Genomic DNA, 56,847 nt, shown 5'->3' with positions numbered 1-56,847 from the left:
GCGCTCGCGCAGGGCTTCTTCGTGCTCACCACGATCCACGCCGAAGGCTATTTCACGATCTTCTTCCTCGCCGACAGCCCGGTGCTCGGGCTGGCGATCGAGGATGCGATCAAGTGCGCCTTCGCCGCGGCGATGGCGCAGTTCGCGCGCAGCTTCGTGCGCACGCGCACGCTGTTCCCGCGGCGCGACCTCGCGCTCCGGCTGCTGATCGCGGCGAGCCTCGCCGTGATCGCGCTCCAGACCGGCCTCGCGTTCTTTGATCCCGCGCTGCGCAACGCTCTCCACCTCGCCACTTGGCTCATAACGGTGGGAGTGGCGCTGTTCCTGCCGTTTATCGGCTTCGCCGCGATCCGCCGGATCGGCCCCCAGCTCTGGCCGCTGCTGATCGGCTGGGGCAGTCTCGCGCTGTTCATAGTCTATGCCGCGATCGCCTCGATGGGCGTGTTCACGTGGCTGCCGATCAACTGGCATCTGGCCGGCCCGGTGGGGCTGTTCGAATCGCTGATGGTCACGCTCGCGCTGGGTCTGAACCTCGAGAAGATCCAGGCCGACAAGCGCGCGGCGGACGCGAACTATGCGCAATCGATGGCCGAGCGGCTGGCGATCAGCGAAAGTGCGGCAAAGCTGGCGGAAGAAAAGGCTTTCGCGCTCGCCACGGTCAACAGCCAGAACGCGCTGCTGCACGCCTCGGGCCACGACAGCCGCCAGGTCATCCTCGCGCTCAACAGCGCGGTCGACGTGCTCGAGCGCGACGATCAGCCCGGATCGAACCGCGAGCTGGCGAAGATCCTGCGCAGTTCGGCCGATTATCTGGGCGGGATCGCCGCCACCACGATGTCGGGCGCGGCGCTGGTCGGCAGCGAATCCGGTTTCCTCGCGCTCAGCGCGTTCAAGGGCGGCGCGCTGGTCGAGCCGCTGACGATGATGTTCAAGGCCCCGTTCGCCGCGAAGGGGCTCTCGCTCGAAGCCGAAATCGACGAGGGGGCGGTGGTGATATCCGACCGCCCGATGCTGATGCGCGCGCTCGCGAACCTCCTCAGCAACGCCTACCACTACACCGAGGCGGGCGGCGCGCGGATCGCGATGCGGGCCGAGGGCGGCCTGGCGGTGATAGAGATCGTCGACACGGGTATCGGCATGTCCGACGAACTCGTGCGCGAACTGCGCGACGACAGCGCGCCGCGATCGACCGCGGGCGACGAGCGGCGCGGATCGGGCTCGGGCTTTCGCTCCGCCCGGCGCCTGATCGAAAGCCTGTTCGGCAAGCTGGACGTCGTCTCGTCCGGCCCCGCCGGCACGCGGCTGCAGATCACCTTGCCCTGCGCCTGCCCCGAAGTGAGCATCTGCACCGCGGACGAACTCGACGCGGCGACGCCGGGCTGGCGCGTGCTCGATTTCGATCGCCGCGAAGCCTTCGAGGGCGCGCTCGGCGAAGCCCGTGCTCGGGGCCTCCAGCCGGCGGCGGCGACGTACGACGACACGACGATCACCCGCGGCCGGCTCGCCGAATCGGTCGCCGTGATGCTGGTCAAGCCGCTGTGCCGCGAGATGCGCGAGCACCCGGCGTTCGCGCGAGCGTCAGAGCAGGTTTAGTTCCTGCGCGCGCTCGACGATCTTGCGGTTGTTGGCCACGTCCAGCTTGCGCCGCAGTTCGGCGATATGGAACGAGACCGTCGGTTGCGCGATCGACAGGCGATACGAGATTTCCTTGTTGCTCTCGCCCTGCGCCAGATAGTGCAGGATCGCCATCTGGCGCGACGACAGCGCCACCGGCACTTCGCTCAGCCGGATCATCCCTTCGCGTATCTGCGGCGAGAGGTAGACTTCGCCAGTCAGCGCCGCTTCGCACGCGGCGACGATCTCGCGCGGGGGGTCGGCCTTGCTCACCACTCCGCGCGCGCCGAGCTTGATCGCATAGTCGATCTCGCCCAACTGGCTCTCGCCGGTGAGAACGACGACCGTCATATCGTTCGATCCGACGATCTCGGCGAGGACGTTCACCCCGCGCACGTCGGGCATGTTGAGATCGAGGATCACGATGTCGACCGATTGCGAGCGGACGAAGGCGCTCACCGTGGAAGCGTGATCGAGCGCGCCGACGATCTCGAAATCGCGGTGCCCGGCAAACAGCATCCGCAGGCCGTCCTGAATGATCGGATGATCGTCGACGATCAGGATCTTGTGCTTGACGGTCATCGCGGGCGCATCCGGCCGAGGGCTTGAGGCCTGCATTGTGCGCCATCGCGGCGAAACCGGGCAACCCGAATTTTTCTTGGGCCGCGCAGGTGCGCCGCCGGCACGCGGGATTGACACCGGCCGCCGTCTCTCGCAGGTTCCTGGGCAGACGGTGCCGCGCGCAGCGATGCGCAAGGCCGAGAGGGAAGCCGGTTCGACGCCGGCGCTGTGCCCGCAACTGTAGGCGGGGAGTCCCGGGCCACCACGTCACTGGCCGCCGCTCCATCCCGTGGGCGGCGCCGGGAAGACGGTCCGAGGGCGCCGATCCGCAAGCCAGGAAACCTGCCGTCGCGTCGTTCGTCCGGGGAGCCGGGTCAGCTCCAGCGGACGGGAAGCATGGCTTTCCCGCCGAAACGACAGCCACCGGCCGGGCTTCCGGCGTCGCGCCTTTCCGGCGCGGCGGGCCACGACTGTCGAGGCTGCGCGGGGCTCCGATGCCCTCCCCGCGAGAGCCGGTGCGTTTGGGGAGCCGATGCGATGCGCCGACACGCGCGCTCCGCCCTGTTCGCGATGCTCGCGGCGCTGCTGGCCGCAGGCTGCACCCCCGCGCCTGCGCCCACGCCGCCCGACGGTGCGCCGCAGCGCGTCGTCAGCCTCGATTACTGCGCCGATCAATACGTGCTGCGCTTCGCCGACCGCGGCGCGATCGCGGCGCTGTCTCCCGATGCCGGCAAGCGCTTCTCCTACATGCGCGCGCGGGCCGCGGGCCTGCCGATCGTGCGTCCGCGCGCGGCCGAGGTGATCGCGCTCCAGCCCGATCTGGTCGTGCGCTCCTACGGTGGCGGGCCCGAGGTCGAAGGTTTCCTGACCGAGCTCGGCGTGCCGGTGGTGCAGATCGGTTTTCCGCAGACGCTGGCCGAAGTGCGCGACGAGGTCGTGCGCGTGGGCAGCGCGCTCGGCGCGGCGGCGGAGGCCCGGCGGGTCGCCGCCGACATGGACCGCCGCCTCGCCGCTCTCCCGCCATCCGCCGGGCCGCGCCCCACGGCGCTATACATGACCCCGGGGGGCGTGACTTCGGGCGAAGGGACGCTGGTCCAGGAAGTGCTGACCGCCGCCGGGCTGGCGAACTTTCAGCAGCGGCCGGGCTGGAACCCGCTTCCGCTCGAACGGCTCGCCTACGAACGGCCGGACGTGATCGTGGCGGCTTCGTTCGACGGGGCCGACGCCTGGAGCGTCGCGCGCCACCCGGTCGCCCGGGCGCAGACCGCGCGCGCGCCGACAGTGCCGCTCGAAGGCGCATGGACGAGTTGCGGCGGATGGTTCTTGGTCGATGCGGTCGAGGCGCTGGCCGAAGCGCGCGAGGCGATCCGATGACCGCCCGTGCCAAAGCTCTGCTCGCGCTCGCGCTGCTGGCCGCGATCGCGCTCGCGCTGCTGCTCGGTTCGACCCCGCTCTCGCCCGCGCGGCTGCTGGATGGGCTCGGCTTGCACGGCAATCCGGGCGACGCGATCGTCGTGTGGCAGATTCGCCTGCCCCGCGCGCTCGCCGCCGCGATGGTCGGCGCAGCGCTAGGGATGAGCGGCGCCGCGCTGCAAGGCCTGCTGCGCAATCCGCTGGCCGAACCGGGCATCCTCGGCGTCTCGGCCACCGCGGCGCTGTTCGCCACTTTCGTGCTGTTCTTCGGCCTTGCGAACATAGGCCCGCTGGTCCTGCCGCTCGCCGCGATCGGCGGTGCGCTGGCGGCGACGCTGCTGGTCGCCCTCGCCGCGCTGCGCACCCGCTCGGCGGTAACGCTGCTGCTGATCGGCATCGGGCTGTCGAGCTTCTCCGCCGCGCTGATGGCGCTGTTGATGAACCTCGCGCCCAACCCCTTCACGCTGGCCGACATGATCAACTGGACATTGGGCACGGTCGCCAACCGCAGCGTCGCCGATCTCGCCTACGCCGCGCCGTTCCTCGCGCTCGGCATCGCGATCATGCTCGCGGCGCGGCGCGGGCTGGCGGCGCTCGCGTTGGGCGAGGAGGCGGCCGAGGGCATCGGGCTCGACCTCCGGCGTCAGCGGCTCATGGTGATCCTCGGCGCGGGGCTGGCGACCGGCGCGGCGGTGTCGCTCGCCGGCGCGATCGGCTTCGTCGGGATCGTCGCGCCGCATCTCGTGCGCCCGCTGGTGCGGCACGATCCGGCGCGGCTGCTGATCCCCTCGGCGCTGCTCGGCGCGCTGATCCTCGTGCTCGCCGACATCGGCGTGCGGCTGCTGCCGACCGATGCCGAACTGCGCCTCGGCGTGGTCGCGGCGCTGATCGGCGCGCCGGTCTTCGTGTGGATCGCCGCACGCGGGAGGCTCGGCGGATGAGCGCGCTCGAAGCCCATGCGCTGACCCGGCACGTCGGCGGCGCGCCGCTGGTCGAGGAGGCGAGCCTGCGCCTCGCGCCCGGCGAACTCGCTATGCTGATCGGGCCCAACGGCTCGGGCAAGACCACGCTGCTGCGCCTCGCGCTCGGCCTGCTCGCGCCCGACGCGGGCCGCGCGACAATCGATGGCGCGGACGTGCGCGGCCTCTCCCCCGCGGCGCGCGCGCGCAAGGTCGCCTATCTGCCGCAGGCGCGTCCGCTCGCCTGGCCGATGCCGGTGCGCGACGTGGTCGCGCTCGGCCGCTTCGCCCACGGCGCCGCTCCGGGCAGGCTTTCGCACGGCGACGCGGCGGCGGTTGCGCGCGCGATCGGTGCCTGCCGCCTCGCGGGGTTCGAGGATCGCGCGGCCGACACGCTCTCGGGCGGCGAGCTAGCCCGCGTCCACCTCGCCCGCGCGCTCGCCGCCGAAACCCCGCTGCTGGTCGCCGACGAGCCCGTCGCCGCGCTCGATCCGCGCTACCAGCACGAAGTCGCGCGGCTGTTCGCCGATGCGGCGCGCGCCGGGCGCGGCGTGCTGACCGTGGTCCACGACCTCGCGCTCGCGGCGCGCTATGCCGAAAGGCTGATCTGGATGAAGGACGGCCGGATCGTCGCCGATGGCCCCGCCGCCGAGACGATGACCGCCGAGCGGCTGGCCGAGGTGTTCGGGGTCGCGGCGCAGGTCGAGCGACACGGCGCGGCGGTGACGCTTACGATTTCCGGGCCGCTGTAAGCGCCGCGAGCCGCACCCGCGCGGCCTGCGCGATCCGTGCCCGTTCGGCTTCACTCGCGCCCGTCCACGCGCCGATCTCCGCCAGCGTGCGTCCGCATCCCTCGCACAGCGATCCGTCGGGCGAGAGCCGGCATATGTTGCGACAGGGCGATGGAACGGCGTCGGTCATGAACCGGAAGCTATCGCAGCAAAGGCGGTGGAGCGGGTGAAGGGAATCGAACCCTCGTCGTCAGCTTGGGAAGCTGCTGCTCTACCATTGAGCTACACCCGCTTGAGCGCCAGCGCCTTTGCCGCAAGCCCGCGCGACGGTCAATCGCGGATCGAGCGGCGGAAGGTCTCGGGCAGGAACAGCAGCCCGACCACGAGCGTCAGCGCGGCGATCGCGATCGGATACCACAGGCCGAAATAGATATTGCCCGTCGCCGCGACCATCGCGAAGCTCACCGTCGGCAGGAAGCCGCCGAACCAGCCGTTGCCGATATGATAGGGCAGGCTCATCGCCGAATAGCGGATGCGGCTCGGGAACAGTTCGACCAGCAGCGCGGCGATCGGCCCGTAGACCATCGTCACCAGCAGCACGAGCGCGGTGAGGATCGCGACCACCCGCACGCGGTCGATCCGCGCCGGATCGGCGGTCGCGGGATAGCCGGCCTCGGCCACGGCGACCGCGATCCGGTCGGCGTAGGTCGTCAGGTCGCCCGGCGCGATCGTGCGCTCGCCCACGGTGATCTCGCCGTCGCCGTCCGCCGCGTTGGCATAGGGGATGCCGGCCTTGGCGAGCGCGGACTTGGCCACGTCGCAGCCGGTGGTGTCGAAGCTCTGGCCGCCCACCGGATCGAACTGGAACGCGCAGGTCGCCGGATCGGCGTGGACCGTCACCGGCGCGCGCGCCTGCGCTTCGGCCAGCGCGGGGTTGGCGGCGTCGGTCAGCGCGGCGAACAGCGGGAAATAGCCGGCGATCGAGAGCGCGAGTCCGGCCATGATGATCTTCTTGCGCCCGATCCTGTCGCTCAGCCAGCCGAACACCACGAAGAACGGCGTACCGATGGCAAGCGCGATCGCGATCAGGATGTTCGCCGTCGCGCCCTCCACCTGGAGCACCCGCTCGAGGAAGAACAGCGCGTAGAATTGCCCGGTGTACCAGACCACCGCCTGCCCCGCGACCGCGCCGAGCAGCGCGATCAGCACCCACCGGAGGTTGCGCCACTGGCCGAACGCCTCGCGCAGCGGGCGCTTCGAGGTCGTCCCCTCGGCCTTCATCTTCTGAAACACCGGGCTTTCCTCGAGCTGCATTCGGATCCAGAGCGACACCGCGAGCAGCCCCAGCGAGATCAGGAACGGCACCCGCCAGCCCCAGTCGGCGAAGGCTTCCTCGCCCAGCCAGGTCCTGAGGCCGATCACCACCAGCAGCGCGGCGAACAGGCCGAAGGTCGCGGTGGTCTGGATGAAGCTGGTATAGAAGCCGCGGCGATCGTCGGGCGCATGTTCGGCCACGTACGTCGCCGCTCCGCCGTATTCGCCGCCCAGCGCGAGGCCCTGGAGCAGGCGCAACGTGACCAGTGCGATCGGCGCCGCGACCCCGATGCTGGCGTAGCTCGGCAACAGCCCAACCGCGAACGTCGAAAGGCCCATCAGCGCCATGGTGACGAGGAAGGTGTGCTTGCGCCCGACCACGTCGCCCAGCCGCCCGAACACCAGCGCGCCGAACGGACGCACCGCGAACCCCGCAGCGAAGGCGGCGAGCGCGAGGATGAAGCCGGTCGTCTCGTTCACGCCGGAGAAGAACTGCACCGAGATGATCCCGGCAAGCAGACCGTAGAGGTAGAAATCGTACCACTCGAACACCGTCCCGAGCGAGCTTGCGGCGATCACCAGCTTCGGGCTCTGCCCCGCGCCTGGCGCAGCGCCGACCGCATCGGAACCCGCCGGAACGGAGCCGCCCGTTCCCTCGTTGCCGCCTTGAGCCAAGTCATTCCCCTCTGCCCGTTTTGCCGGGAGACTAGCTCATTCGCGCAGCGCGGCAAGCTCGGTTCGCCCCTTGCGCCGACCACCTGCTCGGCTAGAGACCCGCACGGAAGTTACAGGAGAAACCACATGCGCCGGATCGACCATTTCATGAGCGGAGGAGCCGGAGGTTCCGCGGGCCGGACGCACAAGGTGTGGAACCCTTCGACCGGCGAGGTGCAGGCCGAGGTCGCGCTGGGCGACGCCGCGCTGCTCGACCGCGCGGTGGCGGCGGCGAAGAAGGTCCAGCCCGAATGGGCGATGACCAATCCGCAGAAGCGCGCCCGCGTGATGTTCGCGTTCAAGGAACTGGTCGAGAAGAACCATCGGGAACTCGCCGAACTATTGTCGAGCGAACACGGCAAGGTGGTCGACGATGCGATGGGCGACGTGCAGCGCGGACTTGAGGTGATCGAATACGCCTGCGGCATCCCGCAGGTGCTGAAGGGTGAGTACACGCTGGGCGCCGGGCCGGGGATCGATGTCTATTCGATGCGCCAGCCGCTGGGCATCGGCGCGGGGATCACCCCGTTCAATTTTCCGGCGATGATCCCGATGTGGATGTTCGGCATGGCGATCGCCGCAGGCAACGCCTTCATCCTCAAGCCCAGCGAGCGCGATCCGAGCGTGCCGGTGCGGCTCGCCGAACTGTTCCGCGAAGCCGGCGCACCCGAAGGCCTGCTGCAGGTGGTCCATGGCGACAAGACGATGGTCGACGCGATCCTCGATCATCCCGACATCGCGGGCATCAGCTTCGTCGGCAGCTCCGACATCGCGCACTACGTGTACAAGCGCGGGGTTGACAACGGCAAGCGCGTCCAGGCGATGGGCGGGGCGAAGAACCACGGCATCGTGATGCCCGACGCCGACCTCGACCAAGTGGTGAACGACCTCGCCGGTGCCGCGTTCGGTTCGGCGGGCGAGCGCTGCATGGCGCTGCCGGTCGTGGTGCCGGTGGGCGAGGATACCGCCGACCGCCTGCGCGAAAAGCTGATCCCGGCGATCGGCGCTTTGCGGGTCGGCGTCTCGAACGACAAGGACGCGCATTACGGCCCGGTCGTCACCCCCGAGCATAAGGCGAGCATCGAGCGTTGGATCGACACCGCCGAGCAGGAAGGCGCCGAAGTGGTGGTCGACGGCCGCGGGTTCTCGCTTCAGGGCCACGAGGACGGCTTCTTCGTCGGCCCCACGCTGCTCGACCGCGTCACCCCGCAGATGAAGTCCTACCAGGAGGAGATCTTCGGCCCCGTCCTCCAGATCGTGCGCGCGAAGGATTTCGAGGAAGCCGTGCGCCTGCCGAGCGAGCACCAGTACGGTAACGGGGTCGCCATCTTCACCCGCAACGGCCACGCCGCGCGCGAGTTCGCATCCCGCGTCGAGGTCGGCATGGTGGGGGTCAACGTGCCGATCCCGGTGCCGGTCAGCTACCACAGCTTCGGCGGGTGGAAGCGCAGCGCGTTTGGCGACACCAACCAGTACGGCACCGAGGGCCTCAAGTTCTGGACCAAGGTCAAAACCGTCACCCAGCGCTGGCCCGATGGCGGCGGGGACGGATCGAACGCGTTCGTCATCCCGACGATGGGTTGAGTGAACCAGCGCGGCGAAATGCGGGATAAACCGCGCGGCTCGCGTGTTGAGGGTGGGCAGACCGACAGGAGACCGTTCATGCGATTGACAATAGCCCTCGCCGCGCTCCCCGCCTTCGCTCTCGCGGCGTGCGGCGCCCCGGCGGACGAGACCGCGCCCGGCGCCGACACGCAGCCCGATGCGATGAAAAGCCCGATTCCGGTCGAGCCCGATGGCGGCATCGGTGACGGTGCCGGTCCGCCCGCCGCCGGCGGCCAGGCCGCGACCACGATCCCCGCCGCGCTGCAAGGGCGCTGGGGCCTCGTGCCCGCCGACTGCACCTCGACCCGCGGCGACGCCAAGGGGCTGATCACGGTCGATGGCAGCAGCATCAAGTTCTACGAATCGCGCGCGACGCTCGGCGAAGTCGCGCAGAGCAGCGACACCTCGATCCGCGCCCAGTTCGCCTTCACCGGCGAAGGCATGGAATGGAACCGCGACACGATGCTCGCCGCGCAGGGTGACGACAAGCTCGTGCGCACCGAATACGGCGAGGAAGCGATGGCCGACCCGCTCACCTACACCAAGTGCGCCTGAGGAGACCTGCGATGAAGACCACCATAGCACTGTCCGCGCTGGTGCCCGCCGCGTTGCTCGCCGCCTGCGCCACCACCGCGCCCGACGACGGCGGCGGCGACATGCCCGATGCCGGCGGCAATACCGGAGCCTGCGATGCCGCGGCCGCGCAGTCCTTCGTCGGCCAGAAGGTCACCGGTGAAATCGGCGCGAATATCCAGCGCGAAGCGGGCGCCAAGCAGCTTCGCTGGGGTCCGCCCGATTCCGCGTGGACGATGGACTTCCGCCCCGACCGGGTGAACGTGCGCTACGACCGCGCGATGACGATCACCGAAATCACTTGCGGATGAGACGGGTGGGGGCGGCGGGTCCGCCCCTTTCCTCCGCCCGCGCACGTCGCTAGAGCCCGCGGCATGACCGGACAGTTCCAGCTTACCGACGACCAGCTCGCCATCCAGGAGATGGCGCAGCGCTTCACCGCCGACAACATCACGCCGTTTGCGGCCGAGTGGGACGACAACCACCATTTCCCGCGCGACGTGATCCAGAAGACCGGCGAGCTCGGCTTCGGCGCGATCTACGTGTCCGAGGAGTCGGGCGGCATCGCGCTCGGTAGGCTCGAAGCGGCGCTAATCATGGAGGCGATGGCTTACGGCTGCCCGGCCACCAGCGCCTACGTCTCGATCCATAACATGGCGACGTGGATGATCGATCGCTTCGGCGGAGCCGAGGTGAAGGCGAAGTACCTGCCGCAGCTCGTCACGATGGAAAAGATCGCCAGCTACGCGCTGACCGAGCCGGGCTCGGGCTCCGACGCAGCGGGCCTCAAGACCACCGCGCGCGTTGAGGGCGATCACTACGTGCTCAACGGCACCAAGCAGTTCATTTCGGGCGGCGGGTTCAACGATTTCTACGTAGTGATGGTGCGCACCGGCGAGCACAAGACGAAGGGCATCACCTGCCTGGTGATCGACAAGGACACCCCCGGCCTCAGCTTCGGCAAGCCCGAGAAGAAGCTCGGCTGGAACGCCAGCCCGACCGCGCAGATGATCTTCGAGGATGCGAAGGTGCCGGTCGCCAACCGCGTCGGCGACGAGGGCGAAGGCTTCCGCTTCGCGATGATGGGGCTCGACGGCGGGCGGCTCAATATTGGTGCCTGCTCGCTCGGCGGGGCGCAACGCTGCCTGGACGAAGCGGTGAAGTACACCAAGGAACGCCAGCAGTTCGACACGCCGATCGCCGATTTCCAGAACACCCAGTTCATGCTCGCCGACATGGCGACCGACCTGGAGGCGGCGCGCGCGCTACTTTACCTCGCCGCCGCCAAGGTGACCGACAACGCGCCCGACAAGAGCAAGTTCTCCGCCATGGCCAAGCGCCTCGCCACCGACAGCGGCAGCAAGGTGGTGAACGACGCGCTGCAGCTGTTCGGCGGCTACGGCTATCTCAAGGAATACCCGATCGAGCGCTTCTGGCGCGACCTGCGCGTGCATTCGATTCTGGAGGGCACCAACCAGGTCATGCGCATGATCGTGGGCCGGGACCTGTTGCGGCAGTGACCCTTCGAGACACTCGGACATGCGTCCTCGCTCCTCAGGATGAGCGGGTTTCATGCATTTCGCTCATCCTGAGGAGCGGACGAAGACGAAGTCTGAGGACGCGTCTCGAAGGGCCAATATCATGACCGACCAAGTCCACATCCACACCCATGGCCGCGCCGGACACATCTCGCTCAACCGGCCCAAGGCGCTGCACGCGTTGACGCTCGACATGTGCCACGCGATGAGCGCGGCGCTGGCCGAATGGGCCGGCGACGACGCGGTCGAGGCGGTGATCCTAGATCATGCCGAGGGCCGGGGCTTCTGCGCGGGGGGCGACATCAACCTGTTGCGCCACTCGGCGCTCAACGACGGCGGCGTATCGGGGCGCAAGTTCTTCCACGACGAATACCAGCTCAACCACCAGATGTTCGCATACGCCAAGCCGATCGTCGCGTTCATGGACGGGGTAACGATGGGCGGCGGTGTCGGCATCAGCCAGCCGGCGAAGTACCGCGTCGCGACCGAGAACACCCGCTTCGCCATGCCCGAAACCGGGATAGGCCTGTTCCCCGACGTCGGCGGCGGCTGGTATCTGTCGCGTCTCGGCGGGCGGATCGGCCAGTTCCTCGCGCTCACCGGTGCGCGGCTCGACGGGACCGAGTGCCTGTGGGCGGGCCTCGCGACGCATTACCTGCCGAGCGAGAAACTGGCCGAAGCCAAGGCGCGGATCGCCGAGCATCCGGCGCGCATCGGGGGTATCCTGTCCGAACTGTCGGTCACCCCGCCCGAAGCGCGCATCGCGGCCAATGCCGACAAGATCGCCAAGCATTTCGCCTCCGACCGTTATGAGGATGTGCTCGCCAGCCTCGAAGCGGATGACGGCGAGTGGGCGGCGAAGGAGCGCGATACGCTCGGCACCAAGAGCCCGCAGACTTGCAAGGTCGCGCTGCGCGAGCTCGCCGAGGCGAAGGGCCTGACCGACTTCGCCGAGAACATGAAACACGAATACCGCATCGCCAGCCGCGTGCTGCTGCGCCCCGATTTCGCGGAAGGGGTGCGCGCGGTGATCGTCGACAAGACCGGCGATCCCAAGTGGGACCCGGCGACCCCCGAAGACGTGAGCGAGGAACTGCTGGACGCGATCTTCGCCCCGCTGCCCGAAGGGGAGGAGTGGCGGCCGCTGGCCTAGCCGTCATCCCAGCGAAAGCTGGGATCGCTGGCCGCGCGGATCGACATTGCAGAAATCGATCCCAGCTTTCGCTGGGATGACGGAGAGAGAAATGAGCTACGAAACCATCACCGTCGAACAGCGAGACGCGGTCACGCTGATCACGCTCAATCGTCCGCAGGCGTTGAACGCGCTCAATTCGCAGGTGTTGGAAGACCTCGTCGCCGCGTTCGCCGCATTCGAGGCAGACAGCGGCCAGCGTTGCGCGGTGCTGACCGGTAGCGGCGACAAGGCCTTTGCCGCGGGCGCCGACATCAAGGAAATGGCCGACAAGCCCGCGGCCGAATTCTACAACGAGGATTTCTTCGCGCGCTGGACCAGCCACCTGGTCAAGGCGACCCGCAAGCCGTGGATCGCGGCGGTCAACGGCTTCGCGCTCGGCGGCGGGTGCGAGCTGGCCATGATGGCGGACTTCATCATCGCGAGCGAGAAGGCAAAATTCGGCCAGCCCGAGATCAAGCTCGGCGTCGCGCCGGGCATGGGCGGCAGCCAGCGCCTGACCCGCGCGGTGGGCAAGGCCAAGGCGATGGAGATGTGCCTCACCGGCCGGATGATGGACGCCGAAGAAGCCGAGCGCAGCGGCCTCGTCGCGCGCGTGGTGCCGCACGACAGCCTGCTCGACGAAGCGTTGAAGACCGCGGCCACGATCGCGGGAATGCCGCCGATGGCCACGGTCGCGAACAAGGAAATGGTCAACGCCGCGTTCGAGACCACGCTCGACCAGGGCCTCGTGATCGAACGCCGCATCTTTCAGATCCTCGCCGCGAGCGAGGATAAGGCCGAAGGCATGGCCGCGTTCATCGAGAAGCGCGAGGGGCAGTGGAAGGGGCGGTGATCATCAAAGGCATTGGGCTGATCGGTTTCGGGCTGCTGTTTGTCTGGCTCGGCGCTTCCGGTTGGAAGCATCGTCACCAAGAGCGTATTAGTCTGATCGAAGCTGCAATCCTGAAATTAGGCAGGGCCGAGCCACTGCCCGTCAATCAGTGGGATCGAGCGACAGCCTATCTGCAGCCGCTCCTTATGCTCATCTTCGGACCGGCAATGATTTGCCTAGGCCTGATAGTGCTACTTGTTTGAGTGGAGAGAGTAACATGAAAATCGCCTTCATCGGCCTCGGCAATATGGGCGGCGGGATGGCCGCGAACCTCGTCAAGGCGGGGCATGAGGTGCGCGCGTTCGACCTCAGCGACGAGGCGCGCGGCACGGCGCAGGGCAATGGCTGCGTGGTGTTCGCCGACGCCAAGGAGGCCGTGCAGGACGTCGAGGCGGTCGTCACGATGCTGCCCAACGGCGGAATCGTGAAATCGGTGCTCGAAGGCGACGTATTCGGCCATGCGCCCGCAGGCGCGATCGTGCTCGACTGTTCGACGATCGACGTCGCCACCACCCGCGCGCTGTCCGAAGCGGCGAGCGCGCAAGGCTACGCGATGGTCGACGCGCCGGTTTCGGGCGGGATCGCGGCGGCAAACGGTGGCACGCTGACCTTCATGGTCGGCGGCACCGCCGAGGCTTTCGCACGCGCCGAGCCGATCCTTTCCGCGATGGGCAAGGCGGTGATCCACGCGGGCGACGCGGGCGCGGGCGAAGCGGCCAAGCTGTGCAACAACCTGATCCTCGCCGCGACGATGATCGCCACGTGCGAGGGTTTCAAGCTGGCCGAGAAGCTCGGGCTCGACAGCCAAGTGTTCTACGACATCTCGTCGAAGGCGACCGGCCAATCGTGGTCGATGACCAGCTATTGCCCCGTCCCCGGCGTCGGCCCGCAGAGCCCGTCGGACAACGAGTACAAGGGCGGCTTCGCGACCGCACTGATGCTCAAGGACCTCAAGCTGGCGATGGAAGCCGCCGAAACCGCAGGCACGTCCACCCCGCTCGGCCAGCATTCAAAGGACCTCTACGAAGCCTTCGCCGCCGAGCACGGCGCGCTGGACTTCTCCGCGATCATCAAGTCGCTCTGATCGCCGCGAGCACCCGCGCCAGCCATTCGCGCGGGGCCTTGCGGCGGCCGACGTCGGCGACGAATTCCTGACCGCGCGCCACGCTGCGCAGCCGCCCGCCGGGCAGCCAGCGGTCGGCCCGATCGTGATAGCTCAACCCGCCGCGCCGCAGCCATTCGGCCCGTTGCCACAGGCTCGGCGGGCCGCCGGGCACGGTCAGCCGCAAAGCATCGGGCGCGGTCGAGGCCATGACACCCGGCCCGCGATAGATCGTGTCGTTGCGCGCGTGCGGCGCGATCGCGTGCGGGTGGTCGAGCGCCTGCAATTCGGCGAGCGCGGCGCCGTCACAGCGCGCGAGATCGACCACCTCCTCGACCTCGAGATAGCCGAAGATCCGGTGATGCGGCTCGCCGCCCGCCTCTTCGCGGAACAGGCCGAAGAACACGAACACGTCGCCCTCGCCTACGCCCCGGTTCGCCAGATGCGTCTGCGCTGCGCCGCACTGCCCGAACAGGCAGGTCCCGCCGGCCAGGAACATCGGATCGTGATGGCACAACTCGCTCCCGCCGATCCGCCCCCGGCTGGCCCTCTCTGCATGATCGCCCAGCCCGAGATCGCCATACGTCGTGCGCGAGGCGGCCCCCGCCGGGATCGGCAGGCTCAGCGGTCGGCCATTCACGATCGGCGAGGCCCCGCCGCCCGAAGCGCTGTCGAATCCCTTGCGGCTGAAGACGATCCGCAAGCCAGGCCGCCCGTCAGCTTCCGCCTTGCTCGCTACGCGTCGGCGTGCCTGCGGGTGCGGCATCGCCCTGCCAAGCCAGCACCGGCTTCCTTGCCGCCAGCGTTTCGTCGAGGCGGCGGCGCGGGGCGTAGTAGGGGGCCTGTTTCATGCTGGCATCGCCCGCCTTCGCGCGCTCGGCGACGCTGCGCAGGGCGGCGATGAACTGGTCGAGGCCCGCCTTGCTCTCGGTCTCGGTCGGTTCGATCAACATCGCGCCATGGACGACGAGCGGGAAATACATCGTCATCGGATGATAGCCTTCGTCGATCAGCGACTTGGCGAGATCGAGGGTTGACAGTCCCTCGCCGAAGCCTTTGTCGCCGAACAATGCCTCGTGCATGCACGGGCCGCTCGGGCCGAAGGGGGCCTCCAGCAAGTCGTCGAGACTGCGCAGGATGTAGTTCGCGTTGAGCACCGCGTCCTCCGCGACCTGCTTCAATCCGTCGGCGCCGTGGCTGAGGATGTAGGCGAGCGCGCGGGTGAACATGCCCATCTGCCCGTGGAACGCGGTCATGCGACCGAACGCCTGCGTATGCTCGAACTCGGCGGCGTTCTCTTCCTCGACGAGGTGAACCACGCCGTCCCCGTCGCGCGCGGTAAACGGCAGTGGACCGTAGGGCGAGAGCGCCTCGCTCAGCACCACCGGCCCCGAACCCGGCCCGCCGCCGCCGTGCGGGGTCGAGAAGGTCTTGTGCAAGTTGATGTGCATCGCATCGACGCCGAGGTCGCCTGGGCGCACCTTGCCGACGATGGCGTTGAAGTTCGCCCCGTCGCAATAGACGAAGCCGCCGGCGGCGTGGACCGCATCGGAGATCGCCTTCATGTCGCGTTCGAACAGGCCGCAGGTGTTGGGGTTGGTTATCATCACCCCGGCGACGTCCGGCCCGAGCCGGGCCTTGAGCGCTTCGAGATCGACGCGCCCGTCCTTGTTCGCCGGAATATCCTCCACCCGGTAGCCGGCGAAGGCGGCGGTCGCGGGGTTGGTGCCGTGCGCGCTTTCGGGCACGAGGATCACCTCGCGCGCGTCCCCGCGCGCCTCCAGCGCGGCGCGGATGCACAGGATGCCGCACAGCTCGCCGTGCGCGCCCGCCTTGGGGCTCATCGCGACGCCGTGCATGCCGGTAAGGTCGAGCAGCCAGAACGCGAGTTCGTTGATGACCTCCAGCGCGCCGCGCACGGTCGAGGCGGGCTGGAGCGGGTGCACGTCCGCGAAGCCGGGCATCCGCGCGACTTTCTCGTTCAGCCGCGGATTGTGCTTCATCGTGCAACTGCCGAGCGGAAACAGCCCGAGGTCGATCGCGTAGTTCTGGCGGCTGAGGCGGGTATAGTGGCGGATCGTTTCCGGTTCGGACAGGCCGGGCAGGCCGATCGGCGCGGTGCGCTCCATCCCGCCGAGGCGGTTGGCACCCTCTCCGATGTCGGGCAGGTCGACGCCGGTGGTGTCGTTCCCCGCGATTTCGAAGATCAGCGGCTCTTCCAGCATCAGCGCGCGGTTGCCGGTGGCGGTGGCCGGACCTTCATGCATACCGTCGTCGGCGGCGGTCATCTCGGGCTTCCAGCCGGATTTGTTGGGCGCGTTCATGCCAGTATCTCCCGCAGCGCAGCGGCAAGCGTTGCGATATCTTCCTCGGTCGTGGTCTCTGTGACCGCGACCAGCAGGCCCTGCGCGAATTTGGGATGCCCCGGATAGAGCCGCCCGAGCGAAACACCCGCGAGAATGCCGTCGTCCGCCAGCTGGCGCACGACCTCGCGCGCGTCGGTGCCGAGCGTGACGGTGAATTCGTTGAAGAAGCTGTCGTTCAGCACTTCGACACCGGGGATCGCCGCCAGCGCATCGGCCGCCTTGCCTGCGAACGCATGGTTCCACGCCGCGAGCCGTCGCAGCCCTTCCTCGCCCAGCAGCGTCATGTGCACCGAGAACGCCAGCGCGCAGAGGCCGGAATTGGTGCAGATGTTGCTGGTCGCCTTTTCGCGGCGGATATGCTGCTCGCGGGTCGAAAGCGTGAGGACGAAGCCGCGCTTGCCTTCGGCATCCTGCGTCTCGCCGCACAGGCGGCCGGGCATCTGGCGTACGTGCTTGGGATCGCGCACCGCGAACAGGCCGAGATAGGGCCCGCCGAACTGCAGGCCTACGCCGATCGCCTGCCCTTCGCCGACGACGATATCGGCACCCAGCTCACCCGGTGCCTTGATCACGCCCAGCGCCACCGGCTCGGTGTTGACCGCGATCAGCAGCGCGCCCTTTTCGTGCGCGGCCTCCGCTATCGCGGCGAGATCGGGGATGCGGCCGAGGATGTCGGGATATTGCACCACGACGCAGCTCGTCGCGTCGTCGATCCGCGAAATCAGCCCGTCGTTGTCGGGTACGGCGGTCAGCGAAGGCAGCGCGCCCGCGATCTCGTCCTCGGTGAACTTGGCCATCGTGCTCACGACTTCGGCATAATGCGGGTGCAGCGCGCCCGAGAGCACCACGCGCTTGCGCTTCGTCACCCGGCCCGCCATCGCCACCGCTTCCCAGCACGCGGTCGATCCGTCGTACATGCTCGCGTTCGCCACCGCGCAGCCGTAGAGCCGCGCGACCTGGCTCTGGAACTCGAACAGCATTTGCAGCGTGCCCTGCGCGATCTCGGGCTGGTAAGGTGTATAGGCGGTCAGGAACTCGCCGCGCTGAATCACGTGGTCGACGCTGGCGGGCACGTGGTGGCGATAGGCCCCCGCGCCGAGGAAGAACGGCGCATCGGCGGCGGCGAGGTTCTTCTTGGAAAGCCGCCGCATGTGCTTTTCGACCGCCATCTCGCTGGCGTGCAGCGGCAGGCCTTCGATCGGGCCGGACAGCCGCGCGTGCTCGGGCACGTCGACGAACAGGTCGTCGATCGAACTGGCGCCGATCTTGGCCAGCATCGCGCCGCGATCGGCGTCGGTCAGGGGGAGGTAGCGCATCTCGTTATCTGTCCCTTGCGGGCCGCCGCGCCACGGCGGGGCCCGTACACATCAAAGCCCGTCGACGAAGCTCTTGTAGCCCGCCTCGTCCATCAGCCCGTCGAGCTGCGATGCGTCGGCGATCGTCAGCTTGAAGAACCACCCCTCGCCCTCGGGGCTGGTGTTCACCAGCGAGGGATCGTCTTCCAGCGCCGCGTTCACTTCGGCCACCTGCCCGTCGATCGGGGCGTAGACGTCGCTCGCGGCCTTCACGCTTTCGACCACCGCGGCATCGTCGCCGCGCTTCAGCGTGCTGCCGATGCCCGGCAGTTCGACGAACACGATGTCGCCCAACTGGCCTTGCGCGTAATCGGTGATCCCGGCAGTGGCGGTATCGCCATCGACGTCGATCCATTCGTGTTCGTCGGTGAAGTAACGGGCCATCACTTGTCTCCGCGATAGTAGTTGTGGGGAACGAAGGGCATCGGCGCGACCTTTGCAGCCAGGCGCTTGCCCCGGACTTCGATTTCGAGCGCGGTGCCCGGTGCGGCGTGGGCGGCCGCGACGTAACCCATCGCGATCGGGTGGCCGAGCGTGGGCGCGAAGCCGCCGCTGGTGAGCTGGCCGACCTGTTCCTTCCCTGCGAAAACCGGCGCACCCTCGCGCGCGGGCAGGCGGCCGTCGAGCGCGAGCCCGACGCGCTTCGTTTCGGCACCGCTTGTCAGCAGGCCGAGGATACGTTCGGCGCCGGGAAAGCCGCCTTCGGCGCGGCGGCGCTTGCTGATCGCGAAGCCGAGGTCGGCGCTGACCGGATCGGTCTCGGGCGAAAGATCGTGGCCGTAGAGCGGCAGCCCGGCCTCCAGCCGCAAGGAATCGCGCGCGCCGAGGCCGATCGGGCGCACCGCTTCGTCCGCGCACAGCCGCCGGGCGATCTCCTCGGCGTGTTCGGCGGGCACCGACAGCTCGAACCCGTCCTCCCCGGTATAGCCCGAGCGGCCGATGCCGATCTCGACTTCGCCGGAGGTGAACGCGGTGCCCTGCATGAACTTGAGGTCGCCCGCCACGTCACCGAACACCCGCGCGATTGCGGCGGCGGCTTCGGGCCCTTGCAGCGCGAGCAGCGCCTGATCGTCGAGATGCGTCAGGGTGATCGCGTCGGGCAGGTGTTCGCGCAAGTGGGCGATATCGTCCCACTTGGTCGCGCCGTTGACGACGAGGTAATAGGTCGGCGTGCCGCCTTCCGGCGTGACGTTGGTGACCATCAGATCGTCGAGGATGCCGCCATTCTCGTCGAGCAGCAGCGAATAGCGGATGCGCCCCGGCTTGAGCGCCGCGATATCGCCGGGCAGCAGCGCCTCGAGCGCCTCGGCCGCGCCTTCGCCCGACACCAGCAACTGGCCCATGTGGCTGACGTCGAACAGGCCCGCATGGCTGCGCGTCCATTCGTGCTCGGCCACGATGCCCCCCCAATCGCCGGTATACTGGATCGGCATCTCGTAGCCCGCGAAGGGCACCATGCGCGCGCCCTGAGCGCGGTGCCACGCGTCGAGGGGGAGTTGCTGCACTTCGGCCGTTTCTTCGATATCGCTCATCTATCGTCCCGACTGGCGCGAAGACGCTTCGCCGTGAAGCGCCCTGCCGCATGCCCCCTCTGTCGGGAAACCTGAGAGCTTGGCCGCGTGCGATCGCCAGACCGCGCCATCGGCTTACCCCTTCGGTGGCCTTCGCCGGAACGAAAGCGCTTTCCAGAGCGTCGCACGCCTCGCCACGGTCCGTGGGCCTGAGAGTTTCCGGGGCGGTTGCTCCTTCGGCGCCCCCTGCCGCTCGGCAAGGGGACTCTCCCACGACGAGACCGGAATCGCTTCCGGCGACGTGCCCCGCGATTGCGCAAAGCGCGCCGCCGGTCAATCGGGGACGGACATGCAGGCGGACATTATTTTGCTCGCCTCGCTGCGCGCGCTTGCAATCGCGGGCGGCGATCCTAGGGCGAACCGAGGAGAGGGGCATATGACGATCACCGAAGTCTACCTGATCGCCCTGCTGATCATCTTCGCCGCGCCGTGGCTCGTCTGGCGCGTGTTCTGCACCGATTACTGGGCGCCGCTGGTGGTGGTGCAGATCGTCGGCGGCATCCTGCTCGGCCCCGGCGTGCTTGGCGCGGCGTTCCCCGATTACTACGCCTTCGTGTTCCAGCCCGACGTCATCACCGCGCTAAACGGAGTGGCGTGGTGGGCGGTGATGCTGTTCGTCTGGGTGGCGGGGATCGAACTCGACCTGACCCGGGCCTGGGCCCACCGCCGCGAAACCGGCCTTACCGCGAGCCTCGCCCTGGGCATGCCACTGGCGCTCGGATCTCTGGCCGCCGTGGTTCTGCTGCAATGGCCGGGCTGGCAAGGCGCGGAAGGCGCCGCCTGGCAGGTCGTGCTGGGGCTCGGCATGGCCTGCGCGGTCACCGCCCTGCCGATCCTCATTCTGTTCATGGAAAAGCTGGAGTTCCTGCGGCGCCCGCTCGGCCAGCGCGTGCTGCGCTACGCGAGCCTCGACGATATCGCCATCTGGGGCGTGCTCGCGCTGATCCTGCTCGACTGGGAACGGATCGGGCGGCAGGCGATGTTCCTGGTCGGGTTCGCTCTCGCGGCCTGGGCGATGCGGCGCCTGATGGTGCGGCTGGAGGAGCGTGACCGCTGGGCGGCGGGGCTCATCTGGCTCGCGCTGTGCGGCCTCGCGGGAGACTGGTCAGGCCTGCACTACATGGTCGGCGCGTTTCTGGCCGGCGCGGTGCTGGAAGCGAAATGGTTCGGCGAGGAAGCGATGGACCGCTTCCGCAACGTCGTGCTCCTCACCATCATGCCGGTGTTCTTTCTCTCGACCGGCCTCAGGACACAGTGGGAAACGGGCGGTCTGGCGGTGTTCGCAGCGGCGGCCCTGCTGCTCGCCGCGGCGGTGGCGGGCAAGCTTCTCGGTGTCGGCATCGCCGGACGCCTGCTGGGCTGGAGCCGCGGCGAGGCGTCGCTGATCGGCTGGCTGCTCCAGACCAAGGCGCTGATCATGATCATCTTCGCCAATATCCTGCTCGACAAGCAGGTGATCACCAACACGGCCTTCACCGCGCTCCTGCTGATGGCCGTCGCGAGCACGATGCTGACCGTGCCCTTCGCGACACCGCTGCTGAAACGGCTGGAACGCCGGATCGACGCCGAGGCCTAGGCTCTCAGTCGAGGTTGGGCCGCAGCCAGCGTTCGGCGGTCGGCAGATCGACCCCGCGGCGCGCGGCATAGTCTTCCAGCTGGTCGCGCCCGATGCGTGCGACGCCGAAATACTCGGCTTCGGGGTGGCCGAAATAGAACCCGCTGACTGCCGCGGTGGGAAGCATGGCGTAGCTCTCGGTCAGCTCGATCCCTGCATTCTTCCCGGCGTCGAGCAGGTCGAACAGGATCGGCTTGAGGCTGTGATCGGGGCAGGCGGGATAGCCCGGCGCCGGGCGGATGCCGCGGTATTCTTCCTTGATCAGCGCCTCGTTGGTCAGCTGCTCGCCTTCGGCATAGCCCCACAGGTCGGTGCGCACATGGCGGTGCAGCCGTTCGGCGAACGCCTCGGCCAGCCGGTCGGCGAGCGCTTTCAGAAGGATGTCCGAATAGTCGTCCTTGTCCGCGCGGAAGGCCTGCGAATACGGCTCGATTCCGTGGATGCCGACCGCGAAGCCGCCGATCCAGTCGCCCGCCGGATCGATGAAATCGGCGAGGCACATGTTCGCCCGGTCGCGCGATTTCTTGACCTGCTGGCGCAGGAACGGAAGCACGGTGTGCGTTTCGCCCTCGGTGTCGTGCAAGGTCACGTCGTCGCCGTCCCGCGCGCAGGGCCACAGCCCGACAACGCCTTTCGCCGTGAGCCACTTCTCCTCGACGATCCGATCGAGCATGGCGTCGGCATCGCGCTTGAGATCGCGCGCGGTCTCGCCGACGACATCGTCGTCGAGGATCACGGGGTACGTCCCGGCCAGTTCCCAGGCGCGGAAGAACGGGGTCCAGTCGATGTATTCGCGCAGATCGGCCAGCGGCCAGTCGTCGAACGCATGGACGCCGGGGCTGTTCGGCGGCGCAGGCTTGTCGCTCAGATAGGCGTCGTAATAGTTCGCGCGCGCCTCGTCCAAGCTGAGCAAAACGCTCTTGTTCTTGCCTTCGCGCGCGTCGCGCACCTTCACGTAATCGTTCGCGGTGTCCGCCACGAAGCCGTCGCGCTGCGTGTCGCTGAGCAGACGGCTGGCGACGCCGACCGCGCGGCTCGCGTCGAGCACGTGGATCACCGGGCCTTCGTAGGCCGGATCGATCCGCAGCGCGGTGTGGACCTTGCTGGTGGTCGCTCCGCCGATCAGCAGCGGCATCGTCATCCCCGCCGCCTGCATTTCCTCGGCCACGGTCACCATTTCGTCCAGCGAAGGCGTGATGAGGCCCGACAGCCCGATCATGTCGGCCTGATTGTCGTTCGCCGTCTCGATGATCTTCGACCACGGCACCATCACGCCGAGGTCGATCACCTCGTAGCCGTTGCACTGGAGTACGACGCCGACGATGTTCTTGCCGATATCGTGCACGTCGCCTTTCACGGTCGCCATCACGATCGTGCCTTTGGCGCGCGCGCCTTCCTCCTTCTCCGCCTCGATGAACGGAATCAGGTGGGCGACCGCCTTCTTCATCACGCGCGCGGACTTGACCACTTGCGGGAGGAACATCTTGCCGCTGCCGAACAGGTCGCCGACGACGTTCATCCCGTCCATCAGCGGGCCTTCGATCACCTCGATCGGGCGGCCGCCGCGCCCGATAATGGCCTGGCGCGCTTCCTCGGTATCGTCGACCACGTGCGCGTCGATGCCCTTGACCAGCGCGTGCTCGAGCCGCCTGGTAACGTCCCACCCGCGCCATTCGGCGGCTTCCTTCTCGGCGCGTGGGTCCTGCCCCTTGTAGCTTTCGGCGAGCGCGATCAGCCGCTCGGTCGCGCTGGCGAATTCGCCGCCCTCGGGCGGGGGGCGCATCAGGATCACGTCCTCGCACGCTTCGCGCAAGGTGGGGTCGATCGCGTCGTAGACGTCGAGCTGCCCGGCGTTGACGATGCCCATGTCCATGCCTGCGGGAATCGCGTGGTAGAGGAACACCGAATGCATCGCGCGGCGCACCGTCTCATTGCCACGGAAGCTGAACGAGAGGTTCGACAGCCCGCCGCTGATGTGCGCGTGCGGGCAGGCGGCGCGGATCTCGCGCGCGGCCTCGATGAAGTCGAGGCCGTAGCGGTCGTGTTCCTCGATCCCGGTGGCGACCGCGAATACGTTGGGGTCGAAGATGATATCCTCGGGCGGAAAGCCGATCCCGGTCAGCACCTCGTAGGCGCGGCGGCAGATCTCCACCTTGCGCGCCTTGGTGTCGGCCTGCCCCGTCTCGTCGAAGGCCATCACCACCACCGCCGCGCCGTAATCCATGCACAGCCGCGCGTGTTCGAGGAACTGCTCCTCGCCTTCCTTCATCGAGATCGAGTTGACGATCGGCTTGCCCGAGACGCACTTCAGCCCGGCCTCGATCACCTCCCACTTGGAGCTGTCGATCATCACCGGCACGCGCGCGATATCGGGTTCGGCGGCGATCAGCTTGAGGAAGGTGGTCATCGCCTCGACCGCGTCGAGCAGGCCTTCGTCCATATTGACGTCGATCACCTGCGCGCCGTTCTCGACCTGGCTGCGCGCGACTTCCACCGCGGCGGGATAGTCGCCGGCCATGACCAGCTTCTTGAAGCGCGCCGATCCGGTGACGTTGGTGCGCTCGCCGATATTGACGAAGCGGGTGGAAGCGGAAGTGGTCATGCGGCCCCTGCAGGATCGGCGGGTTCCATGGGAGAAAGCGGCCGCGCGAGCACCGCGTCGTCGTAAAGCGTTCCGCCGACATCGAACCGGCGCGTGCCGATCTGGCGGAAGCCGTTCTTCACGTAAAATGCGATAGCGCGATCGTTGTCGTCCTTCACCCCGACCAGCATTCGGCGGTGAGCGCGCGCCGCCGGCACGAGGGCATCGAACAGCGCCCCGGCCAGTCCGCTGCCGTGGAAGCGCGAGAGGACGTAGATGCGCTTCAATTCGATATCGCCTTCGCGCGCCGCCTCCAGCTCGGGCGGCGCCAGCAGCGCATAGCCGACCGGCGCGCCGCCGCATTCGGCGAGCCAGGCCGACGCGCCGCGATCGAAATAGGCGCGGTAAGTCTCGGCGGCATGCTGAATGCGGCAGTGCGCAAGCAGCGCCGCCCCTGCCACCGCGCCGGCAAAGGTTTCCAGAAAGGTCGCCGCGCCGACGAGCGCCAGACGCTCGGCATCGTCGGGGTTCGCCCGGCGGATGGCGCAGTCGTCCATCGCTTCAGGCCGCGATCGAGAAGGGTTCGAGCCCGGCGAGGCGCATTTCGGTGTCGCGCGCGGGCACCTTGCGCGGGGCGACGCCTTCCACCGCCCGGGCGATCGCGGCGATGTGTTCGGGGGTCGAGCCGCAGCAACCGCCGAGGATATTGGCCCGACCGTTTTCCGCCCATGCCTTGACCAGCGCGGCGGTCGTTTCCGGCGCTTCGTCGTATTCGCCCAGCTCATTCGGCAGGCCCGCGTTGGGATAGGCCATCAGCAGCGTATCGGCGATGCCCGAAAGCACCTGGATATGCGGGCGGAGCTGCTCCGCCCCGAAGCTGCAATTGAGCCCGATCGTCGCGGGCCGGGCGTGGCGCACCGCGTACCAGAACGCCTCGACCGTGTGGCCCGACAGGTTGCGGCCCGAAAGGTCGGTCAGCGTCATCGACAGCATCACTGGCACGTCGCGCCCCAGCTCGCGCTCGAGCTGCTTCACCGCCATGATCCCGGCCTTGGCGTTGAGCGTGTCGAAGATCGTCTCGATCAGGATGAAATCCGCCCCGCCCTCGACCAGCGCGGCGGCCTGGTCGCGGTAGACGCCGGTGAGGAAATCGAAATCGATCTCGCGAAACCCGGGGTCTTCCACGTCGGGGCTGAGCGAGAGGGTCTTGTTGGTCGGCCCGATCGCCCCGGCAACGAAGCGCGGGCGGCCGTCGGCCTGCTCGAATTCGTCCGCCAGTTCGCGCGCGATCCGGGCGGAGGCAAGATTGATCTCCTCCACCTTGTCCTCGGCGGCATAGTCCGCCTGGCTGATGCGGTTGGCGGAGAAAGTATTGGTGGAAACCACGTCCGATCCCGCATCCAGATAGGCGCGCGTGATGTCGCCGATCACGTCGGGGCGGGTCAGCGCGAGGATATCGTTGTTGCCCTTCTGGTCGGCGCCGAGGCCAAGATCGCCGGCATAGTCGGCTTCGCTCAGCCCACGCCCCTGGATTTGCGTGCCGAACGCCCCGTCGAACACGAGGATGCGCTTGGCCGCTTCGGCGTTCAGTCGTTCGCGCGCGTTCATCGCGGGCCTCCTTTGGGCCGCAGCCCGAGCATGTGGCAGATCGCGTAGCTCAGCTCGGCGCGGTTGAGCGTGTAGAAATGAAACTGGCGCACCCCGCCCGCGTAGAGACGGCGGCACAGCTCGGCCGCGATCGTGGCGGAAACGAGCTGGCGCGCGGCGGGCCGCTCGTCGAGCCCGTCGAACAAGCCTTCCATCCATCCGGGGATCGCGGTGCCGCACAGGCCCGACATGCGCTGAACGGCGGCGAAACTCATCACCGGCATCACGCCGGGCACGATCTCTCCCTCGATCCCCGCCGCTGCCGCGCGGTCGCGGAAGCGGAAAAAGCATTCGGGTTCGAAGAAGAACTGCGTGATCGCGCGCGTCGCCCCGGCGTCGAACTTGCGCTTCAGATTGTCGAGATCGGCGGTGGCATCGGCCGAATCGGGGTGCATCTCGGGATAGGCGGCGACCGAAATCTCGAACGGGGCGACGTCGCGCAGCCCGGCAATCAGTTCGGCCGCGTTGGCATAGCCGCCCGGATGCGGAGCGTAACGAGTCCCGCCGTCGGGCGGATCGCCGCGCAGCGCGACGACATGGCGGATGCCGCTTTCCCAGTAATGCCGCGCGACCGCGTCGATCTCCTCGCGCGTCGCCTCCACGCAGGTCAGGTGCGCAGCGGCGGGAATGCCCGTCTCGCGCTCGATCCGCACGACCTGTTCGTGGGTTCGCTCGCGCGTGGAGCCGCCCGCGCCATAGGTCACCGAAACGAAGCGTGGGCCCAGCGGAGCAAGCGTCTCGACGCTTTCGCGCAAGGTCTCCGCCATCTTCTCGCTCTTGGGCGGGAAGAATTCGAACGACACATCGATATCTCCCGGCAAGCCGGAAAACAGCGGCGAATCGAGCGCGGTGCGCGCTTCCTGCATCTGGTCGAACGTCGGGCTCATTCGGCGCGCTTCCTTACGGTGGTGGCCGGGCCGCCGAGGCGAGTGCCGAGCCAGATCTTGACCACCAATTCGCCTTCGTCGAGCGCGACCGGCGGGGCGGGGGCAAACCCCGCCTCGCTCAGCAGCGCGGCGATCGCGGCATCGGTGAAGCCGAGGCGGACATGCGCGTGCCGGTCGCGCAGATCCTCGCGCGCGTGGGCAGCGAAATCGACGATTGCGATCCGTCCGCCCGGCCGCGTTACCCGCGCAGCTTCCGCCAGCGGGGCGGCCGGATCCTGCGCGAAATGCAGCACCTGATGGAGCAGCACGGTGTCGAAGCCCTGCGCGGGCAGCGGCAGCGCGGTGAAATCGCCCTGCACCAGCTCGATCGCGTTAGACGGCAGGTTCTGCAGCTTGGCGCGGGCGAAGCGCAGCATGTCGAGGCTCTTGTCGAGCGCCACCACCCGATCGGCACGCTCGGCGAACAGTTCGGCCATGCGTCCCGTTCCGGTGCCGATGTCGAGGACCTGCCCCAGCGACTCGTCGCCCAGCGCCTCGATCAGCTTCTGTTCGACCAGTTCGTCCGGGCTGTGCAAGCGGCGCAATTCGTCCCAGTCTTCCGCATGGCGCGCGAAATACGTCTCCGCGCTGCTTTCGCGCGCGGCGCGGATCGCGGCGAGTTGGCGGCGATCCTCGGCGCAGGCGGCGGCGAATTCATCATCCTCGCGCTCTGCGGTGGCGAGCAGGCGCGCGACCGCCTCGCCCACCGGTGCGCCGCGGCCTTTGCCTACGCTCGCGCGCAGGAACACCCAGCTTCCCTCGCGGTGCCGTTCGGCCAGCCCGGCGTCGCACAGGATGCCGACATGGCGCGAGACGCGCGGCTGGCTCTGCCCGAGCACTTGCGCGAGTTCGCCCACGGCAAGCTCCATCGCCGCGAGCAGCCGCATGATCCGCAACCGGGTGGGGTCGGCAAGCGCCCGTATGATCGCTTCGATGCGCATTAGGGCAACATATAAAGATATTCTTATATGTGCAAGCGAACTCGGATTCAGCGCCCTCCGGCGATCCGTTGCAGCAGCGCGAGCTGCGCTGCGCCCGCATCGGTCAGCGACCATTCGCCGGCGCTCTCCGCGATCAGCCCGGCGGCGACGAGTTGGGCATGGTCCTGCGGATCGAGCCCCGCATCGGCGGCGGGCATCATGCGGCCGTAGCGTCCGCCGTGATAGACCAGCGGCTCCGCCTCGGTGCGGTCGAAATCGACCACTTCGCCGAGGAAGATCGCATGGTCGCCGCCTTCGTACTCGAACCGCGCCCGGCACCCGAAGCGCGCCGCGCAGCCCGCGATCAGCGGCGCGCCTTCCGGACCGTCGACCACGTCGAGCCCGGCGAACTTGTCCTCTCCGCGCCGCGCGAAGCGGTCGGACATCGCCTGCTGGCCGGAAGCGAGGATGTGCACGGCCCAGCTTTCGGCGTCGCGAAACGCGGGCAGGCTGTGGCTGCCGAGCGAGAGGCTCCACAGCACCATCGGCGGATCGAGCGAGACCGAATTGAAGCTGTTCGCGGTAAGGCCCACCGGCTCGCCGGCACCATCGCGCGCGGTGACGATCGTCACCCCGGTTACGAAGCTGCCGAGGGCGCTGCGAAATGCGGCTTTGTCCAACACGGCCCTGTCGCTAGTCCGCGGCCGCGACAAGAGCAACCTTGCCGCGGCCGTGTCCTCAGAAGCTGACCTGAACGCGCGCGCCGTGAGCTAGGCCATGGCGGCGCGCGCCCTCTCAGCGCTTGCCGCAGATGCCGAGCACGTAATCGATCATCATCGCGTCGCGTTGCGGGGCGGGCGGGCCGAGGACGCCGCGGGCACGGGGCGGGAGGTGATCGGCCACGGCGCGGGCGTCATCCCCGAAGACATAGTGATCGAACCAGTTCCGCCATGCGGCCCGCTCGGCATCGGGCAGGTCGCGGATGGAATGCAGCGCCAGCATCAGCGCGGCGAACGGAAAGCGATCGGCGGGCTGGCCGAACCAGTAGTTCACCAGCACGTTCAGCGCGCCCTCCGCCCGCACCGTGTGCCACCACATCGGGGGCATGAAGATCGCGTCGCCGGGTTCGAGATCGGCCACCTGCCGGTGCCTCTCCGCCTCCGCGTAGCGCGGGAAGCGATCGTAGTCCGGCGCATCGGGATCGACCATGCTGGTCGGCTGCCCGGCGATCGTGCGCTCGACCGGGCCGACATAGAGATTGGCGATCTGCCCCGGAGGAAAGAGAGTGAAGCGCCGCCGCCCCGCCACCACCACCGCGATATTTCTGGCCATGTCGTAATGCGTGGCGATCCGGCTGGCGTTCCCCACCCAGATCCGCGGATCGACGCCGGTATCCAGCGGCAAGGGATTTTCTGCCGCGAACCGGTCAACGCATTCGGGCATCGGCGTGGACCCGGCATAGAGGCCGGGCGCGTCGGAATTGCCGCGCAGCGACAGCAGGCGAGCGAGCAAGGCGCGCATCGGCATCTCCTCGTGCCGAAAGTTCACCCCGCGCATGGCATCGTCGTAGAAATAGCGCCCGCCGATCTCGGGAGGCCCGACCAGAACCTTCAGCGCGCCGCCGTTATCGCGCGATGCGAGATAGGCGGCGATCGCCTCGTCCCCTTCGCGGGCCGCCGCGACCGCGGGCCAGCCGCGCGCCAGACCGCGCAGGATGGCGGGTTGGCGCGCCTCGGCCACGATCCGCGCGATGCCTTGCGCGTCCCCGCAATCCAGTTCGTGCATAGCGCCCGGTCCGATCGATCGCTCTCCTCGCGCTTACCCGGCTGGTTCGACGTGCACCGTGCGGCTGGTGCGCGTGCCATCGGCGGACCGGCTGCGCAGCGAAACCGCGGAATCGACCGTCACCGGCCCATCGTAAGCCCGCCATTCGCCATCGCCAACGCGATATTCGATCCGCGTGCCGGGAAACACGCTGTTCGCTTTTAGCTGTCCTTCCGCGATGCGCGCACCGGGCGGAGCGACGCGATAGGCGACCCCGATCGCATCCAGCAGCGGCCATTGCGCCGCCACGCGCCCGGCAAAGTCGCGCCATTCTTCGGCGAGCGCATCGCGATCGACACGCGCATCCTGCCAGCCGTACGTTTCGCCCGCGCGGTACGCCGGTGCCCATGCGGCGGGGCGCCAGGCCCGCTCCGCCAAGGCGAGCAGGCGCGGGAACAGCATATAGTCCATCTCGGCATCGGTGCGGATGGTCTCGCTCCACAACTGCGCCTGAAGCCCGGCGATCCGATGGCCCGGCTGGAGAACGGGCTCGTCGGCGATGATCTGCGGGGTCGCCTGGATATTGGCGATCAGCGCGGCGTTGGCGGGCAGGTTGTCCGGCATGAAGCCGAAGACCTGGTGCGTGTCGACGCCGCGGGTCGCCCAGTCGTAGCCTCCCTCCTCGGGATGCGGGGCATAGGGCATGTCGAAATAGCCGAGATTGGGGATCGATAGCACGACGTCCCACCCGCGATTGAGCTGATCGTGCGCCTCGCGGATCGCGCCGGTGTGCAGCACGCTCCAGATGTTGGTCTGCGCGTTGTCCGGCATCCGGGCGGCATCGGTGTGGCCCATGCCATCGCTCCAGCCACCGGCTTGGAGGCCCTTTTCCGCAAGGCTCGCCGAGACCCCTTCGATGAACAACGGGGTCAGTTCGCGCGCGTCGCCGCCCACTTCGGCGATCATCGACTGGCAGGCGGGCGATTCGACCCAGGCTCCCGCAGTCTCGTCGGCACCGAGGTGGAACGTGCGCAACGGCACCCCGGCCTCCCGGTGCATGTCGGCCAGCGCATCGACCACCGTATCGACGAAGCGGTAGGTCGAGGGGAGGCAGACGTTGAGCGTGTTGTCGTCGTAGTTCTGGATGCTGCGATAGCTGGTCGTGTCGGCCGGATCGATCAGGCGATAGCGCGCCGCTTCTTCCGGCCGCCCTTCCGCCACCAGACGATCGTGCCGCGCCTCCATCGCCACGATCGCCGCGCGCGAGTGGCCCGGCATGTCGATCGAGGGGATCACCTCGATGCCGCGCGCATCGGCGGCCCGCACGATCGCGATGTAATCCTGCGTGGTGAGATAGCCGTCGACCGCGTCGCCGCGATCCGGCCCCGCGCCGAGCTGCGGAAGAAGGCAGCGCGCCTCGGCCGGATCGTGACACCGTTCCGATCCGATCGCGGCGAGTTCGGGCAGCGCCGGTATCTCGATCCGCCAGCCTTCGTCTTCCGCCAGATGCAGGTGAAGGCGGTTGAGCTTGAACGCGGCCATCGCCTCGACCAGCTTGAGCAACTGGTCGCGCCCGTGAAAATTGCGCCCGAGATCGACGTGCAATCCGCGAAAGCCGTAGGCCGGGGCATCGGTGATCGTCATCTGCGCCAGCCGCCCTTCGTCGAAGGCGACCTGCTGCGCCAGCGAGCGCAGCGCGTGGCTGGCGCCCGCGACCGAGCCGGCCACGATCTCAACACCCTCGCCAGATATCCGCAGGCGGTAGCCTTCGTCGGGCAGTTCGCTTCCATCGTCCACCACGATGGACAGCGGCGTTTCGCCCTCCTGCGCCGCCCCCGCCCGCGCGAGGGCCGCCAGCGCGGGCTCCAGTGCGGCGGCCTCCGCACCGGCGATCGACAGCGTCACGCCGCGCGAGATATCCAGCCGCGCGCCTGCGTTAACCGTCACCTCGGCCGGGCGGGGAAGGATGGCGATGCCGCTCGCGGCCGGGGCGATGCGATCCGCCTGCACCGCAAAGGCCCGCTCCGCCGTAAGCCACTGCGTCCGGTCTTCGCCGCCCCTGGTCGCGAGACGTGCCTCGTCGGTCATCGGGGCGACGAACGGCAGCTCCTCCAGCCCGGTATCGGGATCGACCACCGGCCGCGTGGCCGCGATCGTACGCGCCTCGAGCCCGTCGGCCATGAGATAGGCGTTCGGCATCGCGAAGGCGCTGGAGAAGTTCGAGCCGAGCCCCCACAGCTTGATAACGTGCGTGCTGCCCGGCGCCAGCGACGCACCCGGTTTCAGGGTGAGGCGCTGAAGATCGCCGTTCACCAGTTCGTGCCGGAAGATGTCGCTTTCGACCAGCGGCAGGCGATTGACGAACCCGAAATACAGCGCCAGCCCGCGATCGGCGAAACCGCCCTCGATATCGCCCGGCACGGTGAGCGTGATGGTCGCGAGGAAACAGTTTTCAACTTCCGCCGGGCACTCGGGGCCGTTGTCGACCACCTCGTAACGATAGCCCAGCCGGTCGGCGAGGCTGTCGAGCGCAGCCTGCGATGCCCTCGCCTCGGCTGTCATCGTCGGTTGAGCGAAAGTGGGGCCGGGAACAGTCGCGATCGCCATCGCCGCAGCCATCCAGGGCCAACCCGAAACCCGCATTCGCTTTCTCCCGCTCGACAAGTTGTATCTGATTTGTCATGTCGAGGAGGATTGGTCAACGACGAACCAGTTTGCCCTCTGTGATCGCTTGGAGCGGAGTTGCGATGAGAAATGTGACACATCGGAATGGCGGACTCGCCCGGCTGGCTGCTTGGATGATTGGTCTTTCATTTGTATTGGCAAGCTATCCCGCACTGTCGCGTGATACCGATCCGGTCGTCGTCGGCTATTTGCCGGCATTCAAGGGGCTCGGGGAAACGATCGACCACGCCGACACGTCCGCCTTCACCCATTTCAATATCGCGTTCGCCAACCCCGACAGCGACGGCGCCTACATCGCATCCGGCAGCTTCACCTGCATGAATGGTGCGGACGGAGCGGCGCTCTCGGTGGGCGAACTGCGCGAAACCGTGCGCCGCTTGCAGGAAGGCGGGGCGAAGGTGCTCGTCTCGCTCGGCGGCGGGGTGATTCCCGAATGCTCGGGCGACTGGCGGTCCCTGCTGGCGCCCGATCGCCGCTCGCAGGCCGTCGACGCACTGATCGGCTTGGCCGATGCGCTCGGCCTCGACGGGATCGACGTGGATATCGAAGGCGCACTGCTGACTGCGATCGACACGGATGGAAACTACACGCCATTCGTCGCTGCGTTGTCCGCCAGGCTGCGGGAGAAAGGCAAATTGCTGACATGCGCGACCGCATCCTACGAAGGCGGCATGATCCCGGTCGATTCGATCCCCTCGTTCGATCTGGTCAACGTGATGTCGTACGATGCGGTCGGCCCGACCTGGGGCGAGCCGGGGGTCGAACATGCGAGCCAGGCAATGGCCGCGCGCGACTTGCAATTGTGGCTCGATCGCGGGGTAGCGCCGGACCGGCTCGTGCTGGGCGTGCCTTTCTACGGCTACGGTTTCAACGGCGAAGCTCCCAATTGGTCCTACCGCGACATCGCGAACACCCATGACGCGGACGGGCGGCAAGGCGACGTGGTCGGGTCCCTCTGCGCCACCTGCCGCCACATTACCTTCAACGGCCCCGAGACGATCGAGCGCAAGGCGCGCCTCGCCCGCGAAATCGCAGGCGGGGTAATGGTGTGGGAGCTTTCGCAGGATACCGACGACCACCGCCTTACGCGCGCGCTGCAACGCGGTCTGTCGATGCGAACCGCTCGCAATCGAGATTGACGCGAGCATACCAATCGCACACATTGGCAATATGCCGAGGCCGTCGCCATTTCCCGTCCCGGCTTGTCGAGAGTGGAGCTTGCACCGGTGTCGCTGATCGAACGTGTGGGGCCGCTCCAGAAGAACGAGCCCACCCCACTCTACCTCCAGTTGCAGCAACTGCTGCGCAACGCGATCGAGCGGCAGGTCGTGCAGGCCGAGGAAGCGATCCCGACCGAGCGCGATCTGGCCGAGGAATTCGGCGTCTCGCGCATCACCGTGCGCAAGGCGGTGGACGGGCTGGTGAGCGAGGGGATCGTCTCCCGCCGGCGCGGCGCGGGCACTTTCGTCACCCGGCCCCGCGTCGAGAAAAGCTTTTCAAAACTGACCTCGTTTTCGCAGGACATGCTGTCGCGCGGCTTCACGCCGCGTAGCGAGTGGGTGAGCAAGACGGCGGGGTCCGTGACCCCGGAAGAAGCGCTGTCGCTGGGCCTTTCCCCCGGCTCGCTCGTCTATCGTTTTCACCGCATCCGCTTTGCCGACGATATCTCGATGGCGCTCGAATACGCGACGATCCCGGCCTATTGCCTGCCTTCGACCGAAGCGGTCGGCGCTTCGCTATACGAGGCGCTGGAGAAAGCCGGGCACCTGCCCGTGCGCGCGCTCCAGCGGCTGCGCGCGATCGCCTTCACGCCTGAACAAGCCGAAGTGCTGGCAGTCGAAGCCGGCGCCCCCGGCCTGCTGATAGAGCGGCGTGGCTTTCTGGCCGACGGGCGGACGGCGGAAGTGACGCAGAGCTTCTATCGCGGCGATACCTACGACGTGGTGGCCGAACTCAACGGCTAGACACCGGGAGCCGCCCCGCTCTCGCGCAGGAACCGCGCATGCGGCGGCAATTGCGCCAGTTGCTTCGCTATGGCTTCGCGCAATCGGGCGAACCGGCTAGCGAGTTCTTCGCCGGTCAGTCCGTCGGCGATGGGGTGCCAGCTTTCCGGGCGCACGCCCTGCCCCGTGAGCACGCAGAACCAGTTGGTCGGGCCGAACAGGTCGCCCGGTTCGAACAGGATATTGCCGGTCGCGCGAAACGCCTCGATCCGCTCGCGCAGGTTGTCGGGCATTCCGGCGGCGGCGACATCGCGCCAGAACGGCGTGTCGCGCCGCCCCGCGGTGGCATAGTGCGCGATCACGAAATCCCGGATCGTTTCGTATTCGTGCACCGCGTCGCGATTGAAGCGCGCGACCACGGCCGGGTCGATTCCGTCGCGCGGCAGCAATGACAGCAGGCGGATCACGGTGGTCTGGATCAGGTGGATCGAGGTCGATTCCAGCGGCTCGATGAACCCGCCCGCCAGGCCGATCGCGATGCAATTCCGGTTCCAGATCACCTTGCGGTGCCCGGCGGTGAAGCGCAGCCGGTTCGCCTCCGCCAGCGGCTCGCCGGGCAGGTGTGGGCGCAGCGCCGCTTCCGCAGCATCGTCGTCCAGATGGGCGCGCGAATAGACGTAGCCATTGCCGTCGCGGTGCTGCAGCGGAATGCGCCAGCGCCATCCGCTCTCGCACGCGGTCGAGCGGGTATAGGGCGGCGGATCGGTGTCACGCCGGGCGGGCAGCGCGATCGCGGCGTCGCACGGCAGCCAGCGGCTCCACTCGTGATAGCCGGTCTCGAGCGCCTGTTCGATCAACAGCCCGCGAAAACCCGAGCAATCGACGAACAGGTCACCCGCGATGCGGCGGCCGTCCTCCATCGTCACGGCTTCGATATGCCCGTCGTCCCCGCGCAGGGCCACATCGGCGACCTTGCCTTCGATCCGTTGCGCGCCTTTTGCTTCCGCCAGCCCGCGCAGTACCTTGGCATAGGCAGAGGCATCGAAATGCACTGCGTGGTGCACCGGGCCGGCCGATGTCGCGGGTGCGAACCGCCCTTCGCGAGCGGCCATCGTCGGCAGGTTGTAGGGGCCGTGGTCGGGGTCGCCGCCGGCGGCCAGATGCCGCAGCCAGTAGTGGTGGAAATGGATGCCGCCCATTTCGGTGCCGAGATAGCCGAACGGGTGGAAATAGCGCTGGCCCGCGCCGCCCCAGCCCTCGAATTCGATGCCGAGCTTGATCGTGCCCCGCGTCGCCTGCAGCAGTTCGGCGGGATCGAGACCGAGGTAGCGATTGAACTCGTGGATCGGCGGCACGGTCGCCTCGCCCACCCCGACGGTGCCGATCGCCTCGGATTCGATCAGCGTTATCTCGTGTCTCGCTCCAGCCCCCTGACCGGAAAGGGCGCGGGCCAACGCCGCGGCGGTCATCCAGCCCGCCGTGCCGCCACCGACGATGACGATGCGGCGGATCTTCGGGCCCGGCACGCTCATCCGGCGATTCCGCGTAGCACCTCGGCATGGGTCGGCATGGCGTTCACCGCGTCCGCTACGCCGCGCAGCTGGCGCTGGAATTCGGCGATCAGTGCCTGTTCGTCGACCGCCAGCGCCTGCGGATCGAAGCTGCGCGGTACGATCCCGTGGCCGGTGAGGCACAGCGACCAGCTGTCTTCCACCAACGCCTCGTGGCTGAACTGGGCGACTATGCCGCGCGCGGCGAACAGGTCGATCCGGGCCGCCAGCTCGGGGGAGATTTCCCGCGCGCGGGCAGCCTCCCAGAAGGGTTCCCCCGCGCGATCGGCAAGGCGGAAATGCAGCGCGGTGAATTCCCCCAGGTGCGTCCGGCTGCCTGCCATCTCCTCGTTGTAGATATCCGCTTCGGGCATCGCGGCCGCATCGATCGGCCACAGCAGCACCAGTTGCGCAATGGCGAGCTGGAGCAGCAGCATGTCGGCCCCGTCGAGCGGCACCGGCAGTCCCGCAGCCCGACCGATCGCCACCACGTTCCCCTGCCACGGTGCGGGCCGGTGGCGCATCGCCAGCGTCTCAGGCACCTCCGCCACCCGCATGGGTCCGCCCGACATCGCGCCGAACTCGTGGCGCGCCTCGTCGTCGTCCATATGCGGCGAGGAATAGACGAACTCATACGCCGTGCGGTCGCGCAGTGGGATCACCGCCATCCATCCGGCGCCATGCGCGGCGATGCGGCTGTAGAGCGGCATCGGATCGAGAGCCGGCCCGCTCGCGCGCAGCAGCCGGTCGCAGGACGGCGGGGCCGATATCGCATCGGGCCCACCGGCGGCATCGGCCAGCGCGCCATCGGCATCGATGAACAGTTCGGCTTCCAGCCGTTCGCCGCCATCCACCGTGATCGCCCGCAGGTGGCCGTCTGCGGCTTCACTGGCCGCGCATGGCCCCGCCACGATCCGCACACCCTCGCGCTCGCAGGCGGTACGGAGCAAACCGGCGTAGGCCGCGGCGTGCAGGTGCCAGCCGTGCTTAACCGCCGGCTGCGCGTCGGGCGGCTTCCTGACCCGCGTCCGACCCTGCCGCGCCGCCGCCGCCGCCAAACAGAAATCCTCCAGCGCGACCTTTAGACCCGCCTGTCGCGCGCGCGCCCAGTGCTGGATGAATGGGAGCGAGGCATACGATCTGCCGGCATCGCCGTAGGCATGGAGGAAATCGCCCGCGCCGCCCGACCAGCCGACGAACTGCTGCCCCATGGCGATCGTGCCGCTGGCTCTACGCACCAGCGCTTCATCCGCTATGCCAAGGAGGCGGTGGAAGGCGGCAAGCTCGGGCGGGGCGATCAGCGCCTCGTGCGGCGAGGCCTCGTCCCCCGTATCGATCCATGTCACCGCGGTCCCGACACGCCCGAAAGCGCGCGCGAGGGCCAGCGCCGCCATCGGCGCCGCGATCCCGCCCCCGTGGACCACAACCTGCCGCACCGCACCGTTCATGGCGCGGGCGCCGGGCAATAGTCGGCGACGAACCTCTCGTGCGAAGGCGTGGCCTCAACGGCTTGCGCGATCGTTCTCGCCAGTTCCGTGAGCCTTCGTTGCAGCACGTCGCCGGGCAGCACGTCGGCCAGCCGGTCGGCGCGGCGCGGCACGATCCCCTGGCCGACCAGCACCGCCTGCCAGCTCGGCGGGCCGAACAGCCCGTCGCGGTAAGCCTGGACATAGCCCCGGTGCCGGAAGCGTTCGATCTTGTCGTGCAGCGAGGCCGGCACGTCCACCGCGCATGCCCGTTGCCAGAAAGCGCTGTCGGGTTCGTTGGCGATGTAATGGAGGATCAGGAAATCGCGGATGCGATCGTATTCGACGTCCATCACCCGGTTGAATTCGTTGCGCAGGGCTGGATCGATCGAAGGTTCGGCAGGCAGCAGCGTCAGCATCTGCATGATCGCCATCTGGACGAGATAGATGCTGGTCGATTCGAGCGGCTCGAGGAAACCGCCCGCCAGCCCCATGGCGATCACGTTGCCGTGCCAGGCTCGCCTGCGTTTGCCGGGGGTGAAGCGCAGGACGCGCGGCTCCGCCAATGCCTCGCCGTCGAGGTTGGCCAGCAGCGCCGCGGCCGCCTCGTCGTCGGACAGGTCGGCGCGGGAGAACACGTAGCCGTTGCCGGTGCGGTGCTGGAGAGGGATGCGCCACTGCCACCCCGCGGGCCGCCGCGTCGCGCGGGTGTAGGGGGTGAAGTCGTCCGAGCGGACGGACGGCACTGCCACCGCGCTGTCGCACAGCAACCACTGCGACCAGTCTTCCAGTTCGACGCCCAGCGTCTGGCCGAGCAGGAGCGAACGAAAGCCCGAGCAGTCGACGAACAGGTCCCCCGCGACGCGCTCGCCCGATGCCAGCTTCACTGCATCGACCGCGCCCGTTTCGCTCGCCTGCTCCACCTCGACGATCCGGCCCTCGACCCGCTCGATCCCGCGCGCTTCGGCCCAGCGGCGCAGAGAGCGGGCGTAGAGAAAGGCATCGAGGTGATAGGCGTAGGAAAACGCGCTGCCGATTTCGTCCGGCCGGCGACCGGGCAGCATGAAGCGGTTGCGCCAGGCCGCCGCGATCGGGAAGCAGTAATCCGGCAGCGGCGCCGCGGTGCCATCATGGTGCGCGCGGACCCAGTAGCTGAAGAAATCCGCCTCGCCGATCGGCCGTCCGAAGGTGCCGAAGGGATGGATATATCGCTCGCCCCGGCTGCCCCAGTCGACGAATTCGATGCCCAGCTTGAAGCTGGCCTGGGTCGCCTGCATGAACGCGACTTCGTCGAGGCCGAGGAAGTCGTTGAAATCCTTCATCTGCGGCAGCGTGGCTTCGCCGACGCCGACCGTGCCGATTTCCTCCGATTCGACCAGACGCACGCGGTAGTGCCGCCGGTCGAGCTTCGCTGCGCAGGCGGCGGCACACATCCATCCGGCGGTGCCGCCGCCCACGATCACGAGCTCGATCGGTTCAGCCATATGCTGCACCTAGCACGCGGCAGCCCCCGCGCCAGCCTGCGGAGCCGATCAGAACGTCAGCCGCGCGCCGAGCTGGAACCGGCGGTCGTTGCGGAACCACGATGCGGGTTTCAGCGTGCCGTCGCCATCGACCTGCTGCAACAGGACGGTATCGGTGTTGAGCAGGTTGGTGCCTTCCACGATGAATTCCAGCTCCTCGGAAACACGCAAGCGCACCGAGGCATCGAGATAGCCGGTATCCTCCTGCCACATCGGGAAGCCGATCACGGAATCGATGGCGGTGACGAGGAATTCGGAGCGCCAGTTGTAGGCGACGCGCGCCGAGACCCGCCCCTTTTCGTACAGCCCGACGAGGTTGTAGCTGTGCTTCGAGATACCCTCGAGCGCGTTGGCCTGCACGGTGGAATCGTCGAGCGAGAGCCCGCCGCCCGCAGACACGCCGGCGGTCTGGCTGGTCAATCCGACACTCTGGATGCCGTCGTTGTGGACGTAAGTGTAGTTCGCCTGCACCCCGAAACCGTCGAACGGGGACGGCAGGAAGTCGAAGAACGTCTGGAACGCGACCTCCGCGCCGTAGATGTTGGCGCCGTCACCGTTGACCGGGCGGATGATGCGCACATCCTCCGTCACCCCGTTGTTCGTGGTCGACAGCGTGAATGCGCCCGACTGGATGTAGTCGTGGAATTTCTTGTAGAATCCCGTCACGGTGAACGACCCGGCCGGTGCGAAATAGTATTCCATCGTGAGGTCGAACTGATCGGCGGTGATCGGCTTGAGACCGGGGTTGCCCGCCTGTGCGGTATATTGCCAGTCGTAGGCGACCGCGTTGCCATCTTCGTCGAAGGTGATGTTCGGATCGGACCGGTCGTTGAGATTGGGGCTCAGCCGGTTGACCACCACGTAGTTGCGCAACAGCCCGAAATCGGGACGCGACATGGCGCGCGAATAGGCGAAGCGCGATACCAGCTTGTCGGTCAGGTCGAACTTGATGTTGAAGCTGGGCAGCGCGTGGAAGTGGTCGATACTGGTGTTTCCGGCCACGAACTCGCCGGTGTTGAACGCGATCTCGTCCGCCGTGATGACACAGCCCGGCGTGGCCGTGGGCAGGCCGGTCGTCGGATCGGTGCCGCGTTCGCAGCTCAACTGGTTCTCGGTGAACGGGGTCGGATAGGTGATCGATCCGTTGGTGCGATCGCGCGTCCAGACGAGCCTGACGCCGACATTGCCCGACACTCCCACGTCGCCCAGCGCCAGCCCGGGTCCGCCGAACCGCGCCATCGCATAAGTCGCGACCGTTCGTTCGCTCACCTCGTGGATTTCGCCCGGCAGGTAGCAGCCGAATTCGTCCGCCACGATCTCTCCGGCGCGATAGCCCTCGCCCGAACACACGGGGTAATATTCACCCACGCCGATCGAAGGCCGGCCCAGCGCGGCGCCCAGCGTCTCGCGATTCTGCAACAGGTCCATGTTGAAGAACGGGAACGTATACTGGTTGATCTGGTCGCCGGCGAAGAAGTCGTTGCCGAAGCTGAACGGCCGGTTGGTGCCGGGCGCGTAGGCCGGGCTGTCGATGTTGAAATAGGGCGCCTGGGTATATGTCCAGTTGTTCGAGATGTTCGCCCAGTTGTAGGCGCCCCAGCGGATCGTCTGGTCGCGGTCCGCATAGCGGGCGCCGACCTTGATCGCATCGAGCCAGCCGGAGTCGACATCGTATTCGAGATCGCCGCGGAAGGCGACTTCCTCGCCTTCGCTGTCCTCGGTGTGATCGGTGATCGCGTAGTAGTGATAGTTGTTCGGGTTGATGACGCCGCCCGACGAAAGATTGATGTTGTCGGCTTCGGTCGGCTCGATCTGGAGGCGCGGATATTCGCCGGTGAGATCCACGAACGTATTGGCGAACGTGCGCGCGGTGACCGAGGCGTTGTAGTTGTTCACGCTGGCATCGACGTATTGCGCGTCGAACGTCGCGCGCAGGCGGTCGGTCACGTCCCAGCGGAAGTTCAGGCCGAAATCCTGCGTGATCTGCTTGTTCTTCAGCGCGTTCGCGGCGGTGTCGAGCTGCGGCGCGCGCTGGGGATTGGTGCACCCTTCCCACGCGTAGCAGCGGTTGAAGAACGCCTCGCCATCCTCGTTCACGCCGAGCCCTAAATTGTCGTCGCCTTCGCCGACATAGGGCCGGGGCGCGGACCACCAGCCGGACAGGAAATTCCCGTCCTCGTCGAACTGGAACGGGTCGGTACCCTCCAGCGGATTGACCAGCGTGGGATCGGTGACGACATAGTCGCTCGGCTGGCCGTAGACGCTGAACGCGCTCGAGAAGATCGCATGTTCGCGCCAGCTGTTGTCGTATTGCGAGCGCAGGTACTGCGCGGTCAGCTGCATCGTGCCGTCGTTCGACTGCCATTGTGCGGCGCCCGCGATGCCGTAGCGTTTACGGTCGTATTCGTTGTCGCGCATGAAGATGCCGCTCGGGATGTATTGCGTTCCCGGCGCGAACACGTCCTGGAAAATGCCCATCCGCTCGTACTGCACGCCCTGGCTGGCGGTGATCGCGCGCGAATAGGCGCCGTTCAGCAGCAGACCGAATTCGCCGATCCCGGTCTCCCAGCGATCGGAGATGATGCCGGAAATCTCGGGCGTCGAGCGCTTCGCGATGTCGCCGTAGGTGTTCTTGATCGAAATCGAGATCAGCCGCCCGTCGCTGTCGAACGGAACGCGGGTGCGCAGGTTCACCGTGCCCGCGATCCCGCCCTCGATCAGGTCGGCCGTCTGGTTCTTGTAGGTATCGACGCCCGACAGCAGCTCGGGCGAGACGTCCTGCCAGCTCAACCCGCGCGAGGAATTGGCGCTGAAGGTATCGCGCCCGTTGAATTCGGAGCGGACCTGATTGAGCCCGCGAATGATGACGCCCGAGGGTTCGGCGGAGAAGTGCGAGGTGTCGTCCGTGCCGGCGAAGCGGACCACGGTGACGCCCGGCACGCGCTGCAGCGCCTCGGCCACCGACTTGTCGGGAAAGGAACCGATATCTTCCGCGGTGATCGAATCGACGACGGTATCCGCGTTGCGCTTGCGCGCCTGCGCGGTCTCGAGGTTCAGCCGGACGCCGGTGACGACGATCTCGCTGGACGATCCCTCGTCCTGGCTCTCCGGCTCCTCGCTATCCTGCGCGTATGCCGCCGGAGCGAGCGCACACGTCAGGGCGACGGCGGAAATACCTCCCAGAAGAGCGTGGCGGATTTCGAAAGTGCTGCCAGTGCGGTCGATCATTTCATTCCCCCGTCCGTCTGCCGGATCCCTCGCTTGTGACTTTATATGACCAATTGCATCATTGGACTATTACCAATAAACTACAAATTCTCGAAGCTGTCCATGGCAAATTTGTTACGCCCGGAATGGCGATGATCGAGCAGGGAAACGGAACGAGGGAGGGGCTGCCCGTGCGGTTGATATCGCTGGACGTATTGCGCGGATTGACGGTTGCCGGGATGATCCTGGTCAATTCCGCAGCCGCGATGACATGGGCCGCACAGGCGGATGTCGCGCCGATCCTGCTCCATGTGAGCTGGGATGGGCTGACGCTGGCGGACCTCGTCTTTCCGGGCTTTCTCACGATGGTCGGGATCGCGATTCCCTATTCGCTGCGCACGGCCGAGCCGGGGTGGCCGGCGACCCGCCGGATACTCGGGCGCACCGCACGCCTGCTGATCCTCGGCTTCCTGTTGAGCAACCTCTACTGGCTGGCCAGCTTCGAAGCCGGCGACTGGCGGCTGATGGGCGTGCTCCAGCGAATCGGCCTCGTCTATGGCGTCTGCGCCCTGCTGTTCCTGGCGTGCGGGCCGCGTGTACGCATGGCCCTGGCCGCAGCGATCCTGCTCGCGTACTGGCCGCTCGCGCTGCTGCCCTCGCTGGACGGCACGGCCACCGATATCTGGGTGCGAGGGCAGAACTTCATCGCTTCGGTCGACCGCGCCATCCTCGGGCCGCATCGTTATGTCCCGGGGCCGGAAGGCTACGATCCCGAGGGCATCCTCAGCACGCTGCCCGCCATCGCGCAGGGCCTGATCGGCGTCGCCGTGGGCGAATTGATGATCCGCGGCGAAGGCCGCCGGACGCGCGCGCTGGCGATGATCGGCGCGGCGCTTACGGTTGCCGGCATCGCCTGGGGGCTGATCTTCCCGGTGGTGAAGGACATCTGGTCCAGCTCGTTCGTGCTGGTGACCAGCGGGGTGACGATCGCCGCGCTGGCGGTGCTCCATCACGCGCTCGATCGCGAAGGGCGCCGGCCCGGCTGGCTGGCAACCGCCATGCTGGCCTTCGGGGCCAATGCGATCGCGGCCTACACCTTGCATCAGGTAACGGCCGGCATGGTCGGCTGGGATGCGCTGCTGGTGCCGTTCACCGCATTGCGCCCCGCGCTCGGCAACCCGATCGCATCGCTGATACCCGTCGCGATCTACATGGCGCTGATCTGGGCCGCGATGGAATGGCTGCGCCGGAAGGGATGGATCATAAAGATTTGATCGCAGGGGATGATACGTCTTGCTCCTTTGATATAACCTATATAGAACCAATACTGGACGGATCGAGAAACGGGGGTCATCGCGAATGCCGACATCAGCCGCCGCGCGCGAAGCCACGCTGATGGCGGGCGAAGCCGGCGAGGCGGCAGCGGCGGTGCGCCGCATGCTAGCGGCGAACGCCGGCACCTTCCGCGCCATCGCCGACAGGCTTCGGCGACACCCGCCGGCCGCAGTGGTGACGTGCGGCCGCGGATCGTCGGACCATGCGGCGACTTACGCCAAGTACCTGATTGAGACGGGGCTTGGCATCCCGACAGCCTCGGCCGCGCTGTCCATCGCTTCGATCTACCGCGCCGCGGCTGCTCCGGGCGATCGCCTGTGCCTCGCGATATCGCAGTCGGGCAGGAGCCCGGACCTGCTCGCGGCGGTGCAGCAGCAGCGCGACGCGGGCGCCTTCGTGGTCGCGCTGGTGAATGCCGAAAGCTCGCCGCTGGGCGAGATGGCCGATGCCGTCGTCGCGCTGAGCGCCGGTGCGGAGCGTTCGGTGGCGGCGACCAAGTCCTACATCGCCTCGCTCGCCGCGATCGCGGCGCTGGTCGCCGCATGGTCGCGCGACGATGCGCTCGAGGCTGCCCTCGGGGACCTGCCGGACCATCTCGACCGGGCGTTCGCGCTCGACTGGTCGGCGGCCGTGCCGGCACTTGCCGGAGCGCGCAGCCTGTTCGTGCTCGGCCGCGGCTACGGCCTCGGCATCGCGCAGGAAGCCGCGCTGAAATTCAAGGAAACCTGCGCGCTCCATGCGGAATGCTTCAGCGCCGCCGAAGTGCGCCACGGCCCGATGGCGATCGTGGGCGATGCCTTCCACGTCCTCGCTTTCGGCGGCAGCGACCCGGCCGCGCGCAGCGTGCGTGAAGTGGCGGAGGAGTTTCGCGATCGCGGCGCAAACGTGCTGCTGGCCGACCCTGACGCAGACCATGCCGATCTTCCCGCGATCGCGGCGCATCCGGCGCTCGAACCGATCCTCATGGTGCAAGCGTTCTACCGGATGGCGAACACGCTCGGGCTCGCGCGCGGGTGCGATCCCGATTCGCCGCCGCACCTCAACAAGGTTACCAGGACCGTATGATCGTTCGCTTTCAAGGGGGGCGGATCGCCCTCGCCGCTGCGATGGCGGATGCTGTCGATATGGACGTGTCGGGTGGCATGGTGGGTGCAGTTGCCCCCCCTTCGCGCACCGTGCCGGACCGGATCGTCGACCTGAAAGGCGGATGGCTGCTGCCCGGCTTCATCGACACGCAGGTCAACGGCGGCGGCGGCGTGCTGTTCAACGATCACGTCGACGTGGATTCGATCGCCGCCATCGGCGCGGCCCACGCCCGCTTCGGGACGACATCGTTCCTGCCCACGCTGATCAGCGATACCCCGGCCCGGATCGCCGACGCGCTCGATGCCGTCGACGCGGCGATAGAGCGCGGCGTTCCGGGCGTGGTGGGCATCCATGTCGAAGGGCCGTTCATCAGCGAGGCCAAGCGCGGCATCCACGAGGCGCAGCGCATCCGCGCGCTGGATGCGGACATGCTCGCGCTCCTGTCGCGCCCGCGCCTGGGCAAGGTCATGCTCACGCTCGCCCCCGAACTGTGCCGGCCGGAAGACGTGGCGGCATTGACCGAACGCAGCGTGATCGTCGCCGCCGGGCACAGCAATGCCGCATACGACGTGGCGCAGGCGACGATCGCGGCGGGCCTGCGCGGCTTCACTCACCTGTTCAACGCCATGTCCCCGCTCCATCACCGGAAGCCGGGCATGGTCGGCGCGGCGTTCGATTCGGACTGCTATTGCGGCTTGATCGTCGACGACGTCCACCTGCATCCGGCGGTCGTCCGCCTCGCGATCAGGGCGAAGGGTGCGGATCGGATCATGCTGGTGACCGATGCGATGCCGAGCGTGGGAACGCGCGACGGCGAATTCACCCTGCAGGGCAAGCGGATCGAAGTCCGCGACGGCATCTGCCGGTTCGAGGACGGCACGCTGGCCGGATCGCATCTCGATATGGCATCGGCGGTGCGCAACACCGCCGCAATCACCGGAATGCCGCTGCCCGCCGTCGCCGCGATGGCCAGTGCCACGCCGGCGAACTTCCTCGGCCTCGAGGCCACGCATGGCAGCATCGCCGCCGGGCAACGCGCCGACTGGGTATGGCTCGACGCCGACCTGCAGCCGCGCGGCACCTGGATCGGCGGGATCGAGGTCGATACCGCCGCCAGCCTGGCAGCCTGACGGAGAAAAGAGGGGAACGCCGCCGATGAGCCTGATCGTGACCGCGCCGGTAAAGGGCTGGGTCGTTCCACTGGAAAGCGTGCCGGACCCCGTTTTCGCCGACCGGATGATGGGCGACGGTGTGGCGATCCACCCGCTGGAAGGCACGATCGTGGCCCCGTTCGACGGCACCGTGATCGCGCTCCACGATTCCTCGCACGCGATCACTCTCCGCAGCGCCGAAGGGGTGGAACTGCTCATTCATGTCGGCATCGACACGGTGGCGCTGAAGGGGCATGGCTTCACCCCTTCGGTGTCCGTAGGTGCCGTTGTGTCACGCGGCGAGGAATTGCTCCGCTTCGATCTCGATGCCGTGGCTCTCGCGGCGCCCAGCCTGATTACGCCGGTGCTCGTCACCAACGCCGAAAGCTTCGCGATCTCCCGGCGTTCAGTCGACACCTCGCTGTTCGCTTGCGAGGCACTGATGACGGTCGAGCCGCTCGTTTCCGGCAGCCCACGAGCGGCCATCGACGGGCCGGAAATCCGGCAGGACGTCACGTTGCGGCTGCCGCACGGTATCCACGCCCGGCCGGCAGCGCGGATCGCCAAGTGCGCGCGCGATTTCGAATCCGATATCCGGCTCGCACTCGGTGAACGGCGGGCCGATGCGCGCAGCACGGCGGCGCTGCTCGGGCTCGGCACCGGGTTCGGGAACACCGTGACCGTCCATGCCAGCGGACCGGATGCCAAGGCTGCGCTTGCCGCGATGGTGGCGCTGCTTGAAAGCGACATGGGCGAAGGCCAGCACGCCGCATCCGCGCCCGCGCCGGCGGCCGATGCGGCGACACTCGCCCCCAACCAGATCGGCGGCATCGTCGCCTCACCCGGGCTTGCGACAGGCCCGGCGGTTCGCCTGGCATTGGCGGCGATCGAGCCGAGCGCGGCGAGCGCCGGGCCTCGGCATGAGCGCGCCGCCCTCTCCGCCGCCCGCGCACAGGTCCGCGATCGCCTTGCGGCCCGCACAGGTTCCGCCGCTGACGACGTGGCGGCGATCATGGATGCGCATCTGGCGCTGCTCGACGACCCGGCGCTGATCGAGGACGCCGAGGCCGCGATCGGCGATGGCAAAAGCGCCGGGATCGCCTGGCACGAAGCCACACGGCGGCAGACCGAGCAATTGCGCCGGTCGGGCAATGTCCGCACCGCGCAGCGAGCCGACGATTTCCTCGATCTGGAGCGGCAGGTGCTCGCCGCGCTGTCCGGCGAATCGGCTGCGGTGGGCGGCATTCCCACAGGCTCGATCGTCGTCGCGGACGAACTGCTGCCTTCGCATGTCGTCGCGCTCGCCGATGCGCGGCCCGCCGGGATCGCGTTGGCGGGCGGCGGGCCAACATCGCATGTCGCGATCCTGTGCGCCGGGCTCGGCATTCCCGCGATCGTGGCGCTGGGCGACCGGCTGCACGATATCGGCGACGGCACGCCGCTGTTGTTCGACGCGCGATTCGGTTGCGTCACCATCGATCCTGATGCCGATGAACGCGCCGCCTTCGATGGGCGCGCGCGGGAAGAAGAAGCCCGCCGCGCGTCGGCCCACGCCGCAGCCGACCGGGAGGGCCGCACCGCCGACGGCACGCGGATCGCCGTCTATGCGAACGTCGCGAGCACCGGCGATGCCGCCCTCGCCGCCCGGCACGGCGCGGAAGGCAGCGGGCTCGTGCGCAGCGAGTTCCTGTTCCTCGGCCGCGACGCCGCGCCTAGCGAGGACGAGCAGCTGGCGAGCTATCGGGCAATCGCGCACGCGTTGCCCGGAAAGCCGATCATTATCCGCCTGCTCGATATCGGCGGCGACAAGCCTGCGGATTACATTCCGATGGCGCCGGAGGAAAACCCCGCGCTGGGCCTGCGGGGTATCCGCGTCGGGCTCGCCCGGCCCGAATTGCTCGAGACGCAGATCCGCGCGATCCTGCGGGTCGAACCCGCCGGGCAATGCCGGATCATGCTGCCGATGGTCGCCAGCCTCGACGAATTGCGCCGCGTGCGCGCGATCGTCGATCGCCTGTGCCGTGACCTCGGACGCACCGAGCCGGTCGAACTGGGGGTGATGGTCGAAACCCCGGCGGCGGCGATCACGGCCGATCTGCTGGCGGCCGAGGCCGATTTCCTCTCGATCGGCACCAACGATCTCACGCAATACGTGCTGGCGATGGACCGCGGCAATCCGGCCACCGCCGATGGCGTCGACGCCATGCACCCCGCGGTGCTGCGGATGATCGCCGAGACTTGCCGCCGCGCCGCCGCGCACGGCCGATGGGTCGGCGTCTGCGGCGGCCTCGCCTCCGATCCGGCTGCGATACCCATACTCGTCGGGCTTGGCGTGACGGAGCTTTCGTGCGTGCCGGGCTTCGTGGCGGAGGCCAAGCAGATCGTGCGCGACCTGGAACTGGAAAGCGCGCGAGAGCACGCCGGGCAGGCGCTGCGCTGCGCATCGGCCCGGGAGACCCGCGCGCTGGCGCAGGCGTTCGCACAGGCCGGAGCGAGGGAGACCGTGTCGTGAAGAGACTGATCGAGAAACTCCAGCCGCTCGGCCGGGCGCTGATGCTGCCCATCGCGGTGCTGCCGATCGCGGGCCTGTTGCTACGCATCGGCCAGCCGGACCTGCTCGACATCGCCTTCATCAGCGCGGCGGGCGCGGCGATCTTCGATAACCTCGGCATCCTGTTCGCGATCGGCGTCGCGGTGGGATACGCGCGCGACGGCAACGGCGCGGCGGCGCTGGCGGGCGTCACCTGCTATCTCGTCGCGACGACCGGCGCGCAGACTTTCCTCGTCGCGCCGCCGGATCTGGGCGCGGGCTGGCCCGAGGCGGCCGCCGCGCTCGCCGCGAACGACTGGGCGCTGGCCCAGATCGCGCGGCTGGAGGTGCCGATCGGCATCCTCTCCGGCCTGATCGGGGGTAATTTCTACAACCGGTTCGCCACGATCGCCCTGCCCGAATATCTCGCCTTCTTCGGCGGGCGGCGCTTCGTGCCGATCGCCAGCGGTGTGGCGGGGCTGCTGCTGGCGGCAATCATGGGCTATGGCTACGCGCACATCAGCGGGGCGATGGACAGCGCAAGCCGCGCCGTGGTCGATTCCGGGCAGGCGGGCCTGTTCGTGTACGGCGCCTTCAACCGGCTGCTGATCGTCACCGGCCTGCATCACATCATCAACAATGTGGCATGGTTCGTGGTCGGCGATTTCGCCGGCGCCACGGGCGATCTGCGGCGGTTCTTCGCGGGCGACCCGGCGGCGGGCGCTTTCATGACCGGGTTCTTCCCGGTCATGATGTTCGGCCTGCCGGCCGCCTGCCTCGCGATGTATCACGAAGCGCGGCCTGAGCGGCGGAAGGCGGTTGGCGGGATGCTGGGCAGCCTCGCCTTTACCAGCTTTCTCACCGGCGTCACCGAACCGATCGAGTTCACCTTCATGTTCGTTGCGCCGCTGCTCTATGCGATCCACGCGGTGCTCACCGGCCTGTCCATGGCGCTGATGGACGCGCTGGGCGTGAAGCTCGGCTTCGGCTTTTCCGCGGGGCTGTTCGACTACGTTCTGAACTTCAACCTCGCGACCAAGCCATGGCTGCTGCTGCCGGTCGGCGCGGGTTATGCGCTGCTCTATTACGCGCTGTTCCGCTTGTTTATCCGCTGGTTCGACCTGCCGACGCCGGGACGCGAGAAAATCGCCCCCGGCGCGCAGGCTGATACCGGCGGACAGGCCGCGGCGGCTGGCGAGCGCGGCCCAGCCTTCCTCGCCGCACTTGGTGGCACCGGAAACCTCGTCAGCGTCGATGCCTGCACCACCCGCTTGCGGCTGATCGTGAACGACCAGCAGGCGATCGACGAGGCCGCACTGTCGGCGCTCGGCTCGCGCGGGATCATCCGCCCGTCCGACAAGGCGGCCCAGATCGTTCTCGGCCCCATCGCCGATCTCGTGGCGGAGGAAATCCGCACCGCGATGGGTGCCGATGGCCCGGCCGATGCCGACCGCACCGATCGCCCTGCCGCGCCCGTCGCACCTGCAGGCGTTCCGCAACCGCTGGCCGCGCCCCTGTCCCGCGCCCTCGGCGGAGCGGATAACATCGTCGAGATCATCCGCCTGCACGGCCGCTTGCGCGTGCGGCTGGCAGACCGGAACGCGGTCGAGGATCGGCAGCTTGCCGAGCAGACGAAAGGTATCGCCTGGATCGACGCGCAAACATGCCACCTGCTCGTTGAATAACACTGCCGTCCGTCCAGAGCACCTCGACGCCCCGGACGCACTGGACCATCAGACCCGGGCGTCGAGGCTCACCCAGTAGCTGCGGGCCTGCCGTAGGAGCGAGCTTGGGCTCGATCGGAGCGAAATGGGCGCGCTGTCGGTCAGGCTGACATTGCCGGCGGCGAGTAGCGACGTCGGCGGGCGTGCCTGAATGAAGGAAACAAATGGTGCCCCATAGAAATTCACGTCGTCCGCTGCTGTCAGCGTGGGCATCGAATAAAGCTTAAGCATGATGGAGCTACGCCGCCATCGCGTAAGCCGCGGAAACCTTACTTGCGGGAAAAATTTGCATTATTTTTTCAGAGTTTGCGCGAATTTGATCTTCCGTATACGCTGCCAAAGCACCGAGTCTCAATGGTGCTAATAAAGCGGCAGTGCGATATCGCCGCGTCATATTGGAGAAGATGCAATGAAGAGCGAGAAAACAACCTTCGCCTTTCGGCTGGCCGATCGCAGCAAGACAGACGACACCAAGTGGGCGGCCCGCAAGGGTCCAGCCATTGCCGGTTGCAGCGAAGTTATTCGCATGAACTATCGCGAAGGCGATACCGGCATTTATTGCTGACGTTCTTAGGGTCCCGGGATTTCGATCCCGGGGCTACCCATCCGATTTGAGGACATTTCGCTATGACTACAAGCACTTTTGCCTTTCGCCTCGCCAAGCGCGAAACCGCACGCCAGCCGGCCAGAGAGAATCGCTGGCATGCACGGCACGGAGCCGCCGTGGCTGGGTGCACCGGCATGCCGCTAGGCGATTATCGCACAGGAACTCCTTTCGACCCTGACTCCGGGTTTCTCTGTTGATTGCCGTCATTTCGATCATCGTGCCTATTGATCGGCGGGCGAGCTAAAGTTGAATAAACCGACGATTCTCATCGTCACGCACAGCAGCGACGTTCACGCCGATCGCGTCGGTGCTGTGATTGCCACGCGTGAGGAACCCTGCTTTCGTATCGACCTCGATCGGTTTCCTCGCGATTACCGCCTGGCCGTGGCACTGGGAGAAGCTGGTTGGCGCGGGCACATTGTTTGTCAGTGCACCGGTGCGGCAATCGATGTCGAGCAAATCCGGTCGGTATGGATGCGCAAGCCGGCGGAGTTCACGTTCGCCGCAGAACTATCGGCGCAAGAAAAGGCGTTCGCCGATGGGGAAGCCAATCACCTACTGCTCGGCTGGCTCAACAGTCTCGATTGCTTCTTCATGAGCCATCCCACGGCGTTGCGAGCGGCAGGGTGGAAATGCGAGCAGCTTGTCCGCGCGCGCCGCATGGGCTTTATCGTCCCGCCGAGCATCGTCGCAAACGAGCCTGGCGCAGCCCGCACATTCATAGCGAACGCGAACTCCGGAGCGATTTACAAGACTCTCTCGACCCCTACCCTTGCTGCCGAAAATGTGGCCGAGGGCGATCGGGTCGCCGGCGGGCTGCACACCACGATGGTCGAGCCCAACGATCTCGATCTCGAGAGTATTGAGATCTTGCCGGGCCTCTTTCAGCATTACATTCCCAAATCCTACGAGGTCCGCGTAACCGTAGTGGCCGGACATGTCTTCGCCGCCCGCATCGATTCGCAGTCGAATGACCGCACTCGTGTCGATTTCCGTCACTTCGACGCCGAGGTAGCTTACGACCCGATCGAGCTGCCAAAATCGGTCTCCGACAACTGTCGGAATTTCGTTACCAGTTATGGGCTCACCTACGGCGCGATCGACCTTATCGCCCGTCCTGACGGAGAGTATGTCTTTCTCGAAAACAATCCGGTGGGACAATTCGTGTTCGTCGAGGAACTCGCGCCGGCGCTGCGCATCACCGAATGCGTGGCAAACGTTCTGATCGAGGGAAGGCAGCCATGGCCTTCCTGACGGCGGCCGCGGCCATATATCTCATAGCGTGCTTCGGCTTGGCCAGTGCAGCAAAACTCCGGAACTTTGAAGGTTTTGCATCGGCGATCGCCGAAGTGACGCCGTTCATGCCCGCACGATCGACCGCTGCGTTCATCGTGGGTGTCGAAGCGGTCGTTGTGGTTGGGACAGGCGCGGGTCTCGCCACCGGCTCGAGCGGGTGGCTCGGCCTGGGAGCGATGCTGGCGATGTGCAGTGCAATCACCTTCGCGATAGTGGTTTTCATGGTGCTAGTGCGCGGCGACGCTGTGGCCTGCCGCTGCTTCGGAGCGAACGATGGCGCGATCACAGTCGCAAGCCTGATCGGGCCAGCTATGATCGCGGCGACAGGCGCGGTCGTCTGGGCAGCCTATGTTCCTCCGGACAATCCGGCAGTGTGGATCGCAAGTGCGGCTGCCGGGTTCTATGCATTGATCGCTCACTTGCTGATTTCGCGGATAGCCGGGCGCCAATCCGAAGCGGTGCCACATTGACCGATACACAGGCGATTCTAGCGTTTGTCTCGATCGCGACGACGCTTAATCTGGGACTGCTAGCCTATTTTTTGCAACGATCTCGTGTCTCGACGACGCCGGGAGACTTGCTGTTTCCAGTCGGCGTGCAAATGGAGAATTTTACGGGGACCGATCGAACTGGGGCAAATATAGACATCCACGCGGGATCAACCGCATTCGCGCTGATATTTCTTTCGAAGGGATGCCCCAAGTGTCTGATCGCTGCCCCCGAGGCGGCGTCAGCCGCCAATCGGACGGCGGAACGAGGTCTGCGATTGTGGGTCGTTACTGCCGACCAGTTGAAGGCGGCCGATCTGGGTCAGGATGCTTCGTTCGAAAGTTATTTTCTCGATGTGAACCGCATTGCCTATGGCATGCTCAATCCCCGCCGCGCCTCACCCGCCTATATTTTTCTCTCCGCCGACATGATCGTGCAGGCCACCGGTTTCATCGGGGACGCAGACTGGCGGAGCTTAGTCGCTCAACTGGGTGAACCGCTGTAATGGCCTCAGTCGTCGATAGATCCTTCTTCCCAGTGCGGCATCATCCTGTTCGCCCCGGTCCGGCGCAATTGACACGTTTCGCGCGTAGCAATGCAGGCATCGAACCAGTCGTCCTCCACGCCCTCGCGCAACCCGCCACCGATCGTCTTGCGCAGCATGTTTGCGATTCGCCACGCTTTGCTTTCGGTGCTGTGGTCGCGCAGCACAGGCAGGCCAAGTTCCGCCAAATCGACACCGGACAAGGGGAAGCTGTGCGATTGATAGCCGTGCATGAGGCGCTCGATGATGCGGTCGACGGTCGCCATCTCCAGAGATTGCCGGCGTCGGCCGATGAGATCGCGGCAGATCTGTTCGACTTCACGATCCGCTCGGTAGAAAGCAGTCAGGGTCGGCGGAAATATCGCATTCGTGAATGCCGCGATCGCGTCGCCGCCAGCGTTTTCGTCGTCCCTTCCGAACCATTCCCGACACATTTCCGTAAATCGCCGTATATCTTCGGTCGAGATCGAGCTCGGTCCATCGGTCAGCTCTCCAACCGGCCCCTGCAGCGCCGGATCGACAGGCGAAAACACCGCACAAGGGCCAGCGACGATCTCGTCGGCGGCCAAGGTTACGATCGTCCCCGAAGATTGGCACCGATCGGGTACGATCGCGCCGAGATGTTCGGTCATGTCTGCGAGCAGCATGCCTATCCGGCGCGCTGCATCCACTGCCCCTCCCTTGACGTAAAGCAGTATGTCGAGCCGGGATCGAGCGTCCCGCGCGTCCAAAACGTCGTAGAGCATCGGCAGCAGATCGAGATCGAGATTCGACGCTGCGACAACGACGACCCGGCTTCTGCGGTGCTCCTCGATCTCGGTAATTGCTTGCACAAGGCTCATCAGAAATCTCCCGTCTCGACCGGCCGGTTCATAGCGCGCGACAGTCGACATACAAAAACGGGTAGCTGAGCTTGCCGGACCAATTTCGCGCGCCTCTACGGCCCTCCCCGCCCCAGATCCTGTCACGATACGGCCAAATGTTGTGGCCGCGCGGGGCACCCGGCATCCGCCTACAGGTCATTGCTTCGCTTCTGCTTGTTGCGGCGGGAAAGGTTGTCCTGCTCGCCGCGCCGTTCTTTTACAAGAGCATAGTCGACACATTGTCGGCGCCGGCTCCGGTTGCGGTGCCAGTCTTGCTTGTGATTGCGTTCGGTGCGGCGCGACTGGTCACGCAATCGGTCGGCGAATTGCGGCAGCTTGCCTTTATACGTGTGGCCCAACGCGCGATCCGCCTGACCGCGATGGAGGTCTTTCGTCACCTCCATTCACTTTCGTTGCGTTTTCATCTCGACCGCAAGAGCGGAGGAATTGCGCAAGTCGTGGGGCGCGGCACTGTCTCTATCGAATATCTGGCCGAGCTCGTCCTGTTCACATTAATTCCGACCGTCATCGAACTTGTCGCCGTCATGGTTATTCTGACGAGCGGATACAGTGTTGATTATGCACTGGCGTTGCTCGCCACTTTCTTCTCGTATCTTGCGCTGATGGTCGTTGGTGCGCGCCATCAAGTGCGATTGCGGCGCGAGACCAATTCGCTCGATGTGAAGTCGAGCATCGCGATGATGGACAGCCTGATCAACTACGAGACGGTAAAGTACTTTGCTGCTGAGGAGGTCGAGGCTCATCGCTACGAGACGGCGCGCCGGAAGTACGAGCGATCTGCGATCCGTCACAAAATACTCGAAGTGACGATCGGAATTCTTCAAGCCTCTGTGCTCGCAGCGGGCGCGGTTTTCGTTCTCATCACGGCGGCGCGCGATGTGGCGGAAGGTCGACTGAGCGTAGGGGATTTCGTTCTGATCAACGCGTTCCTGCTGCAGCTCTACGCGCCCCTTGAAGCCCTGGCGAACGTCTACGGCGGCGTTCGCCAAGCATACACGGATGCAGAGGCGATGCTGGATCTGCTCGCGGTTCCTTCCGACATTCGCGATGCGCCCGATGCGCCGGAACTGAGCGTCGTGGGTGGACGCGTAAAATTTGAGAACGTCTCGTTCGCATACGACGCGAGACACCCGGTTCTCGATGACGTTTCGTTCGAAATCCCCCCCGGTCGCCGGGTGGCGATCGTAGGCCCGAGCGGAAGCGGAAAATCGACGATCGCACGGCTGCTGTTCCGCTTCTACGATGTTGGTCGGGGCCGGATTCTCATCGATGACCAAGATGTGCGGGAGGTTTCGCAAGGAAGTTTGCACCGTGCGATAGGGGTGGTCCCGCAGGACACGGTTCTGTTCAACGAAACCGCGGCCTTCAATATCACCTACGGAGCGGGCAACCTCGCGCCGGCCGACGTAGAAGCGGCCGCGCGAGCCGCGCAGGTTCACGACGCGATAATTAGGCTTCCTGACGGGTATTCCAGCATTGTTGGCGAACGCGGCCTGAAGCTTTCAGGCGGCGAAAAGCAACGCGTGGCGATTGCTCGGGTCGTCGCCAAGGCGCCTCCGATTCTCATCTTCGACGAAGCCACCAGTGCCCTCGACACGCAAACCGAACGCGATATTCAAGATAGTCTCGAGCGGCTTTCGGAAGCGCGCACCACACTTGTCGTAGCGCATCGCCTCTCAACGATAGTTGACGCCGACGAGATCCTGGTGTTGTCGTCAGGTCGGATTGCCGAGCGGGGTCAGCACGCCGACCTGATAGATGCGGATGGGGTCTACGCGGCGATGTGGCGACAACAGTTGCGCGACGAAGAGGCTAAAACCTGATTCCCGATTGAATCCCACTAAGGCCGCCTAGCACTTGTCGGTCGATCGGATCCGCCTTCGACGTATTTATCTAACTGTTCCGTATCGGCTCCGTGCCCGCGGTGCCGGAGCGCTGCGGGACGCCTTGATCAATCCGCCTGATTACAGAGAATGACGAACCGATCGTCGCGTTCGTCACCGGCGGTGCGGGTGAGATTCGCATAGAGCCTGCGCGGCCCGAACTCGGGAGCGGCGAGGCTAAGCGAGACATATTCGTTGGTCTCGGACCGCCGGTTCCATCCTGCATCGATCTCGATGTCGCCGGAGTAGACGCGGTAGTCGGGCGGGACATCGCTGGCCTTGCGGGCGTTGGGGGTGAGGGTGATCTCGGGCCAAATGCTGAGGGTCTTGAGCTGGCCCGTGAAGGTGCCCTTCTCGCTCCGGGCGACATATCCGATGGCAGGCATGTGATTGTACTCCTTCTGGTGCGAACGGGACCTGTTCCCGTCGACGCCGTCCGAAAGGGCCGGCCGCGCCATCACCAGCGCGTGCGCGGGAGTCTTGGGCTGCGGCTCGGGCAGGTCGGTGTCGCCCAGCGTGTGGACGATGAAATTGACCGGCGTCCGAAGCGTCTTCGTAATCGCAAGCTCGCGGTTGAGGCGGTTAACCCTTGGCGGTGTGCGGCTCGTCGACCCAGCAACCGCGCGTATAGGAGCCGTAAATGATGGCCTTCAAAATGCGCGCCGGTTTCTTCCACGCGGAGGTGGCGATCGCGGCCGCGTCGGCGAATTCCTCAAAGAGGATCTTCACGACGCGCTCAAGCTCACAGGCGCCCTGAGACGACGACGTGAGAGTGACGGTTTAGATGCGGACAAGCCACTCGAAAAGCCGGTTGTTCTCACGGGATATGGCAGAGGTTGCCCCTAGAGGATAGGTTTCGGCATCTTGGCCGACATCGCAATCGGCTTCGCGAACTCCGCCTTGCTCCATGCGCAGGCGGCTCCAACTCCGAGGCGCTGCTGAAATACGCTGATCCTTCCGGCAATTTGCGACGCCTGTTCGAGCTTCTCCGCACGGAAATCGTCGTTGGCGGCGGATTGCGCGCCCATGATGGCACGCTGGTGAGCGGCATATTCTAGATTGAGGTCCACGAGAGTTCTCCTGCTGGTGCGGGAATGCCGCTGCATGGCCGCGGGAATGATGATGTTTTTCAATCGACCATCTCTGCGGCGAAGCGTCTGAAGTCCGCTCGTGACAGAGGGAGCATAGGTGCTTCGCATGCTGGCGGCAGAGCCGGGTTGCGGCTGCCGAAACGAAGAGAGTGTGTGGAGCAGCACCTATGCCGCTGATCTTGTCGATGCATGTGTTGTTCGCGGCAGAAGCATCTACCGCCCTTCTGTAACGTCTATTGTGAAAAGAGCGCTCAAGAGCGCTGGTCGAATACGGTCCGACCGAAGGTTTGGTGATGTAACGCGTATACCTCGCGTTGCGGTCCCATCGAAAAATTGGTGAGCCACATGCGCATTGAACCGCAGCTACGCCGGTGTCTTGACTTGCTTCAGCAAGAAGCTGAGCCACTTGCCAATCAGGGATGACTTACACCGTGCGACATTTACCGTCCGAGTAGTTACGTCTTCGAATCGAGACGCGTAGCCCTGATGCGTTTCGCGTGATAGGCTACCAGATTGTAATAGGTTTCGCGCCCGCCCAATCCATCCACTACGCGGTGTTGGCCTGAGCCCGACGGTGATTGTCGAGCAGTTGCTCCAGCGTCATGCTCAATCTCCTGCATTTCGCGCGGGCATTCGCCAGTGATCGCTTGAGCGCTGGCTAGGATGCGGAAAAGGAAGAAGGGAGGGCTCGTAAAGAACTCCCGAAACCGTCGATCACGACTTGTAGTTTTCGCGCCGTAAGTGCGTTTTGTAAAAATGCAGCAAGTATTTAAGATATTTATCACTATTCTATGATAGTCGTCACAAAAAAAACAAAATTAAGCAGAACTGGGCAATTTGTTTTCGCCTCGACCGGGAAGGACGCAGGCCCCATGTGCCAGCACTGGCTTTGAGGTGTTACTCAATTGCCACAGATCA

The 56,847-nt window shown here is 66.8% G+C and carries 49 protein-coding genes, 1 tRNA gene, 1 pseudogene and 2 riboswitches (1 of these 53 only partly in view); of the genes and pseudogenes, 25 read left to right on the top strand and 26 right to left on the bottom strand.

Going from position 1 to position 56,847, the window contains the following annotated elements; translation table 11 throughout:
* Positions 1-1,593 carry the 3' portion of a sensor histidine kinase gene (locus tag ACE3QC_RS12255; protein WP_374408639.1) on the top strand. The gene continues 675 nt to the left of window position 1, outside the view, so the window shows 1,593 of its 2,268 coding nt (coding positions 676-2,268); its start codon lies off the left edge, out of view; the stop codon is at positions 1,591-1,593.
* On the opposite strand, the gene ACE3QC_RS12250 is transcribed toward ACE3QC_RS12255, so the two are convergent.
* Positions 1,579-2,196 carry a response regulator gene (locus ACE3QC_RS12250; protein ID WP_374408637.1) on the bottom strand — a complete coding sequence of 206 codons (618 nt, stop codon included), beginning with the start codon at positions 2,194-2,196 and terminating at the stop codon, positions 1,579-1,581. The two genes, ACE3QC_RS12255 and ACE3QC_RS12250, sit on opposite strands and share 15 nt — an antisense overlap.
* A 132-nt stretch (positions 2,197-2,328) precedes the next feature.
* Positions 2,329-2,540, top strand: a riboswitch (cobalamin riboswitch).
* Between the two features lie 172 nt (positions 2,541-2,712).
* On the opposite strand from ACE3QC_RS12250, the gene ACE3QC_RS12245 reads away from it, so the two are divergent.
* From ACE3QC_RS12245 to ACE3QC_RS12235, 3 genes are read left to right on the top strand one after another with little or no spacing between them, the layout of a single operon-like run.
* A complete protein-coding gene (locus tag ACE3QC_RS12245; RefSeq protein WP_374408635.1) occupies positions 2,713-3,549 on the top strand; it encodes an ABC transporter substrate-binding protein in 837 nt (278 codons plus the stop codon).
* A complete protein-coding gene (locus tag ACE3QC_RS12240) occupies positions 3,546-4,529 on the top strand; it encodes a FecCD family ABC transporter permease (RefSeq protein ID WP_374408633.1) in 984 nt (327 codons plus the stop codon). Before ACE3QC_RS12245 ends, ACE3QC_RS12240 begins: the two co-directional genes overlap by 4 nt.
* Positions 4,526-5,299, top strand: coding sequence for an ABC transporter ATP-binding protein (locus tag ACE3QC_RS12235; protein ID WP_374408632.1), 774 nt, complete (start codon positions 4,526-4,528; stop codon positions 5,297-5,299). The genes ACE3QC_RS12240 and ACE3QC_RS12235 overlap by 4 nt, the downstream gene beginning before the upstream one ends.
* On the opposite strand, the gene ACE3QC_RS12230 is transcribed toward ACE3QC_RS12235, so the two are convergent.
* From ACE3QC_RS12230 to ACE3QC_RS12220, 3 genes are all read right to left on the bottom strand, one after another.
* Positions 5,277-5,468: a DUF1289 domain-containing protein gene (locus ACE3QC_RS12230; RefSeq protein ID WP_374408630.1), complete on the bottom strand. Its 192-nt coding sequence runs from the start codon at positions 5,466-5,468 to the stop codon at positions 5,277-5,279. The two genes, ACE3QC_RS12235 and ACE3QC_RS12230, sit on opposite strands and share 23 nt — an antisense overlap.
* Before the next feature lie 28 nt (positions 5,469-5,496).
* A tRNA-Gly gene (locus tag ACE3QC_RS12225) sits at positions 5,497-5,570 on the bottom strand.
* A 38-nt stretch (positions 5,571-5,608) separates the two neighbouring features.
* On the bottom strand, positions 5,609-7,171 hold the full coding sequence (locus ACE3QC_RS12220) for an MFS transporter (RefSeq protein ID WP_374408918.1): 1,563 nt from the start codon (positions 7,169-7,171) through the stop codon (positions 5,609-5,611).
* A 222-nt stretch (positions 7,172-7,393) separates the two neighbouring features.
* Here ACE3QC_RS12220 and ACE3QC_RS12215 point away from each other — a divergent pair, with 222 nt between their 5' ends.
* From ACE3QC_RS12215 to mmsB, 8 genes are all read left to right on the top strand, one after another.
* Positions 7,394-8,890, top strand: a complete 1,497-nt coding sequence (locus ACE3QC_RS12215; protein WP_374408628.1) for a CoA-acylating methylmalonate-semialdehyde dehydrogenase — start codon at positions 7,394-7,396, stop codon at positions 8,888-8,890.
* A gap of 78 nt (positions 8,891-8,968) precedes the next feature.
* Positions 8,969-9,466 (top strand): hypothetical protein, encoded by a 498-nt coding sequence (locus tag ACE3QC_RS12210; RefSeq protein ID WP_374408626.1) that lies wholly within the window; start codon positions 8,969-8,971, stop codon positions 9,464-9,466.
* Positions 9,467-9,477: 11 nt separating this feature from the next.
* Positions 9,478-9,795, top strand: a complete 318-nt coding sequence (locus tag ACE3QC_RS12205) for an I78 family peptidase inhibitor (protein WP_374408624.1) — start codon at positions 9,478-9,480, stop codon at positions 9,793-9,795.
* Between the two features lie 63 nt (positions 9,796-9,858).
* Positions 9,859-11,004 carry an acyl-CoA dehydrogenase family protein gene (locus tag ACE3QC_RS12200; RefSeq protein ID WP_374408622.1) on the top strand — a complete coding sequence of 382 codons (1,146 nt, stop codon included), beginning with the start codon at positions 9,859-9,861 and terminating at the stop codon, positions 11,002-11,004.
* A gap of 121 nt (positions 11,005-11,125) precedes the next feature.
* A complete protein-coding gene (locus ACE3QC_RS12195; protein WP_374408620.1) occupies positions 11,126-12,175 on the top strand; it encodes an enoyl-CoA hydratase/isomerase family protein in 1,050 nt (349 codons plus the stop codon).
* 91 nt (positions 12,176-12,266) lie between these two features.
* Positions 12,267-13,049 (top strand): enoyl-CoA hydratase-related protein, encoded by a 783-nt coding sequence (locus ACE3QC_RS12190; RefSeq protein WP_374408618.1) that lies wholly within the window; start codon positions 12,267-12,269, stop codon positions 13,047-13,049.
* Positions 13,046-13,291, top strand: coding sequence for a hypothetical protein (locus ACE3QC_RS12185; protein WP_374408616.1), 246 nt, complete (start codon positions 13,046-13,048; stop codon positions 13,289-13,291). The genes ACE3QC_RS12190 and ACE3QC_RS12185 overlap by 4 nt, the downstream gene beginning before the upstream one ends.
* Before the next feature lie 14 nt (positions 13,292-13,305).
* The gene (gene mmsB / locus ACE3QC_RS12180; protein WP_374408613.1) at positions 13,306-14,172 is read left to right on the top strand and encodes a 3-hydroxyisobutyrate dehydrogenase; all 867 of its coding nucleotides are present in this window, start codon (positions 13,306-13,308) and stop codon (positions 14,170-14,172) included.
* Here mmsB and ACE3QC_RS12175 read toward each other — a convergent pair.
* Genes ACE3QC_RS12175 through gcvT form a run of 5 tightly spaced genes read right to left on the bottom strand, consistent with a single transcriptional unit; the run spans position 14,159 to position 19,443 of the window.
* Positions 14,159-14,893 (bottom strand): hypothetical protein, encoded by a 735-nt coding sequence (locus ACE3QC_RS12175; RefSeq protein WP_374408611.1) that lies wholly within the window; start codon positions 14,891-14,893, stop codon positions 14,159-14,161. The two genes, mmsB and ACE3QC_RS12175, sit on opposite strands and share 14 nt — an antisense overlap.
* 13 nt (positions 14,894-14,906) lie before the next feature.
* Positions 14,907-16,514: an aminomethyl-transferring glycine dehydrogenase subunit GcvPB gene (gcvPB, locus tag ACE3QC_RS12170; protein WP_374408609.1), complete on the bottom strand. Its 1,608-nt coding sequence runs from the start codon at positions 16,512-16,514 to the stop codon at positions 14,907-14,909.
* Complete coding sequence (gcvPA, locus tag ACE3QC_RS12165; RefSeq protein ID WP_374408606.1) at positions 16,511-17,872, bottom strand: aminomethyl-transferring glycine dehydrogenase subunit GcvPA; 1,362 nt, start codon at positions 17,870-17,872, stop codon at positions 16,511-16,513. Before gcvPA ends, gcvPB begins: the two co-directional genes overlap by 4 nt.
* 51 nt (positions 17,873-17,923) lie before the next feature.
* Entirely contained in the window at positions 17,924-18,295 is a 372-nt protein-coding gene (gene gcvH, locus ACE3QC_RS12160) for a glycine cleavage system protein GcvH (RefSeq protein WP_374408604.1), read from the bottom strand.
* Positions 18,295-19,443 carry a glycine cleavage system aminomethyltransferase GcvT gene (gene gcvT, locus ACE3QC_RS12155; RefSeq protein WP_374408602.1) on the bottom strand — a complete coding sequence of 383 codons (1,149 nt, stop codon included), beginning with the start codon at positions 19,441-19,443 and terminating at the stop codon, positions 18,295-18,297. The genes gcvH and gcvT overlap by 1 nt, the downstream gene beginning before the upstream one ends.
* Before the next feature lie 166 nt (positions 19,444-19,609).
* Positions 19,610-19,705: riboswitch (glycine riboswitch) on the bottom strand.
* A gap of 153 nt (positions 19,706-19,858) precedes the next feature.
* Here gcvT and ACE3QC_RS12150 point away from each other — a divergent pair.
* The gene (locus tag ACE3QC_RS12150; RefSeq protein ID WP_374408600.1) at positions 19,859-21,058 is read left to right on the top strand and encodes a cation:proton antiporter; all 1,200 of its coding nucleotides are present in this window, start codon (positions 19,859-19,861) and stop codon (positions 21,056-21,058) included.
* Between the two features lie 4 nt (positions 21,059-21,062).
* On the opposite strand, the gene metH is transcribed toward ACE3QC_RS12150, so the two are convergent.
* From metH to ACE3QC_RS12110, 8 genes are all read right to left on the bottom strand, one after another.
* The gene (gene metH / locus ACE3QC_RS12145) at positions 21,063-23,699 is read right to left on the bottom strand and encodes a methionine synthase (protein ID WP_374408598.1); all 2,637 of its coding nucleotides are present in this window, start codon (positions 23,697-23,699) and stop codon (positions 21,063-21,065) included.
* The gene (locus ACE3QC_RS12140; RefSeq protein ID WP_374408596.1) at positions 23,696-24,235 is read right to left on the bottom strand and encodes an N-acetyltransferase family protein; all 540 of its coding nucleotides are present in this window, start codon (positions 24,233-24,235) and stop codon (positions 23,696-23,698) included. The genes metH and ACE3QC_RS12140 overlap by 4 nt, the downstream gene beginning before the upstream one ends.
* A 4-nt stretch (positions 24,236-24,239) precedes the next feature.
* Positions 24,240-25,286, bottom strand: coding sequence for a homocysteine S-methyltransferase family protein (locus tag ACE3QC_RS12135; protein ID WP_374408595.1), 1,047 nt, complete (start codon positions 25,284-25,286; stop codon positions 24,240-24,242).
* Positions 25,283-26,212, bottom strand: coding sequence for a methylenetetrahydrofolate reductase [NAD(P)H] (metF, locus tag ACE3QC_RS12130; protein WP_374408593.1), 930 nt, complete (start codon positions 26,210-26,212; stop codon positions 25,283-25,285). Before metF ends, ACE3QC_RS12135 begins: the two co-directional genes overlap by 4 nt.
* Positions 26,209-27,192 carry an ArsR/SmtB family transcription factor gene (locus ACE3QC_RS12125; protein ID WP_374408591.1) on the bottom strand — a complete coding sequence of 328 codons (984 nt, stop codon included), beginning with the start codon at positions 27,190-27,192 and terminating at the stop codon, positions 26,209-26,211. Before ACE3QC_RS12125 ends, metF begins: the two co-directional genes overlap by 4 nt.
* A gap of 47 nt (positions 27,193-27,239) precedes the next feature.
* A complete protein-coding gene (locus ACE3QC_RS12120; RefSeq protein ID WP_374408589.1) occupies positions 27,240-27,854 on the bottom strand; it encodes a flavin reductase family protein in 615 nt (204 codons plus the stop codon).
* 112 nt (positions 27,855-27,966) lie between these two features.
* Positions 27,967-28,956, bottom strand: coding sequence for a cupin-like domain-containing protein (locus ACE3QC_RS12115; RefSeq protein ID WP_374408587.1), 990 nt, complete (start codon positions 28,954-28,956; stop codon positions 27,967-27,969).
* Between the two features lie 33 nt (positions 28,957-28,989).
* Entirely contained in the window at positions 28,990-31,542 is a 2,553-nt protein-coding gene (locus tag ACE3QC_RS12110) for a family 20 glycosylhydrolase (RefSeq protein WP_374408585.1), read from the bottom strand.
* Positions 31,543-31,754: 212 nt separating this feature from the next.
* On the opposite strand from ACE3QC_RS12110, the gene ACE3QC_RS12105 reads away from it, so the two are divergent.
* Complete coding sequence (locus ACE3QC_RS12105; protein WP_374408584.1) at positions 31,755-32,759, top strand: glycosyl hydrolase family 18 protein; 1,005 nt, start codon at positions 31,755-31,757, stop codon at positions 32,757-32,759.
* Between the two features lie 87 nt (positions 32,760-32,846).
* Positions 32,847-33,584, top strand: a complete 738-nt coding sequence (locus ACE3QC_RS12100) for a GntR family transcriptional regulator (protein ID WP_374408583.1) — start codon at positions 32,847-32,849, stop codon at positions 33,582-33,584.
* Here the strand turns inward: ACE3QC_RS12100 and ACE3QC_RS12095 are convergent.
* The 4 genes from ACE3QC_RS12095 to ACE3QC_RS12080 are packed head-to-tail and all read right to left on the bottom strand — an operon-like array spanning position 33,581 to position 41,330.
* Positions 33,581-35,095, bottom strand: coding sequence for a tryptophan halogenase family protein (locus ACE3QC_RS12095; RefSeq protein ID WP_374408581.1), 1,515 nt, complete (start codon positions 35,093-35,095; stop codon positions 33,581-33,583). The two genes, ACE3QC_RS12100 and ACE3QC_RS12095, sit on opposite strands and share 4 nt — an antisense overlap.
* Positions 35,092-36,561, bottom strand: a complete 1,470-nt coding sequence (locus ACE3QC_RS12090; protein WP_374408579.1) for a tryptophan 7-halogenase — start codon at positions 36,559-36,561, stop codon at positions 35,092-35,094. The genes ACE3QC_RS12095 and ACE3QC_RS12090 overlap by 4 nt, the downstream gene beginning before the upstream one ends.
* Entirely contained in the window at positions 36,558-38,063 is a 1,506-nt protein-coding gene (locus ACE3QC_RS12085; RefSeq protein ID WP_374408577.1) for a tryptophan halogenase family protein, read from the bottom strand. The genes ACE3QC_RS12090 and ACE3QC_RS12085 overlap by 4 nt, the downstream gene beginning before the upstream one ends.
* Positions 38,064-38,111: 48 nt before the next feature.
* Positions 38,112-41,330 (bottom strand): TonB-dependent receptor, encoded by a 3,219-nt coding sequence (locus tag ACE3QC_RS12080; RefSeq protein ID WP_374408575.1) that lies wholly within the window; start codon positions 41,328-41,330, stop codon positions 38,112-38,114.
* Between the two features lie 131 nt (positions 41,331-41,461).
* On the opposite strand from ACE3QC_RS12080, the gene ACE3QC_RS12075 reads away from it, so the two are divergent.
* The 5 genes from ACE3QC_RS12075 to nagE all read left to right on the top strand — a co-directional run bounded on the left by ACE3QC_RS12075 (position 41,462) and on the right by nagE (position 49,096).
* Positions 41,462-42,583: an acyltransferase family protein gene (locus ACE3QC_RS12075; RefSeq protein WP_374408573.1), complete on the top strand. Its 1,122-nt coding sequence runs from the start codon at positions 41,462-41,464 to the stop codon at positions 42,581-42,583.
* An 85-nt stretch (positions 42,584-42,668) separates the two neighbouring features.
* A complete protein-coding gene (locus ACE3QC_RS12070; RefSeq protein WP_374408571.1) occupies positions 42,669-43,709 on the top strand; it encodes an SIS domain-containing protein in 1,041 nt (346 codons plus the stop codon).
* Positions 43,706-44,860 (top strand): N-acetylglucosamine-6-phosphate deacetylase, encoded by a 1,155-nt coding sequence (nagA, locus tag ACE3QC_RS12065; RefSeq protein WP_374408569.1) that lies wholly within the window; start codon positions 43,706-43,708, stop codon positions 44,858-44,860. The genes ACE3QC_RS12070 and nagA overlap by 4 nt, the downstream gene beginning before the upstream one ends.
* A 25-nt stretch (positions 44,861-44,885) precedes the next feature.
* Positions 44,886-47,393 (top strand): phosphoenolpyruvate--protein phosphotransferase, encoded by a 2,508-nt coding sequence (gene ptsP / locus ACE3QC_RS12060; protein WP_374408567.1) that lies wholly within the window; start codon positions 44,886-44,888, stop codon positions 47,391-47,393.
* Entirely contained in the window at positions 47,390-49,096 is a 1,707-nt protein-coding gene (gene nagE, locus ACE3QC_RS12055) for an N-acetylglucosamine-specific PTS transporter subunit IIBC (RefSeq protein ID WP_374408566.1), read from the top strand. Before ptsP ends, nagE begins: the two co-directional genes overlap by 4 nt.
* A gap of 48 nt (positions 49,097-49,144) precedes the next feature.
* Here nagE and ACE3QC_RS12050 read toward each other — a convergent pair whose 3' ends face one another.
* The gene (locus ACE3QC_RS12050; RefSeq protein WP_374408564.1) at positions 49,145-49,366 is read right to left on the bottom strand and encodes a hypothetical protein; all 222 of its coding nucleotides are present in this window, start codon (positions 49,364-49,366) and stop codon (positions 49,145-49,147) included.
* Positions 49,367-49,544: 178 nt separating this feature from the next.
* On the opposite strand from ACE3QC_RS12050, the gene ACE3QC_RS12045 reads away from it, so the two are divergent.
* The 4 genes from ACE3QC_RS12045 to ACE3QC_RS12030 all read left to right on the top strand — a co-directional run bounded on the left by ACE3QC_RS12045 (position 49,545) and on the right by ACE3QC_RS12030 (position 52,032).
* Positions 49,545-49,700, top strand: coding sequence for a hypothetical protein (locus ACE3QC_RS12045; RefSeq protein WP_374408562.1), 156 nt, complete (start codon positions 49,545-49,547; stop codon positions 49,698-49,700).
* Positions 49,701-49,988: 288 nt separating this feature from the next.
* Positions 49,989-50,996, top strand: a complete 1,008-nt coding sequence (locus tag ACE3QC_RS12040) for an MvdC/MvdD family ATP grasp protein (RefSeq protein WP_374408560.1) — start codon at positions 49,989-49,991, stop codon at positions 50,994-50,996.
* On the top strand, positions 50,984-51,508 hold the full coding sequence (locus ACE3QC_RS12035; RefSeq protein ID WP_374408558.1) for a MauE/DoxX family redox-associated membrane protein: 525 nt from the start codon (positions 50,984-50,986) through the stop codon (positions 51,506-51,508). The genes ACE3QC_RS12040 and ACE3QC_RS12035 overlap by 13 nt, the downstream gene beginning before the upstream one ends.
* Positions 51,505-52,032, top strand: coding sequence for a hypothetical protein (locus tag ACE3QC_RS12030; protein ID WP_374408556.1), 528 nt, complete (start codon positions 51,505-51,507; stop codon positions 52,030-52,032). Before ACE3QC_RS12035 ends, ACE3QC_RS12030 begins: the two co-directional genes overlap by 4 nt.
* 5 nt (positions 52,033-52,037) lie before the next feature.
* Here ACE3QC_RS12030 and ACE3QC_RS12025 read toward each other — a convergent pair whose 3' ends face one another.
* Positions 52,038-52,913, bottom strand: a complete 876-nt coding sequence (locus tag ACE3QC_RS12025) for a hypothetical protein (protein ID WP_374408555.1) — start codon at positions 52,911-52,913, stop codon at positions 52,038-52,040.
* 137 nt (positions 52,914-53,050) lie between these two features.
* On the opposite strand from ACE3QC_RS12025, the gene ACE3QC_RS12020 reads away from it, so the two are divergent.
* Positions 53,051-54,778: an ABC transporter ATP-binding protein/permease gene (locus ACE3QC_RS12020; RefSeq protein ID WP_374408553.1), complete on the top strand. Its 1,728-nt coding sequence runs from the start codon at positions 53,051-53,053 to the stop codon at positions 54,776-54,778.
* 128 nt (positions 54,779-54,906) lie between these two features.
* Here ACE3QC_RS12020 and ACE3QC_RS12015 read toward each other — a convergent pair whose 3' ends face one another.
* The 3 genes and pseudogenes from ACE3QC_RS12015 to ACE3QC_RS12005 form a co-directional block, all read right to left on the bottom strand.
* Positions 54,907-55,224: a DUF736 domain-containing protein gene (locus tag ACE3QC_RS12015; protein ID WP_374408916.1), complete on the bottom strand. Its 318-nt coding sequence runs from the start codon at positions 55,222-55,224 to the stop codon at positions 54,907-54,909.
* Positions 55,225-55,287: 63 nt separating this feature from the next.
* Positions 55,288-55,567: pseudogene (locus ACE3QC_RS12010) on the bottom strand (nucleotidyltransferase); the annotation flags it as partial.
* A 113-nt stretch (positions 55,568-55,680) separates the two neighbouring features.
* Entirely contained in the window at positions 55,681-55,971 is a 291-nt protein-coding gene (locus tag ACE3QC_RS12005; protein ID WP_374408551.1) for a hypothetical protein, read from the bottom strand.
* Between the last annotated feature and the right edge of the window lie 876 nt (positions 55,972-56,847).

It is taken from the genome of Pelagerythrobacter sp. (assembly GCF_041912895.1).
GTDB lineage: Bacteria > Pseudomonadota > Alphaproteobacteria > Sphingomonadales > Sphingomonadaceae > Pelagerythrobacter.
The sequence above is the reverse complement of the archived record's forward strand: the minus strand, read 5'-3'. Positions and strand labels throughout refer to the sequence as shown.

Coding starts and splice junctions, on each gene's coding strand:
- ACE3QC_RS12250 (WP_374408637.1), bottom strand. CDS start 2,196: ATGACCGTCAAGCACAAGATCCTGATCGTCGACGATCATCCGATCATT.
- ACE3QC_RS12245 (WP_374408635.1), top strand. CDS start 2,713: ATGCGCCGACACGCGCGCTCCGCCCTGTTCGCGATGCTCGCGGCGCTG.
- ACE3QC_RS12240 (WP_374408633.1), top strand. CDS start 3,546: ATGACCGCCCGTGCCAAAGCTCTGCTCGCGCTCGCGCTGCTGGCCGCG.
- ACE3QC_RS12235 (WP_374408632.1), top strand. CDS start 4,526: ATGAGCGCGCTCGAAGCCCATGCGCTGACCCGGCACGTCGGCGGCGCG.
- ACE3QC_RS12230 (WP_374408630.1), bottom strand. CDS start 5,468: ATGACCGACGCCGTTCCATCGCCCTGTCGCAACATATGCCGGCTCTCG.
- ACE3QC_RS12215 (WP_374408628.1), top strand. CDS start 7,394: ATGCGCCGGATCGACCATTTCATGAGCGGAGGAGCCGGAGGTTCCGCG.
- ACE3QC_RS12210 (WP_374408626.1), top strand. CDS start 8,969: ATGCGATTGACAATAGCCCTCGCCGCGCTCCCCGCCTTCGCTCTCGCG.
- ACE3QC_RS12205 (WP_374408624.1), top strand. CDS start 9,478: ATGAAGACCACCATAGCACTGTCCGCGCTGGTGCCCGCCGCGTTGCTC.
- ACE3QC_RS12200 (WP_374408622.1), top strand. CDS start 9,859: ATGACCGGACAGTTCCAGCTTACCGACGACCAGCTCGCCATCCAGGAG.
- ACE3QC_RS12195 (WP_374408620.1), top strand. CDS start 11,126: ATGACCGACCAAGTCCACATCCACACCCATGGCCGCGCCGGACACATC.
- ACE3QC_RS12190 (WP_374408618.1), top strand. CDS start 12,267: ATGAGCTACGAAACCATCACCGTCGAACAGCGAGACGCGGTCACGCTG.
- mmsB (WP_374408613.1), top strand. CDS start 13,306: ATGAAAATCGCCTTCATCGGCCTCGGCAATATGGGCGGCGGGATGGCC.
- gcvPB (WP_374408609.1), bottom strand. CDS start 16,514: ATGAACGCGCCCAACAAATCCGGCTGGAAGCCCGAGATGACCGCCGCC.
- gcvPA (WP_374408606.1), bottom strand. CDS start 17,872: ATGCGCTACCTCCCCCTGACCGACGCCGATCGCGGCGCGATGCTGGCC.
- gcvH (WP_374408604.1), bottom strand. CDS start 18,295: ATGGCCCGTTACTTCACCGACGAACACGAATGGATCGACGTCGATGGC.
- gcvT (WP_374408602.1), bottom strand. CDS start 19,443: ATGAGCGATATCGAAGAAACGGCCGAAGTGCAGCAACTCCCCCTCGAC.
- ACE3QC_RS12150 (WP_374408600.1), top strand. CDS start 19,859: ATGACGATCACCGAAGTCTACCTGATCGCCCTGCTGATCATCTTCGCC.
- metH (WP_374408598.1), bottom strand. CDS start 23,699: ATGACCACTTCCGCTTCCACCCGCTTCGTCAATATCGGCGAGCGCACC.
- ACE3QC_RS12140 (WP_374408596.1), bottom strand. CDS start 24,235: ATGGACGACTGCGCCATCCGCCGGGCGAACCCCGACGATGCCGAGCGT.
- ACE3QC_RS12135 (WP_374408595.1), bottom strand. CDS start 25,286: ATGAACGCGCGCGAACGACTGAACGCCGAAGCGGCCAAGCGCATCCTC.
- metF (WP_374408593.1), bottom strand. CDS start 26,212: ATGAGCCCGACGTTCGACCAGATGCAGGAAGCGCGCACCGCGCTCGAT.
- ACE3QC_RS12125 (WP_374408591.1), bottom strand. CDS start 27,192: ATGCGCATCGAAGCGATCATACGGGCGCTTGCCGACCCCACCCGGTTG.
- ACE3QC_RS12115 (WP_374408587.1), bottom strand. CDS start 28,956: ATGCACGAACTGGATTGCGGGGACGCGCAAGGCATCGCGCGGATCGTG.
- ACE3QC_RS12110 (WP_374408585.1), bottom strand. CDS start 31,542: ATGGCGATCGCGACTGTTCCCGGCCCCACTTTCGCTCAACCGACGATG.
- ACE3QC_RS12095 (WP_374408581.1), bottom strand. CDS start 35,095: ATGAGCGTGCCGGGCCCGAAGATCCGCCGCATCGTCATCGTCGGTGGC.
- ACE3QC_RS12090 (WP_374408579.1), bottom strand. CDS start 36,561: ATGAACGGTGCGGTGCGGCAGGTTGTGGTCCACGGGGGCGGGATCGCG.
- ACE3QC_RS12085 (WP_374408577.1), bottom strand. CDS start 38,063: ATGGCTGAACCGATCGAGCTCGTGATCGTGGGCGGCGGCACCGCCGGA.
- ACE3QC_RS12080 (WP_374408575.1), bottom strand. CDS start 41,330: ATGATCGACCGCACTGGCAGCACTTTCGAAATCCGCCACGCTCTTCTG.
- ACE3QC_RS12075 (WP_374408573.1), top strand. CDS start 41,462: ATGATCGAGCAGGGAAACGGAACGAGGGAGGGGCTGCCCGTGCGGTTG.
- ACE3QC_RS12070 (WP_374408571.1), top strand. CDS start 42,669: ATGCCGACATCAGCCGCCGCGCGCGAAGCCACGCTGATGGCGGGCGAA.
- nagA (WP_374408569.1), top strand. CDS start 43,706: ATGATCGTTCGCTTTCAAGGGGGGCGGATCGCCCTCGCCGCTGCGATG.
- ptsP (WP_374408567.1), top strand. CDS start 44,886: ATGAGCCTGATCGTGACCGCGCCGGTAAAGGGCTGGGTCGTTCCACTG.
- ACE3QC_RS12050 (WP_374408564.1), bottom strand. CDS start 49,366: ATGCTTAAGCTTTATTCGATGCCCACGCTGACAGCAGCGGACGACGTG.
- ACE3QC_RS12045 (WP_374408562.1), top strand. CDS start 49,545: ATGAAGAGCGAGAAAACAACCTTCGCCTTTCGGCTGGCCGATCGCAGC.
- ACE3QC_RS12035 (WP_374408558.1), top strand. CDS start 50,984: ATGGCCTTCCTGACGGCGGCCGCGGCCATATATCTCATAGCGTGCTTC.
- ACE3QC_RS12025 (WP_374408555.1), bottom strand. CDS start 52,913: ATGAGCCTTGTGCAAGCAATTACCGAGATCGAGGAGCACCGCAGAAGC.
- ACE3QC_RS12020 (WP_374408553.1), top strand. CDS start 53,051: ATGTTGTGGCCGCGCGGGGCACCCGGCATCCGCCTACAGGTCATTGCT.
- ACE3QC_RS12015 (WP_374408916.1), bottom strand. CDS start 55,224: ATGCCTGCCATCGGATATGTCGCCCGGAGCGAGAAGGGCACCTTCACG.